Consider the following 57,671-nt stretch of genomic DNA (forward strand, 5'->3'; position numbering starts at 1 on the left):
ACACCACCCCCCAGGTCATCCGTTCGACAGGGGGACACAGTCATGCCGGGCCCGGAGGCCAGCGGCCCTCTTGCAGGACCGCGGAAAACATAACGAGGGAAAACGGCTGCGGCCCTCTGCGCTCACAGAGGGCCGCGTGCACAGCCCGACAGCTTCACCGGATCGAGGAGAGAAACCATGGGTTGCACACCCGAGCCTACGGGCGAACCCGAGGAGGCGTCGACGGACGCGGACCGGCGTAAGCCAACGATCGGCTCACCGGCGGAATCCGACGCCGGGCGCGATGTTCCTCCGAAGCGACGTCATGAGCTGCGCGCCCTGACCCGGACCGCCCGACACGGCCTGGTCTACAGACTGGCGTCCGGGACCGGCGGGGCCGTCGTGACCAGTCTCATCTGGTGGCATCAGCGGTGATGGTGATCGGGTCCGTCGTCTTCGGACGGCGGACCCGGCCGCGACCGTGACCGCGGCCGAGGCGGCCATCATGCTCCGGCGGGGATCGATGTCCCGCCGGGGCAACCGTGTCGGCGTTGGGAGCGCACAGCCGCCGCCGGGGTGACGACTGGGGCTCCCATGGCTTCGGGGCGGCACAGGGGTTGGGCTCCCCTCGCGGGGGAAGGACTCTTTCCCCGTGGATCGAAGCGGCGATGTCTTCCCGTGCGGGAAGGGCGGGAAACCACGAACGGTACGGCGTAGGGAGCACACGGGGCTCGGGGGAACGGGGGAACGGAATGGAGCAGGACGCCACGCGGATAGCGCGGGTGCGGTTGCCGGACGGTACGCCGGTGTGGGCGCGGATCTCGGGGGCCGAGGAACTGGCCGTGCCGACGGGGGAGTTGTCGTTCACGGACACCGGCTTAACCGACCGCGTGGAGGCGACTGTCGAGAGTCTGAACTCGCTGGTCGGCGGGGTGGCGCGGTCGCTCGCCGAGCCGTTGCGGGCGGTGCGGCCCGACGAGGTGAGCGTCGAGTTCGGCATCGAGCTCACCGCGAAGGCCGGCAAGGTGGTCGGGCTGCTCGCGGACGGGGAGGCGAAGGCGGCCATCACGGTCACCCTGACCTGGCACGGAGACGGCCCGCCCGATCCGGACGCCGGTCACGACGGCTCCCCGGTCGCTCGCGCGGGCGCATCCCGCGGCGCCCCGGTGCACGGGGGCGCCCAGGGAGCCGGGGCCGGGGGCGCGGAATGACGGACCGGCACGACGGGGGCGCGTCCGGCGGCTGGGAACCGGCCCACCATGCGCTGCGTGAACTCGTGATGGCGGCCACCGTACGCATCCATCGCACAGGTGTCGGGTATGCCCCCGAGGAGACCGGGGCGTTCCTCGGCAGTGGTTTCTTCATCGCACCGAACTGGGTGCTGACCTGCGCCCATGTGATCGACGGCGGGGAGGGGGGCGAGGTCACGGTGGTCTATCAGCCCGGTCCCTTCGAGGAGCCCTGCGCGGTACCCGGCAAGGTCGCCGCGACTCTCCCGGAGCACGTCGACCGCCCCGTCCCGAGCAGCTGGCCCGCCCCGGACCTGGCGCTCGTCCGGTTGCGCGAGCCGGTGGACCACGACTGTGTCTACCTCTCCGAGCGGCCGATGCCGCACTACACCGAGGGCCGGGTGTTCTACGCCGGCTGGGCCCCCTTCCAGGGCCGGCCGCAGCCGCACGACGGCTTCCTGACCGTGCACGGCACCATCGGCGGCTGGTCGACGGGCGCCCAGATGCGCCTCGGGGAGAACGATCTGCCGCTCGGTGTCTCCGGCGGGCCGGTGATCGACCCGGCGCGCGGCGAGGTCGTCGGCGTGCTCAAGTCACGCGCGGACCACGGATCGGGCGGCACCTCGATCGGGATCGAGCGGCTGCGCACCCTGCCGACGGCGCCGGGCGACCGGCGGCACGACCTGTACCGGCACGGGCTGCGCCACCACGACCCGTACCAGCACGACCTCTACCAGGCCGTCTGCCACGCCCACGACCGCTACCACCGCGACCGCCAGCAGCCCACCGACGCCGGGCGCCCCACCTGGACCGACCTCCAGGCCGAACTCGGGGCCCGGCCGGGCCGCACCCTGAGCCCGGACGAGCGGGCGGAGCTGCTCGGCCGGCTCGCCGACCTGCCGCCGCCGGACAGTACCCGCGGCCTGCTCGACATCCTCCACTCGCTGCCGAACTTCCGGCTGCCGACCCTGTCGCCCGCGCCGCGCGGCTGGCGCGACGGCCTCGGCGCGCTGTACGAGAACGTGCGCAACGACGGCGCGCTCCGGCTCGTCGCCGAGTACGCGATGCGGGTCATGACCGCCGAGCGCCCGGTCACGCCCTTCGTGCTCGACGCCGAACAGGCCCTGTGGGAGTGGATCAAGCAGGCCGCGACCCGGCTGGACAGCGACTACCGCAGCGAGCTGGCCCGCAGGCGCGCCCAGCACCTCGGGGACCGGCTGCGCGAGCGGACCGGCCGCGACCGTGGCGAGCACCGGACCGGGGGGGCGGCGGGGGAGCAGGGCCGGGAGCATCCGCAGGGCACCGCGCACGACCAGTCCGTCCTGCTCGAAGTGGAGCATCTGGCCTGGAACCGCGGCTACTGCGACTGGTCGGTCGCGGTGGTGCGGACCGACGGCGGTACGACCCGGCTGGACGACGGGCAGGGCGCCCCGCTCGCCGACCTCGCGGCCCGGGTCGCCGAGCCGCTCGCCGAGGCCTTCCGCCGCTGTGACGAGCCCGGCCGGCCGGTCCCGCTGCACGCCGCCCTGCCGCATCTGCTGCTCGACCTCCCGGTGGACGAGTGGCGGCTGCGGCCCGGCGCCGACCCGCTGGGCGTCGAACGGCCGGTCGTGGTCCGCTGCAAGGACCGCGACCAGCTGCCGGGGGAGGAGGACGGCTGGTACGGCGGTGAACGCCCCGGTGACGGATTGCCGGGCGACGGGTTCCCCGGCGACGACGAGGAGTCCGACCGCCGCGGCCGCTGGCACCGGGTGCACGAGGGGCGTGAGCGGGCCGAGAACCGGGCCAGGGCCGAGATACTGGACTGCGACGACGCGGTGCGCCGGCCCGTGCCCGACGTCGCCGCGCTGCGTGGCCTCGCGCCCGGGACCGTCCCGGTGCTGTGCCGGCAGGGCGACCGGCGCTACCCGGACGACGCCACCGCACTCGGCCGGATCGTCCGGGCGGGGCACGGGGTGGTGCTGTGGCGCCGCTGGAGCCGACAGACCGACTCCATGTGCGGCGAGTTCCACCGGGGCGCCAGGATGACCGTCTACGACGTGGACGGCGCCTGGGAGCTGCCCGAATCGGTGCACAGGCTGCGCAAACAGGTGCGCGAGGGGCTCACGGAGGCGTTCTGGGCCAAGGACATCGCTCTCCTGTACGACGACCCGCACCAACCCCTGCCCGGTACGGGCGACCTGCTCCAGGCGCCGTGAACTCGCGCGCCCTGTGTGAGGCCCTTACGGGGTCTCCTGAAGGTCGATAACGTGAGGCACGTTCGATGGCTGCCGTGGGGACCGGACGGACGAGTACGGACGAGTGACGACGAGGACCGGACATGACCGAATCCAGTGAGTGGCTCATCTACCGAGGCGCCGGCGAACCCCACGACGGCATGAACAGGCTGCCCCCGCCGCCTCCCTGGCGGGACTTCACCGGCCGGACCGCCGAGGCCGGCACCGACGGCGGCGACGGCTCCCGGGACCGCCGGCTCGGCGCCAACCGGCATCTGGCCGAGCTGCACCGGCCCGGCGCCGAGGAGCTGGAGATGATCAACGCGGCGCTGTACCTGCGCCGCCCGCTCCTCGTCACCGGCAGCCCCGGCGCGGGCAAGAGCACCCTGGCGCACTCGGTGGCGTACGAGCTCGGTCTGGGCGACGTCCTGCGCTGGTCCATCGTCAGCCGCTCCGCGCTCCAGGACGGCCTCTACCACTACGACGCCATCGCCCGGCTCCAGGACGTGCAGATCGCCGCGCAGGGCGGGTACGGCACGGCCGGCGGCACCCCGGGTGCGGTGGAGGCGATCGGCAGCTACATCCGGCTGGGACCGCTCGGCACGGCCCTGCTCCCCTCCGACACCCCGCGCGTGCTGCTGATCGACGAGCTGGACAAGAGCGACATCGACCTGCCCAACGATCTGCTGAACGTGCTGGAGGAAGGGGAGTTCGAGATACCCGAGCTCCAGCGGATCGCCGACCGGCTGCCGGACGGCGAGGCCGAGGTGCTCACCGCCGACGGCACGAAGGTCCGGGTCCGGGACGGCCGGGTGCGCTGCCGGGCCTTCCCGTTCGTGGTGCTCACCAGCAACGGCGAGCGGGACTTCCCGGCCCCGCTGATGCGCCGCTGCATCCACCTCGAACTGGACCGCCCCGACCACAACCGCCTCGCCACCTTCGTCCGCGCCCACCTCGGCGACGAGGCGGCCCGCGCGGGCGACGACCTGATCAGCCGCTTCCTGGAGCGCTCCCGCAGCGAACTCCTCGCCGCCGACCAGCTGCTGAACGCCATCTACCTCACCGACGCGGCCGCCCCGCCCAGCCGCGACCGGCTCGCCGACCTGCTCATCCAGCGGCTCGACCGCCCGAGGTGAGCCGCTGATGCCGGACGCAGCGCCGCGACACGGCCCCCTTCCACCCGACCCGGACCGGGCGCCGGGCGAGCCCGGTCTGTCCCCCGGTGACCCGGCGGGGGACCCCTCCGGCGTGGCCGGTGCGGCCGCGAGGGCCGACGGGGGCCCCGGGCGGGGCGGACCCGGCGCTGTCGACGGCGGCCCGGAGCCGGGTGGTCTCGCCGACGGCGATCCGATGGCCGAACTCGTCCGCAGGCTGCGGGAGGTCGGGCTCGATCCGGACACCGAGGGGCTGAGCGACGCCCTGTGGCTGGCCCGGTGGGCGCGGCCCGCCGTCGAGGCGGAGGACGAGCAGGTGGTCCCCGGGCCCGGTGGCGGCCTGCCGAAGGGGACCGTCGTACCGCCGAGGGACCCGTCGGGGGACACCCCGTCGGCAGGCGGTGAGAGGCGGCCGGCGCGGCCGGCGCCGGCCGCCGCCGAGGCCGGCGGCGCCGACCGCCGTGCCTCCCTGTACCCCGTGCCGCAGCAGCACGGCGCCGGGCACAGCAGGGCCGCCGGCCGGATCACCGGGCTGCCGGTCGGCGTACCCGCCGCCCCCGCCCTGCCCGCGCCACTCGAACTCCAGCGCGCTTTACGGCCGTTGCAGGCCTACCGAAGCGCCGCACCGCCCCTGCGCACCGAACTGGACGAGACGCGGACCGCCGAGCACAGCGCACGCGCGGGCGGTCTGATCCTGCCCGTGTACCGCGCGGTGACCCGGGGCGACGCCCGGCTCCAACTGGTCCTGGAGGCCTCCCCGTCGATGCGGGTCTGGGACCGGATGTTCACCGAACTGATCCAGGTCTTCGGTCAGTTGGGTGCCTTCCGCGACATCCAGATCAGCCATCTGCACACCGGGCCCGACGGCGAGCCGGCGGTCAGCCGCAGCGCGGACGTGCGCACGGCACCGCTGCACACCGCCGACCGCCTCAGCGACCCGACCGGACGCCGGATCACCGTCCTGATCAGCGACTGCGCCGGACCGCTGTGGCACAGCGGCCGCGCCCACCGGCTGCTGCACCACCTCTCCCGGCAGGCCCCGGTCGCGGTGCTCCAGCCGCTGCCGCAGCGGATGTGGAGCCGCACCCGGCTGCCCGTCACCTACGGCGAGCTGAGCCGCGGTGAGACGCTGGGCGGCGCCACCGCGCTGCGCGTGCGCACCCCGGCCGGTACTCCCTCGGGCGGGCCACGGGGCGCCGTACCGGTGCCGGTGCTGCCGCCGGAGCCGGTGGCGCTGGGCGCGTGGGCGAGGCTGCTGTCCGGGGTCGGCGCCGGGCCGGTGGCGGGCGCGGTGGGCTGGGTGCGCGCCGACCAGCCGCCCGCGCAGGCGGTCCGCGCCGGGCGCCCGCTGTCGCCGATCGAGCGGGTCAGCAGGTTCCAGTCCGCCGCCTCCCCGAGCGCCGGCCGGCTCGCCGTCTACCTGGCCGCCGCCCCGCTCTGCCTCCCGGTGATGCAACTGGTCCAGCGGACCATGCTGCCCGACTCCGGCCCCTCCGAACTCGCCGAGGTGCTGCTCGGCGGCCTGGTCACCCGGGCCCGCGAGGAGTACGTCGATCACCACACGGACGGCACCCAGTGGTACGAGATGGCCCCCGAGGTCCAGGAGGCGTTGCTCTCCGCGCTCGGCCGCGACGAGGCCCTGCTCGTCCTCAAGCACTGCTCCGAGTACATCGAGCAGCACTTCGGCAAGGGCGGCCCCAACTTCCCGGCCCTCGCCCTCGCCCAGCTCGGCGACGGCGGTTCCGGGCGGCCGTACACCCCGCCGGGCACCGGCTATCCGGCCCAGGGCGGCGACAACGGCGACGCGACCCTGGTCCCGCAGCCCTTCGCCGAGGTCGCCGCCCGCGTACTGGAGCGCTTCATGCCGCTGCCCGAGCAGTTCCGCCTGTACGGCGCCCGCGACACCGCCGTACGACCGGGCGAACACCCCACCCACCAGGCGGTCGAACGGGCCCGCGCCCTGCTCGCCCGGTTCGACACCGAGGGCATGGTGCAGGACCTGATCGACGCGGTGCAGTTGCTGCGCGGGGCAACCGAGCACGAGGAGCCGGTCGGCGCGGACCCGGAGCTGTGGGCGGAGTACGCGCACTGCACCCTGCGCCTGTGGGAGGTGCAGGGTGGCGCCGAGCTGCTGCGCGAGGCCGAGGAGGCGGCGGAGCGGGCCGTGGCCCACCCGCACGCCCGGCGCGAACGGGCCGTCCTGGCCCAGGTGTTGCGGGCCGCCGCCACCGACCGCAGGCGGCACGGCGACCGGACGGGCGCCCTCGACCTGCTGCGCCGAGCCGACCGGGAGTACGCGGTGGCCTGCGGCGCCCCCGACCTCGATCAGCACGAAGCGCTGCGGCTGACGCTGGAGCGGGTCGGTGCGCTGGAGGCGCAGTGGAGCCTCGGCGGCGACAGCGCGCTGCTGCAGAGTGCGGTCGGCATGCTGGAGGCGTTCGCCGACGCCTGGCCGGACCGTCGGCACCGCCCGCCCGAACTGCCGCGCGCGCACGGCCGGATCCTGCTGCGCCTGTCGGACGCGACGACCGACCCCGAGCAGGCCCGCGGCTACGCGGAACAGGCGTCCCGGTCGCTGCGCGACGCCCTGGAGGCCGCCCCCGAGGCACCGGACCGGGTCAGGGTACGGCTCGACCTGGTGGACGCCCTGCTGTGCGCGGGCGCCCCTTTGGACGAGGCCCAGGACCTGGTCGACGAGGCGCTGGCGGTCACCCGGAAGCGCGGTCAGCGGTCCGCCCTGCATCTGCGGGCCGGGCGCGTCCGGGTCGCCCGGTACGCGGAGACCGGTGATCCGCGTGAACTCCAGGACGCGGCCGCCGCGTTCGCGAGCGCGGCGGCGGAGATGCCGCGGGACGACCCCGAGTACTCCCAGGTCCTCGCCGAGTGGGGCGAGGCGCTGCTGCGCCGGGCGGACTCGGAGACCGGCGACCGTGCGTGGGCGCCGCTGTCGCAGGCGATCCGGGTGCTGCGGGACTGCCGCCGGGAGACCCCCACGGGCAACCGGGAGCTCGGTCTGCGGTTGCTGTTGCTCGGCCGTGCCCTGATCCTCCGCCACCGGCTGCGCGGCGACCGCGTCGACCTCCGGGAGGCGGAGTACCTCTTCGGGCTCGCGGCGGACGAGGCGGACGACGCGGGTGCCCCGATGCTGGCCGCCCGTTGCCGTCTTGAGCTGGGTCAGGCGCAGTACGAGGCCTACCACAGCCTGGGCCGTCCGACCCGGCTGGACGAGGCGATGGACGCGTTCCGACTCGCCGCCGGGTCCGCCCGGGAGGCGGAGGAGGAGGCCCGCACCGAACGCCGCCGTCAGGAAGCGATGGTGCTGGGCGCGCAGGCGCACCACTGGCGGGGTATGTCCTACGAGGCGGCCGCACGCCCACGGGCCGCCCGCGAGGCCTACCGGGCCGCCCGCACGGAGTGGGCGCGGCTGCCGGAGGGCACGCTGGGTTCGGGAGAGCCGACGGCTCGGGACACCACCGAGCGGCTGGCTGAGCTGGAGTGACCGCGACACCGAGTCGCGACACCGACTGGAGAGGAACGGGGAGATGAGCGGACGGGACGACGCGTCGCCGGCAACGGGTGGAACCCTGCCGGAGTTACTGGACCTCGATCTGGAGAAGCTGAGGACGATCCAACACCCGGTACTGCGCGAGGTGGTGGAAGAGCTGCGCGAACGGGCGGAACGGCCGAGCGAGATGCTCTGGGGATTCAACAGCGCGATGTGAACCGCACAGGACGCGCGCTGCGAGCCACATGACGCAGTAAAAGGCGGTCGTGTTCTGTCAAATAGGGACAGGAAGAGGCTACTTCGATCGTTTCGGGTTTGCGTCCGGTCTCCGACCGGGAATGCGGCCTGATACGGGTGAAAGGTGTACGGCATGGGGGTGCTGGAGTGTCTGCGACCGGTCACCCCTTCCGCCAGTTCATCGTGAAGGTGCACGGCCGCTGCAACCTGGCCTGTACCTACTGCTACCTCTACGAGGGCCCGGACAGCACCTGGCGTACGCGCCCGGCCGCCGCTCCGCCGGCCGTCCTGGACCGCACCGCCGACCGGATCGCCGAGCACGCCCGCACCCACGGGCTGACCACCGTCTCCCTGGTCCTGCACGGCGGTGAGCCCTTGCTGGCGGGCCCCGACACCCTTGGCCGCCTCACCGACGCCGTACGCACGCGCGTGCCCGACGCCTGCATGGTCCAGCCCACTGTGCAGACCAACGCCACCCTCCTCACCGAGGAGCGCCTGGCGGTCCTGGCCCGGCACGGCATCAAGGTCGGCATCAGCCTCGACGGCGGCCGCCCCGAGCACAACGCGCGTCGCGTCGACCACGCCGGCCGCCCGTCCTGGCCCGCCGCCGTACGCGGGGCGCGCCTGGTCGCCGACCGCTTCCCGGAGTCGTACGCGGGCATCCTGGCCGTCGTCGACCCCATGCTGGATCCAGTGGAGACCTACGAAAGTCTGCTCGAACTCCGCCCGCCCACAATGGACCTGCTCCTCCCGCACGGCAACTGGTCCGCGCCGCCGCCACAGTGGGGCGACGCCCGCCACGGCGACTGGCTGTGCGCCGTCTTCGACCGCTGGTGGTCGGCCGGGCGGCGGGAGACCCGGGTGCGGCTCTTCGAGGAGTGCCTGGCGCTGCTGCTGGGCCTCCCGGCGGCGACCGAATCCCTTGGACTGTCACCGTTCGACGCGCTGGTGGTGGAGACGGACGGGACGATCGAGCAGGTCGACTCCCTGAAATCGGCGTACGAGGGCGCGGCGCGGACGGGACTGGACGTCTTCCGGCACACTTTCGACGAGGCGTTACGGCACCCGGGGGTCGCCGCGCGGCACGCGGGCGTGGCCGCCCTGGCCGACGAATGCCGGGCCTGCCCGCTGTTGTCGGTGTGCGGCGGTGGTCACTACGCCCACCGTTACCGGGCCGGGCACGGCTTCCGCAATCCCTCGGTGTACTGCGCCGACCTGAAGCGTTTCATCCGACATGTGGCCGGCCGGCTCGCCGTGGACGCGGCACCCGCCCTGACCGTTCACGAAGGGGGCACCCCGTGATATTTCCGGCGGTCCCGGAGGCGGCTCTGGCCGAACTCGGGCGCACGGAGGGCGGCGCCGACACGCTCGCCCTGCTGGGCCGGGACCAGGACACCCGGCGGCTGCTCCTGCTGCGCGCGGTGCTGGACGCGGTCCAGGCGGCGGAACCGGGGATCTGCCCGCCGGCGACGAAGGCGCGGCTGCGGGAGGACTGGGCGCTGCTGACGGCGGCGGACCGGGCGGCCTCGTCCTCCCCGGCGCGGGAGCGACTGCGGTATCCGCTGACCGGCGCCTGGGCCCGCAGCTGCCTGACCGGCCTCGGCCCGGGCGGCACGGGTCCCCACGCCCAGGACCGGCGTCGCGAACTCGCCCGTGACCTGGCCTACTTCAGCGCCCTGGCGGCCGTGGCCGCGGCCCGCGCAGGAATCCCGTTCACCACGGAGCTGACGGCCCGCGACGGCGTCCTGGTCCTTCCGTCGCTGGGCATGCTGCACACGGCCGAGGGCGGTGACGCGCGGGTTCGAGTGACCTACTCGCGAGGGCGCATCACGCTTGATCAGGTGTCCGTGTATCTGGAGAACGGCACCGGCGCCTGGTCCGGTTCGCTCGCCTGGACCTCGGCGTACGCGCTGCCGGGCCTGGTGGCCGACGCCGAGTCCGTACCCCTGGACGACCTCGACCCCTATCGGGTGCCGGGCCGTGTACCGGACCAGTTCGGGCTGAGCGGCCCGGTGGCTCCGGACGACCACGAACGCAAGCGGTGGCTCCAGAACTGGTCCGGCACCGCCGCGGTACTGCGCAGCGGCGGCGAGGAGCGGCTCACGGAGGTGCTGGCGCTGCTGCGGTGCCTCGTTCCGCTGGAGATGCCGCCGGCGGCGGGCGGCCGGGGCAGTTGCAGCGGAACCAGCCGGGAGGCGTTCGGGGCGTTGCTCAGCAGCGCTCCCGTGACCCCGGTCGCCTTCGCGGCGACCCTCGTCCATGAGCTCCAGCACGCCAAGCTGACGGCGCTGAGCGAGATGGTGGAACTGCACCGGGCGGGACCGGCGGCCCGGTACTTCGCGCCCTGGCGACCGGACCCGAGGCCGTACGACGGACTCCTCCAGGGGACGTACTCCTACCTCGCCCTCGCGGACTTCTTCCAGCGCCGGGCGCTCACCGGGGACCCGGCGCGGAGCGAGGGCGCGTGGGCGTCCTTCGCGCGCTGTCACGCCCAGGTCGGGGCCGCCCTGCCGGCGTTGGCCGGCTCGCCGGACCTGACGGCGGTGGGGCGGCGCTTCGTCGACGAGATGACCGCCACTCACGAACGGCTCGCGGAGCGGCCCGCCCCCCGGGGCGACACGGCGCGCGCGCAGGCGTATGTCAAGGCCGCGCGGGTGCTCTGGACGCAGCGCCGACCTCGTGGTGAATCCCGGAAATGACGACTTCTCAGGCTCTCTTGCGCGAAGATCGACAGACCGAGGCGTTCGGTTGCGAAGTCGCCGGACTCCCCAGAGCCGCAACGAGGTTCTAGGCTTTTATGACTACGCGTGGAGGCTGTCGCATGTCTGAAACTCGTACGCCAGTCAGGTCGACCGACAGGGCGGCCGCGAGGCAGACCGTCACGATCAGCTTCGCCGGATTCAACCGGGCCTGGGCGATGTGGATCGGGGACAGGCTGGAGCGGCAAGGGGTCCGCGTCGCCTACATCCGCTGGGACTCCCCGGCGGAGGAGACCCTGGTGGACCTCCTGCGCGGTCTGGCACTCGCCGAGGGGCGGGTCCTCATCCTGGTGAGCGAGCGCTACTTCCAACTCGGCCCCCGGACCTTCGAGGAGTGGAACGCGGCGCTGCGCGAGGTCGTCGCGCCGGACCCCTCCAAGTTCGCCGCCGTCTCCGTCACCAACACCCAGGTGCCCGCGGCGGTCGCCGTGCTGGCCCCCGTCGACCTGACCAACATGGGCGCCGACGAGGCGGAGCGCCGCCTGCTGGACCGACTCGACGTGCCGTCCGTCCACCCCCCGGTGGCGAACGGCCCCCGCGGCCCGCGCTTCCCCGCCGCCATGCCGGAAGTGTGGGGCGGGGTGCCGCGCCGCAACACCCGCTTCACCGGTCGCGAGCCGCTGCTGAACGACGCGTTCCACCTGCTCCAGAACAGCGAACCCGGCGCCGGCGTGCTGACGCTGCACGGCATGTCCGGGGTGGGCAAGACCCAGCTCGCGGCTGAATACGTGTACCGGTTCGGGCCCGAGTACGACGTGGTGTGGTGGGTCAACGCCGAGAGCCGGGCCACCTACCGTCGCGTGCTGGCCGAACTCGCCCCGAAACTCGGTCTGTCGACGGGTGACGAATACGGCGAGCGGCTCCGCGCGGTCCGTGACGGCCTGCGCCGGGGCAACCCGTTCTCCCGCTGGCTGCTGATCCTGGACGGCGCCGACGAACCCGACCAGATCTGGGACATGGTCCCGACCGGCCCCGGGCACGTGCTCATCACCTCCCGGAACACCGAGTGGAGCGAGCACAACAGCAAGCTGCTCGAAGTACCCGTCTACGGCCGTGACGAGTCGGTCGCCTTCATCCGGCGCCGGGCGCCCCGGCTGACGGAGCCGGAGGCCGACGAACTCGCCGAGGCCCTGGAGGACCTGCCCCTGCTGCTCGACCAGACGGCCGGCTGGCTCAACGACTCCGACCTGTCCGTCGAGGACTACATCGCGCTGCTGGAGGGCGGCGTCGACCAGGACGTCGTGAGGGTGTCCGCCGACTTCCCCGTGACCTTCCAGACCGCGTGGTCGATACTGCTGAACAAGCTGCGCGACACGGTCCCGGAATCCGTCGACCTGCTCCGCCTGTGCACGTTCTTCGCACCGGGCTTCATCCCCGTGCGCATGCTGCGCGAGATGCCCCACGACGACCTGCCCGAACAGATCACCGGGCTGCTGGACAACCCGCTGCTGTGGAACAAGGCGATCAACCAGTTGCGGCAGTACTCCGTGGTCCGTCTGGAGTCCCACGAGGTGGGTGTGGACGAGGCCCTGTCGCCCGGTGCCGGTGAGTCCGTGTATCTCCACCGGATGGTCCACCAGGTCGTCGGCAAGGACATGCCGGAACAGGACCGGCGGGAGTTCATCGACGTGGTGCGCCGGGCACTGGCCGAGGCCGACCCCGGCCGTCCGACCGACACCCGCAACTGGGAGGCGTACGCGGAACTCATTCCGCACCTGAAGTACGCCGACGTCCTCAACAGCAGGGACCGCAAGGTACAGACCCTGGTCCTCAACTGCCTCCGCTACATGTACTTCGCGGGCGAGTACACCGCGGGCTGGAAACTCGCCCGGCGAGCCCTGGACACCTGGCGCGCGCTGCTCGGCGACTCCCATCCCCGTATCTGGGACGTGACCTACCACTACGCCAACCTGTTGCGCGCGGCGGGACGGCTGGAAGAGACGGAAGCCATCGAACGGGCGGCGGTGAACCAGCTGCGCGAGGAGCGTGGCGAACGCGATCTCGACTATCTGCGCGTGCTCATGGGACTGGCCGCCGACGTACGCGCTCTCGGCCGCTACGACGAGACCCTCGCGCTGGACGAGCAGCTGTATCCCATGTACCGGGAACTCCTCGGCGAGCAGGACTCGCGTACGCTCAACGCGCTGAACAACTGGGGCTACACGCTGAGGCTGATGGGCCGGTACCAGCAGGCGCTGGACATCGCCCAGCGCACCCTGGAGCAACGACGACTCGTACTGACGAACCGGCACCTGTGGACGCTCTTCGCCGAGGTGTCGTACTCGATCGGTCTCAGGCTGCTGGGCCGCTACGCGGAGGCGCAGTCCATCCAGGCCAAGAACGTCCGCGAGTACCGGATCGTCACCGGAGAGACCAACCAGGACACCCTGCGCGCCGAACACAACCTGGCGCTGTGCATGCTGCGGGGCGGAGAGCGTGAGGCAGCCGGAAAGCTGCTGACGAAGGTGCTGGAGGGCTTCGAACGCAAACTCGGCGACCGGGATCTCCTGACCGTCTCCGCCGCCGTCAGCCACAGCTGCTTCAACCGTGAGCACGGTGACATCGACCTGGCCCGTGAGACCAGTGAGTCCATCCTGGTCCGGTACGGGCAACTGCTTCCGGAGACGCATCCGTTCAGCATCGGCGCCCGGGCCAACCACGCCCTGATCCTGCGCAACGTCGGCGAGCGGGAGCACGCCCATGTGCTCATCGAGCAGGCGCTGGCCGAAATGGCGGAGGCCGTCGGCGAGAGCCACCCCTACACGCTCGGCTGCGCCGTCAACGCCTCCGCGCTGCGCAACCTCGTCGGTGAAACGGAGTCCGCCGCGGAGCTGAGCCGGGTGACCATCGCCCGGGCCACCGAGAACCTCGGCCGCACCCACCCCCTCACCCTGTCCGCCCGCGTCGCCCACGCGGCCGACCTGCGCGGACTGCGCTCTCGCCAGCAGGCCGAAAAGGTCGAGCAGGAGGCCCTGACCGACCTGGAGGCGACCCTGGGCAAGCAGCACGTCCACACCGTCTCGGCCCGTGCCCGCAACCGTCCCTACTGGGACTTCGAACCCCAGGCCAGCTGAGGCGGGAACGAACGCCGACGGGCCCGGCCCCCGTGACGGGGACCGGGCCCTTCGGCGTGCTGACCTTCAGGATCCGCAGGCTTACGCCTCGAACACCTCACGCACCAGCTGCTCCTGCTCCGCCTGGTGCCGCTTCGCGGAACCGACGGCCGGGGAGGAGCTGTGCGGGCGGGAGATGCGGCGCAGGCGTTCGCCGGCCGGGACGTCCGCGCCGACCGCCAGGTCCAGGTGGTCGATCAGGTTGAGGGCGATGAACGGCCAGGCACCCTGGTTCGCCGGCTCCTCCTGGGCCCACAGGTACTTCTCGGCGTTCGGGTACTTGTTGACCTCCGCCTGGAGCTCCGCACCCGGCAGCGGGTACAGGCGCTCGAGACGGATGATCGCCGTGTCCGTGACACCGCGCTTCTGCCGCTCGGCCTCCAGGTCGTAGTAGACCTTGCCGGTGCAGAAGACGACCTTGCGGACCGCGTTCGCCTCGACCGAGGCGTCGCCGATGACCGGGCGGAACTGCCCGCTCGTGAACTCCTCCGCCTTCGAGGCCGCCGCCTTCAGGCGCAGCATCGACTTCGGGGTGAAGACGACCAGCGGCTTGTGGTGCGGGTTGTGCACCTGCCACCGCAGGAGGTGGAAGTAGTTCGACGGGAGCGTCGGCATCGCGACCGTCATGTTGTTCTGCGCGCACAGCTGGAGGTAACGCTCGATACGGGCCGAGGAGTGGTCCGGGCCCTGGCCCTCGTAGCCGTGCGGGAGCAGCAGCGTGACGCCGGAGGTCTGGCCCCACTTCTGCTCGGCTGCCGAGATGTACTCGTCGATGACCGACTGGGCGCCGTTGGCGAAGTCGCCGAACTGGGCCTCCCACATCACCAGCGCGTCCGGACGGGTGAGCGAGTAGCCGTACTCGAAGCCCATCACCGCGTACTCGGAGAGCAGCGAGTTGTAGACGTTGTAGCGGGCCTGGTCCTCGGACAGGTACAGCAGCGGGGTGTAGTCGGCGCCCGTCTCGCGGTCGATCAGGACCGCGTGACGCTGGCCGAAGGTGCCGCGCTGGGAGTCCTGGCCGGACAGCCGGACCGGGGTGCCCTCCATCAGCAGCGAGCCGATAGCGAGGGTCTCGCCCATGCCCCAGTCGATCGTGCCGTCCTCGATCATCGCCGCCCGGCGCTGCAGCTGCGGCAGCAGACGCGGGTGGACGGTGAAGTAGTCCGGGATGTTGACCTGGGACTCGGCGATCCGCTTGAGGACCTCCGTGGAGATCGCCGTCGGGACCGCGATCGGGAAGCCGTCCTGCGGCGCCTGCGCGTCCGCGACGGCCGGCTGCGCGGTGGCCTCGCGGACCTCCGTGAAGACCTTCTCCAGCTGGCCCTGGTAGTCCTGCAGGGCCTGCTCGGCCTCTTCCAGGGTGATGTCGCCGCGACCGATCAGGGACTCGGTGTAGAGCTTGCGCACCGAGCGCTTCTTGTCGATCAGGTCGTACATCAGCGGCTGGGTGAAGGCCGGGTTGTCCGACTCGTTGTGACCGCGGCGGCGGTAGCAGATGAGGTCGATCACCACGTCCTTGTTGAACGCCTGACGGAACTCGAAGGCCAGGCGGGCCACGCGGACCACGGCCTCCGGGTCGTCGCCGTTCACGTGGAAGATCGGGGCCTCGATCATCCGGGCCACGTCCGTCGCGTACATGGAGGAGCGCGAGGACTCGGGGGCCGCGGTGAAGCCGACCTGGTTGTTGATGACGACGTGGACCGTGCCGCCGGTGCGGTAGCCCCGCAGCTGCGACATGTTCAGGGTCTCGGCCACCACGCCCTGGCCCGCGAAGGCCGCGTCGCCGTGGATCGCCACCGGCAGCACCGTGAAGTCCGTGCCGCCCTTGTTGATGACGTCCTGCTTGGCGCGGGCGATGCCCTCGATGATCGGGTCGACCGTCTCCAGGTGGGACGGGTTGGCGGCCAGCGAGACCTTGATCTGCTCGCCGTCCAGGCCGGTGAAGGTGCCGCCTGCGCCCAGGTGGTACTTCACGTCACCGGAGCCGTGCATCGACTTCGGGTCGAGGTTGCCCTCGAACTCGCGGAAGATCTGCGCATACGACTTGCCGACGATGTTGGCGAGCACGTTCAGCCGGCCGCGGTGGGCCATGCCGATGATGATCTCGTCCAGGCGGGACTCGGCGGCCGAGTCCAGCACCGCGTCGAGCAGCGGGATGACGGACTCGCCGCCCTCCAGGGAGAAGCGCTTCTGGCCGACGTACTTCGTCTGCAGGAAGGTCTCGAAGGCCTCCGCCGCGTTCAGGCGGCGCAGGATCCGCAGCTGCTCCTCGCGCTCCATCTTGGAGTGCGGGCGCTCCACGCGGTCCTGGATCCACTTGCGCTGCTTGGGGTCCTGGATGTGCATGAACTCGATGCCGGTGGTGCGGCAGTACGAGTCGCGCAGCACGCCGAGGATGTCGCGCAGCTTCATCATCGACTTGCCGGCGAAGCCGCCGACGGCGAAGTCGCGCTCCAGGTCCCACAGGGTGAGGCCGTGCTCGACGATGTCCAGGTCGGGGTGCTTGCGCTGCTTGTACTCCAGCGGGTCGGTGTCGGCCATGACGTGGCCGCGGACCCGGTAGGAGTGGATCAGCTCGAAGACCCGGGCGGCCTTGGTGACGTCGTCGTCGTGCGAGGCGTCGATGTCCTTGAGCCAGCGGACCGGCTCGTAGGGGATCCGCAGCGCCTCGAAGATGTCGTCGTAGAAGCCGTTCTCGCCGAGGAGGTAGTTGGCGACGACGCGCAGGAACTCGCCGGAGGCGGCGCCCTGGATGACCCGGTGGTCGTAGGTCGACGTGAGCGTCATGACCTTCGAGATGCCGAGCTTGTTCAGGGTGTCCTGGGAGGTGCCCTGGAACTCCGCCGGGTAGTCCATGGAGCCGACGCCCATGATGACCGACTGGCCGGGCATCAGACGCGGCACCGAGTGGACCGTGCCGAGGCCGCCGGGGTTGGTCAGGGAGACCGTGACACCGGAGAAGTCGTCCATCGTCAGCTTGCCGTCGCGGGCGCGGCGGACGATGTCCTCGTAGGCCTGCCAGAACTCGAAGAAGTTCAGCGTCTCGGCCTTCTTGATGCCGGCCACGACGAGCTGGCGGTCGCCGTTGGGCTTCACCAGGTCGATGGCCAGGCCGAAGTTGACGTGCGCGGGCTTGACGAGGGTGGGCTTCCCGTCCTTCTCCGCGTAGTGCCAGTTCATCGACGGCATGGCCTTGATGGCCTGCACCATCGCGAAGCCGATCAGGTGCGTGAAGGAGATCTTCCCGCCCCGGGCGCGCTTCAGGTGGTTGTTGATGACGATCCGGTTGTCGAACAGCAGCTTCACCGGGACCGCGCGGACCGAGGTGGCCGTCGGCAGCTCCAGCGAGGCGTTCATGTTCTTCGCGACGGCCGCGGCGGGACCACGCAGGGTGACCAGCTCGGGACCCTCGGGCGCCGCGGCGGCGGGCGCGGCCTTCGCGGCGGCCGGAGCCGGAGCGGCGGCGGGCTTCGCGGGCGCCGGAGCGGGCGCTGCGGCCTGGGGAGCGGCCGGGGCGGCCGGAGCAGCCGGGGCGGGCGCCGCGGGCGCCTGGGCGGCGGGCGCGGGCGTGGTGGGCGCGGGCGTGGTGGGAGCCGGCGCGGCCGGAGCCGCGGCCTGCTGCGCCTGCGGTTGCGCGGGCGGCGTGGTGCCCGCGGCCCCCGCGGCCGCGGTACCCGCCGGAGCCGAGGCGGCGGGCGCTCCCGGCTTGTAGTCGGCGAAGAAGTCCCACCAGGCACGGTCTACCGAATTCGGGTCCTGGAGGTACTGCTGATAGATCTCGTCGACGAGCCACTCGTTCGGCCCGAACGCGGCTGCGGGATTCTTGCCCGCTTGGTCTGCGTCGGTCGTGGGGGCACCTCCCGCCCGAAGGGTGGGGGAGCTCGAGTTACTGGGGGACTGTGGCGACACGGCGGCAACCGCCCTCTTCCGCTTCACAAGGTGATGGACAGCGGGAATTAAGGCTACGCCCCCAAGACCGTGAAGGTCAGGTCGGGCCGGTTCATCGTCGTGTAAGTCACATCGGAAACCGTGTTTCGGGGCTTGAAATGGCGGGAAACAAGCGTGGTTCCGCTGTGAGAGGACCGAATCGGGCATGGCTCCGCCACGCCGGTGATCACCTCGCTCCGGCCCCCGTCGCGACGTACGCACAGGCCGCACCTGCTCACACGTGTCCGGCTGCGCGGACGACCGTGGGACCGCAGGTGGATCTTGAGGCTCCGGATCGAACTTTACGTCAACTTGGCAGGGATCAAAGCCCCGGGAGGGTGACGATGATCCTGCAGCCCCGGTCGGATTCGGCCACGCCGATCCGGCCGCCGTGCAGATCGACCGCCCACCGGGCGATCGCCAGCCCCAGCCCCGTACCGCCGTCGCTGCCGGGCCCGTGCGGCCGTCGTACGGCTCCCCGGTTGAAGCGCTCGAAGACGCGGTGCCACTCCGAGCGCGGAATGCCGGGGCCCTCGTCCAGGACCTCCAGCTCCAGCGACTCCGGCTGCTGGCCGCGCCGCGCCTTCAGGGTCACCCGGCCGTGCGGCGGGCTGTGCTTGACCGCGTTGTCGATGAGGTTCGCCACGACCTGGTGGATGCGCTCCGGGTCGGCGTGCGCGGTCAGCTCCGGCGGCGAGACGTCCAGGTGCAGATGGACGTCCGTACGGGTGTGACTTCCGGAGTTCGAGGCCAGACCGCGCGCCCCGGCGACCATGTTGGCCTCCTTGAGCACGCCCGAGAGGTACGGCCACACCTCGAAGCGGCGCTGCCGCAGCGGTACGACGCCGTTGTCCAGGCGGGAGAGGTCCAGCAGGGTCTCCACGAGCCGTCCGAGGCGCTCGGTCTGCTTCAGGGCCGTGCGCATGGTCTCGGTGTCCGGCTCGGCGATGCCGTCGACGACGTTCTCCAGGACGGCGCGCAGTCCCGCGATGGGCGTACGCAGCTCGTGCGAGACGTTCGCCACCAGCTCCTTGCGCTGGCGGTCCTGGGCCTCCAGCTCGTCGGCCATGACGTTGATCGTCTCGGCCAGGTCGCCCAGCTCGTCCCGGCGGTTCTCGCGCACCCGGCGGGTGTAGTCGCCCTGCGAGATGGACCGGGCCACCGCGTTCATGTCGTCCAGCGGCGCGGTGAGCGAATGGGCCACGAACTGCGTTATCAACAGTGTGGCGATCATCGAGAAGACCGTGATGAAGCGCAGCTCCGTCTTGGTGTGCACCGCGATCATCGACAGACCCGTGGTGATCAGGACCGAGACGACGACCAGCGCGCCGAGCTTGGTCTTGATCGAGAACGGGCGTACGGCGCCCCAGGGCTCCTCCCCGGGGCCTCTCGGTCCGGCCGGCCCGGCGCTCATGGCGTCGGTGTCTCCAGCGCGTAGCCCACACCGTGCACGGTGCGGATCCGCTCGGCGCCGATCTTCCGGCGCAGCGCCTTGATGTGGCTGTCGACGGTCCGGGTGCCCGAGGCGTCCGCCCAGTCCCACACCTCGGCGAGCAGCTGCTCACGCGAGAGCACCGCACGCGGGGTGTTGGCCAGGCACACCAGCAGGTCGAACTCGGTCGGCGTGAGGTGCACGTCCTCGCTGCGCACCCGCACCCGGCGCTGTGCGTGGTCGATCTCCAGCTCGCCGAGGCGCAGAATGCCGGACCGGGGCGTGGAGGCCGCGACGGCCGCCCGCTCCACCCGGCGCAGCAGTACGTGCACCCGGGCCGCCAGCTCCCGCATGGAGAACGGCTTGGTCATGTAGTCGTCGGCGCCGACCCCGAGGCCGACCAGCATGTCGGTCTCGTCGTCGCGCGCGGTGAGCATCAGCACCGGCACCGGCCGCTGGGCCTGCACGCGACGGCAGACCTCCAGACCGTCGAAGCCGGGCAGCATGATGTCGAGGATCAGCAGATCGGGCTGCCAGGCCTCGGCGGTGTCGACGGCGGCCGGTCCGTCGCCCGCCGTTTGCACGAGAAATCCCTCGGCGCGCAGGCGGGCCGCGATGGCGTCGACGATCGTGGGGTCGTCCTCGACGACCAGAACCCGGCGCTGGGCGCCCGGAGTGGCCGCCGCCGCGCCGTTGTGGGAGGTGTGTGTCTGCTCCATCGCCCGCCCCTGTGTGCTTTCCGGAACCAGTGGGGTGATCCCATGACTGCGATTGACGCTTGAATGATCCGCGTCAGGGATGCACATTACGGGGACAGGCGGCGCACTCGCTATCCAGGGCGGACGGCAAGGTGAACGACGTCCGGAACGCCCCGGGCAACCGGGATCTCTTCGGTACGCACCTGTTTGAACCCGGCATTCCACAAGGATTCCTCGAATTCGGAAGAGGGCTGGGCGGACCACACGGCGAGTACCCCGCCCGGCCTCAACACCCTTGCGCAGCTTGCGAGTCCGGCCGGTGAGTAGAGGCTCTGGTTGTCCTCGTCGACGGTCCAGCCGGGCCCGTTGTCGATGTCCAGGCACAGCGCGTCGAATGTGTCGGAAGTCTCATTGACGTACGTCACTAGATCGTTTTCGACGATCATCGTGCGCGGATCGGCGAACGCGCGCGCGGACAGGGACGACAGCGGGCCGTCCCGGTGCCAGTCGACGACCGCCGGCTCCCGCTCCACGACCGTGATCCGTCCCCAGCGGGGATCCCGCGCGGCGTGCGCGAGCGAGAACCCGACGCCGAGCCCGCCGATCAGCACGACCGGCCCCGCCCGTCCGTCCAGGGCGTCCCGGGCGGCGTCCACGAGCAGCCGCTCCGAGCGGCCGTCGGAGGTGTCCATCAGGAAGCAGCCGTTGGCGATGATCTGCAGCAACCCGCCGTGCCGGCGCAGGACCACCTCGCCGTACGGCCCCTCGCGCCGGTCCAGGACCATGGGAGGGCTCTCGTCCAGGGAAGTCGCGCCGGTCATGTCCGCCATGGCGTCCATCCTGCCCCAACAGGGCTTTGCGGCCACGCGAATTACGGGCGTCGGACGGTCGCACGGGTGTCACTCGTTCGAGGGGCCGCACGGCGCTCCGCGCCCGCCGCTGGCCCCAGGCGGCTCATATGGTTCCTCCCGACCTCTCACAGTTCTTCAGAAAATCCTGTGAATCGCTCCCCGCGTGGCTTCGGTCATAGACAGCGACTCCGGGGACGGCAAAGGCTGGTGAGGTGAAACGGAAGGAGCGCCTCACCGTGGAACGGACCGTTGGGGCCGCGTCAACGCCCACGCCGGAGCCCTTTGCGGCGACTTCGCCGGGGCCGCTGCCCGGCGTGGAGGTCGCCGTTCTGCTGGACGGTGTGCCTCGGCAGCGTGGCTCGGGCACGGTGCGCGTTCCGAAGGTCCCCCGCCCTGTCCTGCGGGTGCGTCCCTGGCGGCTGCTGCCCACCCCCAGCGGCGCCCCGGTCACCTTCGCCTACACGGCGATCCTGGCCCTGACCTCGCTCTTCGCCGGCTACGCCAGCCCCGGCCTGCTGCGCGCCGTCTACCAGGACTCCAGCACCGACGTCGCCCACCTCCTGCGCACACCGGTGTTCGTCCTGCTGGCCAGCGCGCTGTGGGTCGCCGGCGGTCTCCTCTCCCCGTACGTCCTCGCCTTCGTGCTGGTCCTGACCGCGCTGGAACGGCGGATAGGGGGCGCCCGGGCGCTCCTCGTCTTCCTGGCGGGCCATGTGCTGGCCACCCTCGCCACCGAGGTCCCGGTCGGCCTCGCGGTCCTGGTCGGCCACCTGCCCGACAGCTCCCTGCACCGCCTCGACTACGGCATCAGCTTCGGCGTGGCCGCCAGCATCGGCGCCCTCTCCGGCCTGCTCACCCCCTGGCTGCGCTGGCCCCTGCTCGCCCTGGTCGGCTACAGCCTCCTCACGGACCTCGCCGCCTTCGAGGACCCGATGACCAACTGGGGCCACCTGATCTCGCTGGGCATCGGGACGGCACTCTGGCCGGTGGTACGACGCTGGTACCAGGAGCGGCACCAGACTCCGGCCGGGGCCGCCGCCGCGTGACGTGCGGGATCAGGCCCTGCGCGCGGCCCCGAGCCCGCTCAGGGCGGCGGCATGCCCGCTCAGGGCGGCGGCATGCCCGCTCAGGACAGCGGCACGCCCGCTCAGGGCGGCGGGAGCCGACCGTGGCGAGGTGACCGGCTCGTGCTGTGCCCGGCCTAGAAGACCGTTCGCGAGGTCACCGGGCCCCGGCCGGCCCGGCTGACGGGAGTCGGCCGACACCGGCCAACTCCCGTGGCGACGGCGCGTTAGTACTCCGTGTACTGCGTCAGAGGGCCGGAGTCCAGACGTACGGGGTGGTTGTCGTCAGACCGTCTCCCGCGGCTCGGCCACGGAACCCGCCGCGCGCAGTCGGTCGGGGAGGTCCGCCGGGTCGTCGTGCCCGCGCGTCTTCCACTCCACCGCCTCGCCGCGCGCCGCGAAGAAGTCCCGCTGCCGGGCGATCAGCGCGTCCAGCCCGGGGCCGCGCACACCGCCCCAGTCGCGCGGCCCGGTCACGAAGCCGCGGTGCTGGCCCACGACCCGCAGGACGGGGCCGTCGTGTTCGTAGGTGATCCCGGGCGCGGGGGCGGGCTGGACGGCGCGCATCTGGGCGTCGTAGGCGGCCAGCAGGGCCGTGTCGGTGTCGGTGTCGGTCATCGGCCGAACCTACGGGGAATGAGCCCGCGCCGATCAACTGTTTTCCAGCCGTGGCGTCAGGTGTTCTCCCGGGCGTGCGCCCGATACGGCCAGGTCACCTACCGATCGCTCAGAGCGAACGCACCCCCGGGAACATTCGGTGGCTCACATGCATTGAGTCGGCATAACTCAAGTTCAATGCCGAAGGGGAGATCATGGCTTCGACGTCCGCATCACTCACCCTCCCTGTGCTGCCCCTCGACGGCGAGGTCGTGCTGCCCGGGATGGTGGTCCCGCTGGACCTCAAGGACCCCGATGTACGTGCCGCCGTGGAGGCCGCCCAGGCCGCCGCCCGTACCGAGCCCGGCAAGCCCAGGGTGCTGCTGGTACCGCGTATCGACGGCGCCTACCCGAGCACCGGCGTGCTCGGCACCGTGGAGCAGGTCGGCCGACTGGCCGACGGTGACCCCGGCGCGCTGATCCGCGGCCGTTACCGCGTCCGCATCGGCGCCGGCACCACCGGCCCGGGTGCCGCCCTGTGGGTGGAGGGCACCCGCATCGAGGAGAACGTCCCGGAACCGGTGCCCGGTCATGTCACCGAACTGGTCAAGGAGTACAAGGCCCTCGCCACCGCCTGGCTGCGCAAGCGCGCCGCCTGGCAGGTCGTCGACCGGGTGCAGGCCATCGACGACGTCTCCGCGCTCGCCGACAACTCCGGCTACTCGCCGTTCCTGACCACCGACCAGAAGATCGAGCTGCTCGAGACCGCCGACCCGGTGGCCCGCCTCAAGCTGGCCACCCAGCAGCTGCGCGACCACCTCGCCGAGCAGGACGTGGCCGAGACCATCGCCAAGGACGTCCAGGAGGGTGTCGACAAGCAGCAGCGCGAGTTCCTGCTCCGCCGCCAGCTCGAAGCCGTCCGCAAGGAGCTGCGCGAGCTCAACGGCGAGAAGGACGGTGAGGAGTCCGACGACTACCGCACCCGCGTGGAGGCCGCCGACCTGCCCGAGAAGGTCCGCGAGGCCGCCCTCAAGGAGGTCGACAAGCTGGAGCGGTCCAGCGACCAGTCCCCCGAGGGCTCGTGGATCCGCACCTGGCTGGACACGGTGCTGGAACTGCCGTGGAACGAGCGGACCGAGGACGAGTACGACATCCAGGGCGCCAAGGCGGTCCTGGACGCCGAGCACGCCGGCCTGGAGGACGTGAAGGAGCGGATCACCGAGTACCTGGCGGTGCGCAAGCGCCGTGGCGACCGGGGGCTCGGGGTCATCGGCGGGCGCCGCGGCGGTGCCGTGCTGGCGCTGGTCGGTCCGCCCGGTGTCGGCAAGACCTCGCTCGGTGAGTCCGTCGCCCATGCCATGGGGCGGAAGTTCGTCCGGGTCGCCCTCGGCGGTGTCCGTGACGAGGCCGAGGTCCGCGGTCACCGGCGTACGTACGTGGGCGCGCTGCCCGGCCGGATCGTCCGCGCCATCAAGGAGGCCGGTTCGATGAACCCGGTCGTCCTGCTCGACGAGATCGACAAGGTGGGGTCCGACTTCCGGGGCGACCCGGCGGCCGCCCTGCTCGAGGTCCTCGACCCGGCGCAGAACCACACCTTCCGCGACCACTACCTGGAAGTCGAACTCGACCTGTCCGACGTCGTCTTCCTGGCCACCGCCAACGTCCTGGAGGCCATCCCGGAGGCCCTGCTCGACCGTATGGAGCTGGTCCGCCTGGACGGCTACACCGAGGACGAGAAGGTCGTCATCGCCCGTGACCACCTGCTCCCGCGCCAGCTGGAGCGGGCGGGCATCGACAAGGACGAGGTCGTCCTGGAGGAGAGCGCGCTGCGCAAGCTCGCCGGCGAGTACACCCGGGAGGCGGGCGTCCGCACCCTGGAGCGGTCGATCGCCCGGCTGCTGCGCAAGGTCGCGGCCCAGCACGAACTGGGACAGCGGGAGCTGCCGTTCACCGTCAGGGACGAGGACCTGCGCGCCCTGATCGGCCGGCCGCACCACGTGCCCGAGTCCGCCCAGGACCCGGCCGAGCGCCGGACGGCGGTCCCGGGCGTGGCGACCGGGCTCGCGGTCACCGGAGCGGGCGGCGACGTCCTCTTCGTGGAGGCGTCACTGGCCGACCCGGAGACGGGCGCGGCGGGGCTGACCCTCACCGGTCAGCTGGGTGACGTGATGAAGGAGAGCGCGCAGATCGCCCTGTCCTTCCTCCGTTCCCACGGCGCCGAACTGGAACTCCCGGTCGGCGACCTGAAGGAGCGGGGCGTGCACATCCACTTCCCGGCGGGCGCGGTCCCGAAGGACGGCCCGAGCGCCGGCGTCACCATGACGACGGCCCTCGCGTCCCTCCTGTCGGGCCGGCTGGTCCGCACGGACGTGGCGATGACCGGCGAGGTCTCGCTGACCGGCCGGGTGCTGCCCATCGGCGGCGTGAAGCAGAAGCTGCTCGCCGCCCAGCGCGCCGGGGTGAGCACCGTCATCATCCCCAAGCGCAACGAGGCCGACCTGGACGACGTCCCGGCGGAGGTGCTGGACAAGCTCGACGTCCACGCCGTCACCGACGTCCGCCAGGTCCTGGAGCTGGCGCTCGCGCCCGCCACGAACGGCGCGGCGCCGGAGGTTCCGGTAGCGGCGTGACGGACGCTGCCGGATGAGGAAGGCCCGGGTCCCCGCGAGGAGGCCCGGGCCTTCGCCGTGTGCGGTGTCAGCCGTTGGCGAGTGCGATCACCCGGTCAAGGGCTCCGTTGAACTTGTCGTGGTCTCCGACGGTCGGACCGGACGACGTGTACTGCCACGCCGTGTAGTACGACCAGCCGGCCGGCAGCGTCCCCACGTCCGAGGCGTACCGGGCGACCCACAGCGGGTTGGTGGCGGCGAAGCCGCTGTAGTTGCCGGTGCAGTCGGTCCACCAGCTGGTCGCCGTGTAGATCACGGCGTCCCGGCCGGTCCGTGCCTTGTAGGTGTTCAGGAAGTCGGCGATCCAGCTGACCATCGCGCTCGCGGACTTGCCGTAGCACGCGGCGCCGTACGGGTTCCACTCGATGTCGAGGACGCCGGGCAGGGTCTTGCCGTCCCGCGACCAGCCGCCGCCGTGGTCGACGAAGTAGTTGGCCTGGGTGGCGCCGCTCGTGGTGTCCGGGGTCGCGAAGTGGTAGGCGCCGCGGATCATGCCCACGTCGTAGGAGCCGTTGTACTGCTGGGTGAAGTAGGGGTTCGTGTAGTACGTGCCTTCGGTCGCCTTGGTGTACGCCCATTTGACCCCGCTGCTCAGCAGGGTCGACCAGGCGACGTTGCCCTGGTACCCGGCGACGTCGACACCCTCGGTCTGGGTGGCGTCGCCGCTCTTGGGCGTACCGCTCTGGCCGTCGTGGGCCAGGACGCCCATGCCCATGTACGCCGAACCGCGGGCGGGGGTGCCCGTGTCGGCGTGGGCCGGGGTCAGGGAGACCGTCGCGAGCAGCAGCGCGAGCAGTCCGGTGACGAGAGTGGGGGCGGGTCTGTGCACGGGCATGACGTGCCTCCGTGGGGTGAGGTGGGGTCCCAGATATGCCAGAGACGGTCGGCGCGAGCGGCGCGACACGACGGGGGTCACACGGTGCGACGCCAACCGCTGGCGTGGGCATGCCATCGATTGCCTGGTGGAGACGCTACGCACGTAGAAGAAGCCGGGGAAGGGGGTCCGGACGCTGCCGTTGGTCTACGCCTGCGAAATACTTGGCGAGCTGCGGTGATGACGGGGTTTGACGGAAACTTTCAGGACTGCGAAACCGATCAGGGGTGCTGACGTGCACGACGACGAAAAGGGCGACGAACAGCCCGCCGCCACCGGATTGACGCCCAGTGGTGCAGACCAGGAATTCCTCACCCTGGAACGCGAGTTGACGATGCTGCTGCGGCGCGCCCGGGCCAATCAGGGAGAGATGGCCCGCGAGGTCCACCCCGACCTGGAGTCCGCCGCGTACGGCCTGCTGGTCCGGCTCGACGAGTGCGGCGGTCAGCGCGCCACCGAACTGGCCGCCTACATCGGCGTCGGCAAGGCCACCATGTCCCGCCAGCTGCGGGCCCTGGAGGAGCTCGGGCTGATCGCCCGCCAGCCCGACCCGGCCGACGGACGGGCCTGGCTGGTCGCCCTCACCGACGAGGGCCGGCGCCGGGTCGGCACGGTCCGCGAGGCCCGCCGCGGCCGCTACGTCAGTCAGCTCGCCCACTGGCCCCGCCAGGAGGTCGCCGAACTGGCCCGGCTGCTGCACCAGCTGAACGGCGTCATGGAGAAGTAGCCGCCGACGGGGGCTTCAGGACGCACCGGGGGCATCGGAACGCGCGGGGGCTTCGGTACGCACGGGCGCTTCAGAGTTCGACGTGCACCACCGTCGCGTCGTCGTGCGTCTTGCTCCGCCGCAGGAACACCCGCCCCTCCCGGTCGGCCGCCTCCAGCTCCCGTACCCGTTCCACCAGCGCCCGCGCGCCCTCTTTGCGTACGACGTCGAAGAGGGCCGCCCAGTCGCCCTCGCGGAACTTCTCGGTCCAGCGGGTCGCCCCGTCGGTGAGGGCCGCGAGGGCGCCGACCCGGTGCCGGGGCACGCTCCCGGTGACCGCGCGGGCCGCGACCGAGGGGTCGGCGGCGGCCGTGAAGAAGCCGCCCTCCTTGTTGCGGACCGTGGCGTCGGCGATCGCGTCCGTGGCCAGGGAGGACCGGGGGAGGCGGTCGAGCCGGTCGTCCAGGACCGGGATGACGGTGCCGTCGGGGGAGCGCAGGAGCAGCGCGGAGTCGGACAGGACCAGGTACTCCACGGTGTCCTCGGACCAGCGGGCCAGAACGACCGTCGCCTGGGGGGTGCGCGGGTGAGAAAGGTCACAGGTGTCACCGTGTGCGTCGGCTGTGCGGTGGATCGCCCGTTCGAGGATCTCCCGCAGCGTCAGATCTCGTGCCGAAACGGTCAGTTCGGTCAACGCGCCGCCGAGCCGCGCGGTGAACCAGGGGACGGAATGCAGACACCCGGTTCCGTCCTTCGGCGGGGTGACCCCGTCCAGGACGATCACACAGCCCCCCTGCCCCGAGGCGGGAAGTCCGACACCGGCGAAGTCCTCGTTGGGGCGGTCGGGGGCACCGGGTTCCGAAACGACTTCAGTACGCATTCGGCCAGTCTGCACGACCCCTTCACGACCTTCGCCAAAGGCTGGCAACCACCCGGGAATTCACGCGGTCTCGCAGGTCAGCCGCCTGTTTTGGGGTGGAATGGCGCACTCCGGGAAGGCGTGGTGGCGAATCCTGTCAAAGCCTGTCGTCCGCGTCCAACCGGCCAGCCGGAAAAGGCCCCCGCGCGGTCCGCCGGAACTTGCCCGCCAACTCCCCTCCGATGTTCACTCCTTCGGGTGGCGGGTCAGGCGATGCGAGACCGCCGCCCACCGGCGCTGGGAGGGTCGGGGACCTACATAACGGGTGCACGTATCGGGTACACGCACCACTTGGCACCGAAATGCCGGGGATTATGACGGGGTGCCACCCGGCCCCATGGGTACACGAGTTCAGGAATGCGAGCACCGGTGCAGAAGACGCGGCCTCGGCGCACAGGCAAGAAGACGGCCTCCGAAACGGGCGCCGTCGCTCCCGTCGGCACCGGCCGCCGCAAGCATGTCCGCACACGGCTGATCGTGGCCGTGGCGGTGGTCGCCGCGGCGATCGCGGGGGCCGGCGCGCCCGCTGTGCTGACCGCCTCCGGGCAGCTGAGCGACTCCCAGGACCTGGTGACCCTCGCCGGGCGCACCCAGGACGCGCTGGCGCTGGCCAACTCGCTCGCCGACGAGCGCGACGAGGTCACCTCCTACGTCGCGGCGGGCCGCCCCAAGTCCAAGGCGCCCTCCCAGGACCGCGGCGCCCGGGTCGACCGCCAGGTCGAGGACCTGCGCGCGGACACCGACATCCCGGGCTGGCTGCGCACCGACCTCGACGGCATCGCGGCCGTCCGCCGGTCCGCGCTCACCGGGCAGAGCACGGCCCTGCAGGCGCACGAGGCGTACTCCCGGACCATCACCGAACTCCACCGGCTCGCCGTGGAACTGGCCGAGCAGACGCCCCCCAGGGCCGGCTCCGGCGCCTACGCGCTCGCCCAGCTGGACTCCGCCGTCCAGCAGTCCGCGGCGGCCCGGGGCCTCCTGCTCGCCGCCCTGAACGTCCCCACCTCCACCCAGACCACGATCGACCCGCTCACCGGTCTGTCCACCACGAGCAAGACCACCTCGGACGCCGACAGGAAGCAGCGCGACGCGCTCACCGCCGCCGCCCAGCAGGCCAGGCTGCGCGCCGACGCGGCTCTCGCCGACTTCCGCGACACCGCGCCCACGACGGCGGTCGAGTCGTACGACTCCACGGTCACCGGCAACGACGTCAACGACGCCGACAAGTTCCTGGCCGCCCTCACCGACCAGCCGACCCTCTCCGACGACGACCTCGCCACCGGCACCAAGAAGCTGGACACCGCGCTGTCCGCCCGGGTCGACCTGATGCGGGGCGCCGAGTCCGCCCTCTACGACCACCGCACCAAGGACCTCGCCAAGTTCCGCGACGACGACGTCACCGCGCTGGAGATCCGGGTCGCGGTGCTCGGCGCCCTGATGCTGGTGGCGGTGGGCGTCGCCACGGCCATGGCCCGCACCCTCACCCGCCCCCTCTCGGTGCTCCGCCGGGGCTCGGCGCGGCTCGCCGAGGCCGAGGACCCGCGCGCCGCGGAACCGATCACGTTCACGGGCCGCGACGACGAGTTCGCCCAGGTCGTCCGCTCCGTCAACGCTCTGCACGCGCGCGCCGCGGAGCTCTACGACCGCATCGCCACCCTGGAGACCGACCGCAAGCACCTGGTCGGCCAGCGCCAGAAGATGGCCGACGCCCGCGAGGAACTGCGCGCCGAACTGGCCGACGCCGGCGACCAGCTCGAGCGGCTGCGCACCAGCATCGGCGGCACCTTCGTCAACCTCGCGCTGCGCACCCTCGGCCTGGTGGAGCGGCAGCTGGCGGTGATCGAGGGCCTGGAGGAGCGCGAGCACGACCCGGACCGGCTGGCCACCCTCTTCAAGCTCGACCACTTCGCCACGGTCATGCGCCGGCACAGCGAGAACCTCCTGGTCCTCGCCGGTACCGAGCACGTCCAGCAGCATGCGGGCCCGATCCCGCTGGTGGACGTCGTCCGGGCGGCGGTCAGCGAGATCGAGCGGTACGAGCGGGTCCGGATCTCGGCCCTGCCCCCGCACGCGCACGTGGCCGGCTTCGCCGCCGACGACCTCAGCCACCTGCTCGCCGAGCTGATGGAGAACGCCACCGCGTCCTCCCCGCCCGACGTGCCCGTGGAGATCTCCGGCTGGCTGCTGGAGAGCGGCGAGGTCATGCTCTCCGTGCAGGACGAGGGCATCGGCATGACCGCCGACCGCCTGGTCCGCCTCAACGGCCGCCTCGCCGCCTTCGACCCCGAGTCGCCGTACGACCAGGAGGGCGAGGGCGGTCTCGGCCTCGGCCTCTACGTGGTGGCCCGCCTGGCCCACCGGCATGGCGTCCGCGTGCAGCTGCGCGAGCAGAAGCAGGGCGGGGTGGCGGCGGTCGTGGTGCTGCCCCGGTCCCTGCTGGCCGCGGCCCCCACGGCGGCGGTCCCCTCGGCCACGACGGGTTCCGGCGCCGCCCACGGCTTCTCCCTGCCCGGCGCGGACGCGGAGGTCAACTCCAACGTCCTGTACGGCCGCACGAAGTCCGGCGACCCCCTGGTGACGCTGGCGGAGAAGGCCGTACGGGACGCCGACGAACAGCCCGCGCACGAACAGGCGGCCCACGAACAGCCCGCCCACGAACAGCCCGTCCACGGACAGGCGGCCCCACCGAAGGCAGCGGCTCCCGAACCGGAGGCCCGCCCGAAGGCACCGGCGGAGACCTTCGCCGAGACGACGATGGAACTCCTGCTCCCGGACCCGGCAGGGCTGGAGTCCGGGGCGGCAGCGGACCCGACGCGAACCGCTGCCACCGGGGAGCAGGCGCACCCTGCTGCCGCCACCGGGGAGCAGGCGCACCCTGCTGCCGCCGCGGGGGAGCAGGCCTACCCCGCCGCTGCCGCCGGGGAGCGGACGCACCCCGCTGACGCCGAGGGGCACACGCGGCCGCGGTCCGCGGTCGCCGACGGTGAGCGGGCCCCACTGGGGCCACCCGCAGTCGACCACGAAAGCCGCACGGGTGGTGCGGATGGGAACGACGGCTTCGGCGACGCCCGCCCGGGCGGTGCCGTCGGGGACGACGGCGCCGTGGACGAGGACCCGGTCACCAGCAAGGGCCTCCCCAAGCGCACCCCCAGGATCACCGCCCCCGCCCCGGCCCCCCGCCAGCGCGGCACCGGCGTCGACGCCGACGCCCTGCGCCGCAGGCTCGGCGGCTTCCGCAGCGGCGCCGACGCCGGCCGCCGGGACGTCGCGGCGGAGATCGCCGAGCAGACCGGCCAGAACCCGATGCCGAGTACCGCACCAGCCGTACCCGGATCAGTCGTGTCCGAAGAAGCCACGGGGGGCACAGTCGAGGAGGCAAGCAGTTGACGGCGCCCAGTACCTTCGGACTGAGCAGTGAGGCTCGTAACCTGCACTGGCTGCTGAGCAACCTCGTCGAGGAGGTGGCCGGTATCCAGTCGGTGGCCGTGGTCTCCTCCGACGGGCTGCTCCTGCTCTCCTCGGACCCCGGCCGCAACGAAGAGGCCCGTGAGGCCAGGAGCGAGAAGCGCACCGGCCCGCGCGGCTCCGCCGCCGACCTCGCCACCATCGTCTCCGGCATCGGCAGCCTGACGATCGGCGCCGCCCGGCTGATGGACTTCGGCGGGGTCAAGCACACGATGGTCGCGATGGACGAGGGCAGCCTCTTCGTGATGTCGATCAGCGACGGCTCGCTGCTCGGCGTACACGGCTCCGCGGAGTGCGACATGAGCGTCGTGGCCTATCACATGGCGCTGTTCGTCGGCCGCGCCGGTCACGTCCTGACCCCGGAGCTCCGCACCGAGCTGAGGAAATCCCTCGAGGCAGACGCGACGAGGAGCGGCCAGTGAGCAACGCGCCGAAGAACCGCAGGCAGAACCTCCCGGTGCGAGGCGGCGACCGCAAGCCCGCCCGCGTCCGCCCCTACTCGCTCACCGGCGGCCGTACCCGCTTCGGCCACGTCCTCCTCGTGGAGACGTTCGTGGCGGCGCTGGAGGCCCCCGAGGAGCGCAAGGAACTGACGAATGGTTCCCTCAACTCCCGGGTGATGCCGGAGATGCGGGCCATCGTCGAACTCTGCCGCCGTATGCGCACGGTGGCCGAGATCGCCGCGCTGCTGAAGATGCCGCTCGGTGTGGTCCGGGTCCTGCTCAGTGACCTCGCGGACCAGGGAAAGATCCGTGTGTACGGAACCGGGACCGGTCACGGCGTGGGCCGCCCGGACCGCGCTCTGCTCGAAAGGGTGCTCAGTGGACTACGCCGTCTCTGACGCCTCCGGCGTCGCCCCGCTCCTCGACGGGGAGGAGCACGTGAGGTCCTGGCAGACGGACCGCGCCCGGGCCCCCATCGCGACGAAGATAGTCGTGGCGGGCGGTTTCGGCGTCGGCAAGACCACACTGGTCACCGCCGTCTCGGAGATCACGCCCCTGCAGACCGAGGCGCTGATGACCGAGGCGAGCGAGGAGACCGACGACCTCACCGCCACGCCCGGCAAGCTCACCACCACCGTGGCCATGGACTTCGGCCGCATCACCCTCGACGACGACCTGGTGCTCTACCTGTTCGGCACGCCGGGCCAGCAACGGTTCTGGTTCATGTGGGACGACCTGGTGCGGGGCGCGATCGGGGCCGTCGTGCTCGCGGACACCCGGCGCCTGAAGGACTGCTTCCCGGCACTGGACTACTTCGAGAGCTGCGGGCTGCCGTACGTCGTCGCGGTCAACCACTTCGACGGCAGCGAGCGCTTCGAGCCCGAGGACGTGCGGGAGGCATTGACGATTCCCCCGCGCATACCTGTAATGATCATGGACGCCCGCCGCCGTGTCCCGGTGATCGAGACGCTGTTGTCCCTGGTCGCCCACGCGCTGGACGAAACCCCCGAGTAGCCCTCGAGTGGCCCACCGAGTGGCCCACCGAGTAGATCTTCGTTAGGAGCCACCACCCGCATGCGGAAGATACTCGTCGTGGGGGCCGGCCAGTCCGGCCTCCAGCTCGCCCTCGGCCTCCAGTCGCACGGCTACGAGGTCACCCTGATGTCGAACCGGACCGCGGACGAGATCCGCTCCGGCCGGGTCATGTCGACGCAGTGCATGTTCCACACGGCACTGCAGCACGAGCGCGATCTCCAGCTGAACTTCTGGGAGTCCCAGGCCCCGAAGATCGAAGGACTCGGCGTCTCGGTCGCCGCCCCCGGCTCCTGGGCCGAGGGCCCCGCGGCCCGCGCGATCGACTGGGTGGGCAAGCTCGACGGGTACGCGCAGTCGGTCGACCAGCGGGTGAAGATGGCCGGCTGGATGGAGACCTTCGCCCAGCGCGGCGGCCAGCTGGTCATCCACGGCGCGGCGGTCGGCGACCTCGACTACTTCGCCCGCGCCTACGACCTGGTGCTGGTCTCGGCGGGCAAGGGCGAGCTGGTCCAGATGTTCGGCCGGGACCCGGAGCGGTCCCCCTACACCGAGCCGCAGCGCGCCCTGGCCGTCGCCTACGTCCACGGGCTCGGCCCCCGCCCCGAGCACCCGGACTTCTACGCGGTCCGCTGCAACCTGGTCCCCGGTGTCGGCGAACTCTTCGTCATGCCGACCCTGACCACCTCCGGACCGGCCGACATCCTCTTCTGGGAGGGCATACCCGGCGGCCCGCTGGACGTCTTCAACGGCGTCAAGGACCCCGCGGAGCACCTCTCCCTGACCCTGGAACTCATGGAGCGGTACACGCCCTGGGAGTACGCGCGGGCCACCAAGGTCGAACTGACCGACGCGGGCGGCACACTGGCCGGCCGCTACGCACCCACCGTCCGCAACCCCGTCGGCCGCCTCCCCGGCGGCGGCCTGGTGCTGGGCGTCGCGGACGTCGTCGTCGCGAACGACCCGATCACCGGCCAGGGCTCCAACTCGGCGGCCAAGTGCGCCGCCGCCTATCTCGCCTCGATCCTCGAGCACGGCGAGAAGGAGTTCGACGAGACCTGGATGCAGCAGACCTTCGACCGCTACTGGGACACCGCCCAGCACGTCACCAAGTGGACGAACGCGATGCTCGCCCCGCCGCCGGAGCACATCCTCAACCTGATCGGCGCGGCCGGCCAGCTCCAGCCGGCCGCCGACCGCTTCGCCAACGGCTTCAACGACCCCTCCGACTTCGAGAACTTCTTCTACGAGCCGGAGAAGACGGAGGCGTACCTGGCGTCGGTGGCAGGCGCCGCCTGATCCGGCCGGTTTTCGGCCGCGGGTGCGTGGCGGTTGCTCGCGCGGTTCCTCCCCCAGCCTTCGGCCGGGGGTACCCCCAGCGCCCCTTCGGGGGCGCGTTGCCGTAGCGCCCCGTCAGGGGCGCCGGGCTGTATTCGATGTGCGGCTCTCCGCCGCGTGGGCGCGACCAGCCACGACGGCGCCGCACCCGACCGGCGGCCCGTCGCGGCACGACGGCCATCGCGGCGCCGTCGGCGCAGCGCATACGCTGCATTCATGACCCCGCAGGCCGCCACCCCCGCCTACCGCAGGCTGTCCGTCGAGGAGCGGCGCAGCCAGCTCCTCGAAGCGGCCCTCTCCCTCTTCGCGCACCGCGTCCCCGAGGACGTCTCCCTCGATGACGTGGCGGAGGCGGCCGGGGTCTCCCGCCCGCTGGTGTACCGGTACTTCCCGGGTGGCAAGCAGCAGCTCTACGAGGCCGCGCTCCGGTCGGCCGCCGAGGAGCTGGAGCACTGCTTCGACGAACCCCGCGAAGGCCCCCTGCTGCCCCGCCTCTCCCGCGCCCTCGACCGCTACCTCACCTTCGTCGACCAGCACGACGCCGGCTTCAGCGCCCTCCTCCAGGGCGGCAGCGTGGTGGAGACCTCACGGACGACGGCGACCGTGGACGGCGTACGACGGGCCGCGGCGCAGCACATTCTCAGCCACCTCGGCATCGCCGACCCCGGGCCCCGGCTGCGTATGACCGTCCGTATGTGGATCACCGCCGTCGAGGCGGCCTCCCTGATCTGGCTCGACGAGGACAAGCAGCCGCCCGCCGACGAGCTGCGCGACTGGCTGGTGGACCAGTTCGTCGCCGTACTGAGCGTCACCGCGCGCCGCGACCCGCAGACGGCCGCCCTCGTCGACGCCCTCGCGGCGGATGGCTGAGACTGGTGCCGTGAAGAGTCAGGACACCCCCTTCGAGGGCGGCCCCATGGACGGGCGTGTGCTCCCCGTGCTGCTGGGCATGACCGGCCACCCCCCGAAGACGTACCGCATCCCGGTCCCGGACCCGGCCGGTGGCAGGCCCACCGTCCTGGTCTACCGGCGCGTCCCCCGCGGACACAGCAAGCGTCTGGGTCTGACCCAGGGCTGGAAGTACGCGTACGACCCCACGGGCAAGGGCGGCGGCGGAGGTCCGAAGTGGCCGTGTTCGAAGCCGGACCCGGCCCCCGCACCGGATGCCACGTCGTCCCGCAAGCCGGACGACACGGACGGGTGAAAGGGCTGCGCCGATGGGCCCACAATCGCTGCGCGGACCAGGTCTACATGTCTGATTATCACGATGCGGAACGGAGAGGCCGTCCCGCATCGGAGGTGATGACGTGTCAGGAAGGTTTCTGCGCCTGGCCTGTACGGCCGCGGTGGCGGCCCAGGCCGTCCTCGTACCCGAGCCCGCACTCGCCGCGCCCGGCCCCGAGCGTCCGGTGGCCGAGCTGCTGACGGACCTTCAGGGGCTGTACCGGCAGACCGAGCAGGCCACCGAGACCTACAACGCGACCGAGGAACGGCTGAGGCGGCAGCGCGCCGAGGTGGACCGGCTGGACGACGAGCTGGCCGAGTCCCGGCTCTCCCTGCACTCCAGCAGGGCCGAGGCGGGCCGACTGGCCCGCCAGCAGTACCAGAGCGCCACCGGGCTCTCCCCGTACCTACGGCTGCTTCTCGCCCGCGACCCCCAGCACGCGCTCGACGAGGGCCACGTCATCGGGCAGTTGGCACGCGAACGGGCCCACACGGTGGGGCGTCTCGTGGACGACGAGGAGCGGCAGACCGACCTGGCCCGCAAGGCCCGCAAGGCGCTGGACACCCGACTCGCCCTCGCCGAGGGGCAGAGGAAGCAGCGCGACGAGGTCCAGGGCCGGCTGTCCGAGGTGGAGCGCGTGCTGGCCTCCCTCACCCCCGCCCAGCTGACCGCCCTGGCCGACCTGGAGCGGAACAACACGGCGGACGCGCAGCGGAAGCTCACCGCGTCCGGCGCCCTGAGCGCCACCACACCGCCCCCGTCCCAGGAGGGCGACCGCGCGGTGCGCTACGCGGTGCGGCAGCTGGGCAAGCCGTACCAGTGGGGCGCGCAGGGCCCGACGTCGTACGACTGCTCGGGCCTGACCTCGCAGGCCTGGGACCACGCCGGCAACCCCATCCCGCGCACCAGCCAGCAGCAGTGGGCCGACCTGCCGCACGTCCCGCTGAACCGGCTGCGCCCGGGCGACCTGGTCGTCTACTTCCCCGAAGCCACCCACGTGGCCCTCTACCTGGGCGACGGCAGGGTGGTCCAGGCCCCCCGCCCCGGCGCGAAGATCAAGGTCTCCCCGATCGCGGCCAACCCCATCCTGGGCGCGGTACGCCCGGACCCGAAGGCCCGGCCGCTGGCCCACTACACGGCTCCCACGCTGCCGAAGACGGCGACGGACGGGCCGGACGAGGTCTTCGGGACCCTGCCGCCGACCGCACCCACACTGACCTAGGGCCTCAGGCCAGCAGCCCCGAACTGCGCCACAACCGCCGTCCCGCCCCCCGGAGCACCCCGATGTCGTCCAGGAAGTCGGTCAGCCGCTTCGCGCCCGTCTGCATGACCTCCCGCCGGTGCCCGCTCGCCCGTACCTGGGCCACCGCCTCCCGCCGGTCCAGGCCCACGTTGGTGTAGACCTCGGGGTTGACGAAGGCCACCGAGAAGACCCGCGCGAACTCCCCGGAGGTGACGCGGGTGAACTCCTGCGACCAGCGAGGTGCCGTCATCATCTGGCGGCGCAGCTCCTCGCGGGCGTACCGGACGTGCCGGGCCTCCTCGACCACGTGGATACGCGTGACCCCCCGGACCAGTGTCTGCACCCGCTCGTCGGGGAAGGTCAGCCGCTGCATCCAGTCCAGGACCTCCTCGCCGAGCAGCGTGGCCGTGAAGGAGCCGGGCGTGGTCGAGATCGTCTTGAAGAGACGGCCCAGGTTCTGGTGGGCCCGGCTGACCGGGTACCAGGGCGCGTCACCGCGGGCTATCAGGCGCGCGAACATCTTCGAGTGCCGGCACTCGTCCTCGATCTCGGTCAGCGCGTAGCGCACGTGCGCACTCGTCGCCGCCTTGTCGTAGATGTGCCGCACCAGCAGCTGCATCAGGATCAGCTCGAACCAGATGCCGAGCGAGGCGAGGGCCGCGGCCTCGTGCTGGGAGAGCAGGATCCGCTGTTCCTCGGACATGCGCTTCCACATCGGGGTGTCGTAGAGCGACACCAGCTCCGGCGGCCAGAACCACTTGCCGTCCTCGAAGGGCGCGTCCCAGTCCAGCTCCTTGTCCGGGTCGAAGGAGTGCTTCGCGGAGGAGACGAGCAGCCGTTCGGCCACCTGCTCGCGGTCCTTGAGCAGGCCCAGCGCGTCGCGCAGTCCGTCGACCGCGTCCGCTTCCGTCAGGGTCGTCATGGCTCCCTCACCTCGTTACCCGGGGGTATGTGGTCGTCGGCTCTTATGAGACCGCTTGTCAGCAAGGCGGTCAATCCCCCGCGCACGACTTGTTGACTCCGCGTCTACCCGGCCCCGTCTCCCGGCCCGCTTCAGAGACCCAGTACCGCCCGCATCACCGCCCTGGCGATCGGCGCCGCGTCCCCGCCCCCGCTGATGTCGCCCCGGTCGGCCGCCGCGTCCTCCACCACCACGGCCACCGCCACCTTCGGCTCCAGGTCGCTGTCCGCCTGCGCCCAGGACACGAACCAGGCGTACGGCACCCCGGAGTTGCCCAGGCCGTGCTGCGCGGTGCCGGTCTTGCCGCCGACCGTGGCCCCGCGGATCGCCGCGTTGGACCCGGTGCCCTCCTGCACCACGTCCGTCATCAGCTCCTTCATCCGGACGGCCGTCGAGGGGCTCATCACCTGCCGGACCGGCCCGGCGCCGCCCGTGCCGACGGTCTCGCCGGTGCGCCGCACGGTCCGCTCCACCAGATACGGCGGCCGTGCCATCCCGCCGTTGGCCACCGCCGCCGCGACCATCGCCATCTGCAGCGGGGTGGCGCGGGTGTTGTACTGCCCGATCGACGACAGCGCCAGCTGCGCCTTGTCCACGCTCGTGTCGAAGGTGCTCGGCGAGGCGACGAAGGGGATGCGCAGGTGCCTGTCGTTGAAGCCGAACGCCTGGGCCGTCGCCGTCATGTCCGCGACCCCCACGTCCACGCCCAGCTTCGCGAAGACCGTGTTGCAGGACCACTCGAAGGCCGCCCGCAGCGAGGCGTCCGTACAGCCGTCCCCCTCGTTGGTCAGCCGGGTCGTGGTGCCCGGCAGCCGGTAGGGGTCGGGGGAGTCGGTCGGCGTGTCCAGGTCGGTGACCACGCCCGCGTCAAGGGCGGCGGCCGCCGTCACGACCTTGAAGGTCGACCCCGGCGGATACGTCTGCCGTACCGCACGGTTGAGCATCGGCTTCTCCGGGTCGCCGTTCAGGCGCGCCCAGGCCGAGGTCACCGCCTCGCCGTTGCCGGACAGTTCGGAGGGGTCGTACGACGGGGTGGAGACCAGGGCGAGGATCCGGCCGGTCGACGGTTCGATCGCGGCCACCGCGCCCTTGCGGGTGCCCAGGCCCCGGTAGGCGGCCTCCTGCGCGTACCGGTCCAGGGTCGTGACGACGTTCCCGCCCGGGTTCTGCGAGCGGCTGGTGTCGTTCCACAGCGGGAACGGCGACAGCAGCGGGTCGGTGCCGGAGAGCAGCCCGTCCTCGGCGCGCTCCAGGAACGTGGTGCCGTACAGCTGCGAGGCGAAGCCGGTCACCGGGGCGTACAACGGCCCCTGCGGGTAGGTGCGTTCGTAGCGGAGCTGCTCCCTGCTGTCCCGGGAGCCGGTGACCGGCTCGCCGCCGACCAGGATGTCGCCGCGCGGCAGGCCGTAACGGGCGATGGCGGTCCGGCGGTTGGCGGGGTTGTCGTCGTAGGCGTGGGCCCGGACCACCTGGACGCGGGCCGCGTTGACGAGCAGGGCGAAGAGCAGCAGGGCGCAGAAGGCGCGGGCTCGCCGGATGTACCTGGCCATGCCGGTGTTCTGGCGGTCGTACCGGCTCATGGGGCCACCCGTCCGTCGTAGTGGCGGCGGGCCGAGTCGCTCACCCGGATCAGCAGCGCCACGATGGCCCAGTTGGTGACCACCGAGGAGCCGCCCTGGGCGAGGAACGGCATCGCCATGCCGGTCAGCGGGATCAGCCCGGTCACCCCGCCCGCGATGACGAAGACCTGGAGGGCGACGATCGAGGCCAGCCCGACCGCCAGCAGCCGGCCGAAGGGCTCGCGCAGGGCGAGGCCGGCCCGGTAGCCGCGCTCGACGAGCAGGCCGTAGAGGAGGAAGATCGCGGACAGTCCGGTGAGACCGAGCTCCTCGCCCGCGGTGGCCAGGATGAAGTCCGACTTGGTGGCGAAGCCGATCAGGACCGAGTGGCCGAGGCCGAGTCCGGTGCCCAGCACCCCGCCGGCGGCGAACGCGAAGAGGGACTGGGCGAGTTGGTTCGGACCCTGCCCGGCGTCGATCGAGGCGAAGGGGTGCAGCCAGTCCTCGATCCGGCCGTGGACATGCGGTTCCAGATGGCCGACGGCGACCGCGCCGAGCACCGCGAGCAGCAGGCCCACGGCGATCCAGCCGGTGCGCCCGGTGGCGACGTAGAGCATGACGACGAAGAGGCCGAAGAAGAGCAGGGACGTGCCCAGGTCGCGTTCGAGGATCAGGACGCCGACGCTCACCAGCCAGATGGTGACGATCGGGCCGAGCACCCGCCCCGTCGGGAACTGCATGAACCACAGCCGGCGGCCGGCGTAGGCGAGCGCGTTGCGGTTGGCGGCCAGATACGCGGCGAAGAAGACCGCGAGCAGCACCTTCGCGAACTCGCTGGGCTGGATGGAGAATCCGGCGATCCGGATCCAGATCCGGGCGCCGTTGACGGCGGGGAAGAAGATCGGGAGCAGCAGCAGGACGAGCGCGGCGGCGACACAGACGTAGGAGTAGCGCTGGAGGAGACGGTGGTCGCGCAGCATCAGCACGACCATGATGAACAGGCCGACGCCCAGGGTGGACCAGACGAGTTGGGCGGGGGCCGCCCGGTCGCCGGGGGTCCCCAGGTCCAGCCGGTAGATCAGGACCAGGCCGAGTCCGTTGAGCAGCACGCCGATCGGCAGCGGCAGCGGGTCGGCGTACGGCGCGCGAAAGCGGACGGCGAGATGGGCGACGAGGGCGAGGACGCCGAGGCCGGCGCCGTAACCGGCGGCGCCGGGCGGGACGGTGCCGGTCCGGGCCAGGCCGACCGCGCAGTAGCCGTACACGGAGAGCAGCACGGCCAGCACGATCAGGGCGAGTTCGATGCCGCGGCGCCGGGGGAGACGCACGGGGGCGGCCGGGGCCGCGGACGCCGTGAGGGTGGTTCCGGCCTTGGTCATGTCCGGAACTTACCCAAATAGTGGCAGTTGTGTGCGTTGTAGGGGTGCCGTCGGCGCCAGCGTGGCGTGCGGAGTGTGGATGTGCGGGTGCGTGGGGGCTGGTCGCGCAGTTCCCCGCGCCCCTTAGGGGGTTGCGGTGGTCCCACCTGAAGGGGCGCGGGGAACTGTGCGAGCAACCCCCACACGACCGCAGCCGTGCGAACCGCCCGCAGCCCCCTACGGCAGCGTCAGTGTCGCCACGGCCCCGCCGTCGATCGCGTTCCCGAACGACAGCCGCGCGCCCAGCACCTCCGCCTGCCCCGCCGCGATCGTCAGCCCCAGCCCATGCCCCTTGGTGACGCCCTCCGTCCGGAACCGCTGGGGGCCGTGGGTCACCAGGTACTCGGGGAACCCGCCCCCGTGATCCCGTACGGTGACCTCCTTCCCCTCCACCGTCAGCACCACCGGTGCCCGCCCGTGCCGGTGCGCGTTGGCGACCAGGTTCCCCAGCACCCGTTCCAGCCGCCGCCGGTCCGTCTCCACCCACATGTCCTGTACGACCTTCACCTCGGTCTCCGTCCCGGACGCCCGCACCACCCGCTCGGCCAGCGCGCCCAGCGCCTCAGCGTCGGCCTCCAGCCGCTCCCGGCCGGTGTCCAGGCGGGAGATCTCCAGCAGGTCCTCGGTGAGCGTGCGCAGCGCGGCGACCCGGTCCCGCACCAGTTCCGTCGGCCGGCCCGGAGGGAGCAGTTCCGCCGCCGCGTGCAGCCCGGTCAGCGGTGTCCGCAGCTCGTGCGCCACGTCGGCGGTGAACCGCTGCTCGCTCAGCAGCTTGCTCTGCAGCGACGCGGCCATGCCGTCCAGCGCCGCGGCGACCGCGGCCACCTCGTCCTGCGGCCGGGTCGGGTCCTTCGTCCGGGGGTCGTGCACCCGGGCGTCCAGGTCCCCGGCGCTGATCCGCCGGGCCACCTGCGCGGTGCCGTGCAGCCGCCGGGTCACCCGGGTCACCGCGAACGCGCCGACCAGCAGCGTCGCCCCGATGGCGAGGGCCGACGACCAGACGATGGAGCGGTCGAGGCCGGCGATCGTACGAGCCTGCTGGGAGTAGTCGACGGCCACCGCGAGCGCCTGGTTCCGGTCGGCCGGGCCCGCCGCCCACATCGTGGGACGGCCGTCGTCCCTGGCGACCATCGTGCCGCGCTCCCCGGCCACCGCCAGCGCCCGCAGCCGCGGCGGCAGGCCCGCCGGGTCGATCGCGGAGCCCGGCAGCAGCGCGTCGCCCGCCTGGTACGCGGTCGTCGCGTCCGCGAGCCGGGACAGTGCCTGGTCACGGGCCTGTGCGACGGTCTGGTCGGTGACCGACACGTGCACGAGCACGCCGAGCAGCGCGGCCAGCGCACAGCACATCACCGTGATGAACGCGGCCGACTTCGCCGCGAGCGTCCCGGCCCAGCGGGGGAGCCTCATCGCGCGCTCGCGGAGGCGGCGGCAGAGGCGGCGGCGGAGGAGGCGGAGGGCGCCGGAGTGCGGCTGTGCCGTGCCTTGCCGGTGCGCAGGAACTCGTCCCGGGAGAACACCATCGCCTTCTGCTCCGGATCCCACGCCCAGGTCGTCCGGTACTCGTACCCGGTGATCCCGGCCGGCGACCGCACGATGACCGTCCGCCCGGCCAGCTCGACGCCGATGATCGCGTCGTTGTCCTCCAGCACCTCCACCAGCCGGTGCTTCTCGACGGTGTACACGCGCAGCGCGGTCTGGTTGGTCGGATACAGCCGGAAGCCGAGCGTCAGCTCGTCCCGCCCGTCCCCGGTCAGATCCCGGTAGTAGGGCTTGAGCAGCGGACACCGCGCCCCGCCGCCCCCGGCCGCGCACTCCGTCATCCGGTTCGAGGTCTCGTGGTAGGCGCCCTTCGATCCGTAGTCCGCCGAGCCCGAGGCGATCTCCGCCCGTACGACGGCCACCGGATCGACCTCGCGGATGTCGTCGCCCGGAACCGTGACGCCCTTGACCGTCTTCGCGCTGCCCTCGTCGTAGGGCCAGGCCGGGCTGGACGCCGGCCGCAGGTCGGGCCAGAGCTTCACGGGGCTGACCGCGGTCGGGGTGGCCCCGGCTTCCTGAAGCCCGCCGGAGTCGCCACAACCGGCCAGCGCCGCCGCCAGCAGGGCGACGGCGGCCGCGGCGAGGGCGGTACGGACGGGACGACGGGTCGGCACACTGCTCCTGGGCGGTTCGGGGATTGTGGGTCTCGGAGCCCCGTACACCTTATTCGCGGATTCGTAGGGAAGTCCTTTTTGCACCCCGGGGTGGCCGGTGCAGGGGAGAGGCTACTCGGCGAGTTCCTCGAGCAGCCGGGCGGTGGACAGACCGGCGCGCAGATAGGCGACGAACAGCTCGTTGTGCAGGGCCCAGGGCGAGCGCCGGGCCCGCACCAGCCGTATCGCCTCCTCGGCCGTACGCCCCCGGTGCACCAGCGCCTGCGCGATCACCAGCCCCGACCGGTTGTACCCGCTGTAGCAGCGCACCAGCACCGACCGTCCGGCGTCCAGGGCCTCACTGGCCGCCCGGGCGAGCCGTATCACGCCCGCCAGCTGGGTACCGTCCAGCGGCCCGTCGGGAATCGGCCACACCTGATGCTCGACCCCGGTGTCCGGGCCGTGCCCGGGCAGCCGCAGCAGACTCTGCACGAGATCGAACTCGTCCCGCACGACAGCGGACTCCAGCTGCCCCGCACGCCCACGGAACTCGTGGCCGCCCATCCACAGCCCGGGCAGCACCTCGCTCCACGGGCTGTCCGGAGCCGGAACGTCGTTCTGCTCTCCACGGATCCGCACCGGCGCCTCCCCGCTCCCGCGCGCCAACCCCCGCCTGTCAACCCCTGTCAAAGGTAGCCGGGTTCTTGCCCGCGGAGCACCCCGCCTGTTCCCATGGTCGAGGGGTGATGTGGAAATGAGCGGACTGCGCGTCGTGCCGACCTGGCGCCAGGGCCAGGAACGGCTGTACGTCTGCCTCACGGACGGACGGAACATCGCCTGGTACGACCGTGAGGCGGGCCGGGTCAACCTGCTCAGCGAGGAGCGCCAGGACGACGTACTCGAGACCCTCCGGCCGTTCCTGACCGGCCCGGTCACGATCGGCCCGCCGCCGGTGCCCACACCCGCCGAACTGGCGCGGCTGACCCTGCACCCCGACGACGACCTCGCGCCCAACCGCCCCGGCGAGGCGCTGCTGATCGCTCTCGACCGGGACCCCGGCCCGGCCCACCGGCTCCGCCCCGACCCGCGCCGCCGCGCCCTGACCGCCGAGCAGACCGTCGGCGACGCGCTGGACCGTCTGGACGGCGCCGGCTGGCACGCCCTGCACTCCGTACCGCTCCCCGGCGGCGACCGCCTCCACCATCTGCTGATCGGCCCCGGCGGCCTCTTCTGCGTGCACGCGCTCTACGCCCGCAAGCGGAAGGTCCTGGTCGCCGACCCGATGGTCACCCTGGGCCGCCGCGACCCCCGGCCGCTGCTGCGCCGGCTGCGCGCGGACGCCGACCGGGCCTCCTACGCCCTGACGGCCGAGGTCCACCCGGTCCTGGCCCTGACCGACCCGGCCGACGTCGTGCTGGCGGCCCCGCCCCGCGAGGTTCGCATCCTCCGCGACCGGGACCTGGAGGGCCTGTCCCGCCTGGGCGGGGTCCTCAAGCCGGCGGACGTCGAGGCACTGCACGCGATGGCGCGGGACCGCAACACGTGGGGGAGGGTGTAACTCCCGGCCCGTGCGGCCCGCCGGAGCCCCCTTTCACGGCAGCGGCGCCGCCCGTCCCGCGTCCAGCAGCGGCGCCAGCAGGTCCCCGTACTCCTCGACCCGCCCCGCGATGTCCCCGGCCCGGAACCCCAGGTCCTCCTCCCGCCGGCACTCCGCGACCTCCTCCCAGGTCACCGGCGCCGACACCATCGGCTCTCGCCGCGCCCGGACCGTGTACGGGGTCGCCGTCGTCTTCCGCCCCGCGTTCTGGCTCCAGTCCACGAACACCTTCCCCGGCCGCAGGCTCCGCGTCATCCGGTGCACCACCAGCCGCGGCAGTGCCCGCTCCGCCGCCACGGCCAGCTCCTTCGCGTACTGGCTCACCCGCTCGCTGGACGCCCCCCGCACCCCCGCCAGCAGATGGAGCCCCTTCGACCCGGCCGTCTTGGCGTACGCCTCGATCCCGTCCGCGGCCAGCCGCTCCCGCAGCCACAGCGCGACCTCGCAGCACTCCACCACCGTCGCCGGAGCCCCGGGGTCCAGGTCGAAGACGATCCGGTCGGCCTCGTCCGGCGTCCGCACCAGCCACTGGTGCGTGTGGAACTCGGTGACCAGGTTCGCCGCCCACATCAGGCTCGGCAGGTCCTGCACCAGCACCATCCGGGCCGGCCCCTCCGACCGGCGCACCTCGGCGGTGGTGACCCACTCGGGCGTACCCGGCGGCACGTTCTTGGTGAAGAACACCTGGCCGTCAGGACCGTCCGGGTACCGGAGGAACGAGACCGGCCGGTCCCGCAGATGCGGCAGCAGGACCTCGGCCGACGTCGCGTAGTAGTGCAGCAGCTCGCCCTTGGTGAACCCGGTCGCCGGATACAGCACCTTCTCCAGGTTGCTGAGCGCGACCCTCCGCCCGTCCACCTCTGCGATCGGCGTCATACGATGACAATCTCATACAAATGAGGGGTATCCGGACGGAAGGAAGCCGCAGGTGCGATCCATATGGAACGGCGCGATCTCCTTCGGTCTCGTCAGCATCCCGATCAAACTGGTGAACGCCACGGAGAGCCACTCGATCTCCTTCCGCCAGGTCCACACCGAGGACAACGGCCGGATCCGCTACCGCAAGGTCTGCGAGCTGGATGACCGCGAGGTCACCCAGTCGGAGATCGGCAAGGGGTACGAGGACGCGGACGGCACGATCATCCCGATCACCGACGACGACCTGTCCCACCTGCCCCTCCCCACCGCCCGCACCATCGAGATCGTCGCCTTCGTACCGGCCGACCGGATCGACCCGCTCCAGATGGACGCGGCGTACTACCTGGCGGCCTCCGGCGCCCCTGCCGCCAAGCCGTACACGCTCCTCCGCGAGGCCCTGAAGCGCAGCCACAAGGTCGCCATCGCGAAGTACGCGCTCCGCGGCCGGGAACGCCTCGGCATGCTCCGGGTGGTCGGCGACGCCATCGCCATGCACGGCCTGCTCTGGCCGGACGAGGTCCGCGCCCCGGAAGGCGTCGCCCCCGACGTCGACGTCACCGTCCGCGACAAGGAACTCGACCTCGCGGACGCCCTCATGGACACCCTCGGCGAGGTCGACCTGGAAGACCTGCACGACGAGTACCGGACGGCCCTGGAGGAGGTCATCGCGGCGAAGGCGGCCGGTGAGGCCCCACCGGAGACCCCCGAACCGGCGAAGGGGGGCAAGGTGCTCGACCTGATGGCGGCCCTGGAGAAGAGCGTCCGCGCGGCGAAGGAGTCGCGGGGCGAGGAGCCGCGGGGCGAGGAGGCGGAGGCGGAGGCGGAGGTCACGCCGATGCCGGGCAAGAGGCCGAGGGCGGCGGCGAAGAAGACGGCGACGAAGCGGACGGCGGCGAAGAAGGCGACGACCGCGAAGAGGACGACAGCCGCGAAGACGTCGGCCGGGAAGTCGACGGCCAAGAAGTCGGCCGAGAAGTCCACGGCCAGGAAGACGACGGCGAAGAAGTCGACGGCCAAGGAGCCGGCGGCCAAGAAGACGGCTTCACCTCGCAAACGCTCCGCATGAAACGCCCCCGTCGGGTGCCGCGGCACCGTGTCCGACGGGCGTCCGGGCTTCTCTGACGACCCGTCACCGTGTGTTTCCCCGACGCCGTCCGGCCCCGTCGCGCACCGCGCCCGCTGGGCGCCGAGCCGCGTCGTACTCGTTATCGGCGATCGAAATAATACATATTTCAACATATCGGTGGATATGGTGAGGCAATGGCGCAATGCTGGGTGGCAGGGGAGGGTCCGCTACGCGGCGGGCAGACCGGCTCGTTCTCACCTGTGAAGGCATTGTCATGCGCGCTCTGCATCTCCACCCCTTCGGTAGAACCCGTGTCCTGTCACTGACCCAGGCACGCGCCCCCGCGGGCCCCGTGGCGGAGGTCCGCAGGCCCGCCGATCCGGCCAGGGCCGCCTCGGGCCCGCCGGGCGGGACACATACCGCCGGTAGGGCTCTCCGGCTCTCCGCCGGTGAGTGCGGACTGCTGCTGATCAGGCTGACCTTCGGCCTGCTGATGGCCGGCCACGGTGCGCAGAAGCTGTTCGGCATCTTCGGAGGACCGGGTCTGGCGGCCACCGGCAGAAGCTTCGACGACCTGGGCTACCACCCGGGCAAGGTCTTCGCCGTGATCGGGGGTCTCTCCGAACTCGCCGGGGGCCTCGGTCTGGCTGTCGGGCTGTTCACTCCGCTGGCGGCCGCCGCCATCATCGGCGTGATGATTAACGCCATGGCGACCGTGAGCGGTGCTCATGGCCTGTGGGTCCAGAACAACGGAGTCGAGTACAGCGTCACCATCTGCATCGTCGTCCTCGCCCTCGCCGCCATCGGCCCGGGCCGGGTGTCCCTCGACCGGTTCTTCCCCTGGCGCTCGGACGGCTGGCTCGCTGCAGCCGTCGCGCTCGGTCTGGGCGGCATCGGTGCCGCGATCGCACTGAGCATCTGAACGCGTCTTGTCCCGTCCTGTCCCGTCCCATCCTGACCAGGGCGGACTGGGTGGCTACGGCTACGGCGGCCACTGGGCGCGGGACTGCCGCCATCCGTGTGGAAGTCCTGCCGCCTTGAGCGGTTGCCGCCGCTTCCTGCGCGTGGCATGCCGAGGGGCCGGGCCCCTTCTGCTGCATTCCGGCAGACGGTCCGCCGGCGGACCGTCGTGACGTCGACCCTCAGGGCGTGAAACCGCCGCCCGGTCGCTCGGCTTCCCTGGGAGAGAAGTGACCCGGCCCCGCATCCGTTCCTCGCTGGCCCTGCCCGTCGCCGGCCTGCTCCTCACCACCGGCTGGCTGGCCGGCTGCGGGGGCCGCACACCGGCCGGAGACTCCCCCCGCACCCGGCAGTCCGCATCGGCGGCCGGCCACAGTCCCGCCGCCGGACCGCGGCTTCGACCAGGACACCAATCGACTTCACCGGCACCCTCGACACCGTCGAGGAGTGGACCATCCGCAGCGACTCCGACGAGACCCACTCCTTCCACATCCACACCGACGACTTCCAGCTGATGAGCATCGACGGGAAGCCCCACGACCCGTCCCACGGCTGGTACGACACCATCGACGTGCCCGTGCGCGGCAAGGCGGTCATCCGCATCCACTAACGACTTCACCGGGAAGACCGTGCTGCACTGCCGCATCCTCAACCACGAGGACATGGGCATGATGGCCGTCCTGGACATCGTCGCGCCCCGCGAGGACGCGCCCGGCAAGTGATCCCCACGGCGGACCGCCGCCACGGTTGGGGCCGTGGTGGCGGTCGTACGCTTGAGGGGCAGGAACCCTGGCTCACAGCTGGGAGGGCTGGGACGATGCTCAGCACGCACATCCCCGACCTGGCCGCGCTGGAACTCCTGCTCGGGGTCGCCCGGGAAGGCAGCCTGAACAGCGTCGCCCGCAAGGCCGGGGTGAGCCAGCAGGCCGTTTCGGCGCGGATCCGGGCGATGGAGGCGCAGACCGGGGTCACCCTCGTACACCGGACTCCGCGCGGGTCCAGCCTGACCGTCGAAGGTGTCATGGTCGCGGAGTGGGCCGCCCGGCTGCTGGAGGTCGCGGCCGAAATGGACGCCGGGATCACGGCACTGCGGGCCGGCCAGCGGGCCCGGCTCCGGGTCAGCGCCAGCTCGACCATCTCCGAGCTGCTCCTGCCCGGCTGGCTGGCGTCCTTCCGCGCGGAGACCCCGCAGGGCAGGCACGCCCCGGAGATCGTACTGACCTACGCCAACTCCGCCATGGTCATCACCCATGTCACCGAGGGCATCGCCGACATCGGCTTCACCGAGGGCCCGCACGAGCCCGCCGGGCTGCACGGCAGGACCGTCGGCCACGACCGGCTCACGGTGGTCGTCGCTCCAGGTCACCCGTGGGCATGCGCACGGCCCGTCAGCGCCGCCGAACTGGCCGGCACCCCGCTGGTGAGCAGGGAGAGCGGCTCCGGTACCCGGGACACCTTCGCCGCCGCGCTGACCGCCGTACTCGGCCCCGGTGCCCCGCAGGCCCCCGCGGCGCTGTCGCTCTCCACCACCGCGGCGATCCGCTCGGCCGCGCTGGCCGGTGCGGCGCCCGCGGTCATCAGCGAACTGGCCGTCGCCGACGACCTGGCCAGCGGCCGGCTCGTCGCGGTACAGACACCGGAACTGGACCTGCGCCGAACCCTGCGCGCCGTCTGGGACGGCGCCACGGCCCCACCCAGCGGCGCGGCCCGCGATCTGATCGCCCACATCCTGACCCGCCGGCACCAGCAGCGCCGCAGCGGCCCAGCCCACTGACCGGGGCGGCAGCGGGTCGTAGAGCGGTGTTGGTATCGCCGTTGTGGCTGTCGCGGTGTTATCGCCGTTATCGCTGGTGTGTGTTGCGGCCGCTCGGCGTTGCGGCCTGACGGGCCGTCGCCGGCGGCGGCCACTCCCGGCTCGAACCGACCCGGGAGTGGCCGTGGTTCGTCCGGTCGCCCGGCCTTTCCGGTCGTCCGGCCTTTCCGGCCGTCGATGCCTGCGATCCGGTACAAGCCCGGCTTGTACCCAGGCAAGGGTGAGGCCACTACCAGCGGCTTTCCGCGGTTGCGAGGGTCGAAGTACCAACCCCACCACCGCCGGAGGGAATGCCATGAGGCCCAACTCGACCGTACGACAGGACACCGCCCCCGACCGCCCCGGTCGCCACCCCGCGACGTCGACGCCGCCGATCGCGTTCGTGGGCACCGGCCGGATGGGCGGCCCGATGGCCGCCCGTCTGGCCCGCGCCGGCTTCGACGTACGGGTGTGGAACCGGACCGCCGACCGCGCCGCACTCCTCACCGGCGCGGGCGCCGCCGTAGCGTCCAGCCCGGCGGAGGCCGTCCGGGGCGCCGGGATCCTCGTCACCATGCTGGCCGACGGTCCCGCCACCGAACAGGCGGCCACCGGGCCTGACGGCTTCCTGGCCGGTGCACCCGGGCTGGTCTGGGTGCAGATGGCGACCGTCGGAGCCGACTGGACGGCCCGGCTCGGCCGCATCGCCGCCCGCCACGGGGTGACGTTCGTGGACGCCCCGGTCTCCGGCAGCGAGGGCCCGGCCCGGGCCGGGCAGCTCATCGTGCTGGCCAGTGGCCCGGACCGGATGCGGAACGTCCTCGCCCCGGTGTTCGGCGCGGTCGGCAGGGCCACCGTCTGGCTGGGCCCGGCCGGCGCCGGCACCAGCGCCAAGCTGGTGCTCAACAACTGGCTCGTCGACCTCGCCGAGACCACCGCGGAGACTCTCTCCTTCGCCCGCCGGCTCGGTCTGGACCCGACCGCGATCGTGGACCTGCTGCAGTCGACGCCGCTCGGGGCGCCGTACGCCGTGCAGAAGGCCACCACCATGCTGACCGGTGACTTCACCCCCGCGTTCGCGCTCAAGCACGCGCTCAAGGACGCCGACCTGGCGGTGCGGGCCGCGCAGGCCAGCGGTACCGAACTCGCGCTCACCCAGGCGCTGCTGCCCCGCTGGCGGCTCGCCGCGGCGAGGCACGCCGACGACGATCTGGCCGCGGTGTACACCGCCGCCTGACCAGCCCCGCACCAGCCCCGCACCAGCCCCGCACCAGCCCCGCGTAGGGCTGCGCGGGGGCTCCACGAGAGAGAGGACCCCGGTGATGACCGCAGCAGCTGGGCCGGCCACCCGAAGCGATCAGGAGAACGGCCCGACACGGCCCCCCGGGGACACGAGCCCGACGGCAGGCACGCCGGCCCCCGCCCCTGCCTTGGCGCACCAACGGCTGGGACTCGCGCTGATCCTCGTCGCGTCCTTCATGGTGGTGCTCGACTTCAGCATCGTGAACGTCGCCCTGTCGTCGATCCAGCACGAGCTCGGCATCTCGGCCACGTCGGTGCAGTGGGTGGTCACGGCCTACGCGATCACCTTCGGCGGGCTGCTGATCCTCGGCGGCCGCGCCGGGGATCTCTACGGGCGGCGGCGCCTGTTCATGGCCGGGATCGGCGTCTTCACCGCCGCGTCGCTGTCCGGCGGGCTCGCGCACGACCCACTGCTCCTGATCATGTCCCGCGCGGTGCAGGGCTGTGGTGCCGCGATGGTCGCGCCCGCCGCGCTCTCCCTGATCACCACGGGCTTCCCCGAAGGCCCCCGGCGCACCCGCGCGCTGGGCCTGTACGGGGCGACGGCGTCGGTCGGCTTCGTCGCCGGCCAGGTGCTCGGCGGTGTCCTGGTGGAGTTCTTCAGCTGGCGCTCGGTGTTCCTGGTGAACGTCCCGGTGGGGCTGGCCGCCCTGCTGCTGGCCCCCCGTCTCCTGCACGAGTCGAGGCTGCGCCGGACCGGGCGGCACCTGGACACCGTCGGCGCGACGCTCATCACGGGAGCCGTCGCCGCGCTGGTCTTCGCGGTCTCCCAGGCCGGGGGCACCGGCGTGGGATCCGCCGGCGTGTTGGTTCCGCTCGGGCTCTCGGCCCTGGCGACCGTGGCGTTCTTCGCCGTCGAGCAACGGCGTGCCGATCCGCTCGTGCGGCCGGCGCTGCTGCGCACCCGAGGGCTGCGCAGTGCCGGCACCCTGATGATGCTGCTCGGCCTGTGGAACGGCGGGGAGATGCTGGTGCTCTCCGTGTACCTCCAGGAAGTCCTGCACATGTCCCCGCTGGCGGCCGGCCTGGTGATCGCCCCGCAGGGCGTCGTCGGCCTGGCGACCGGGTTGCTGGGCGCCCGGCTGGCGCGACGCGTGGGGATCCAGCGCGTACTGGTGCTGACCGCCCTGGCCGCCACCGTCGGCTTCCTGGTCCTGACCCAGCTCCCGATGGGCGGCGGCTACCGTCCGCCGCTCGCGGCAGTGGTCCTGGTCGGGTTCGGCACCGCCGGTACGGCGTTCGCAAGCATGGTGACCGCCAGCAACGGCATCGCCGACCGCGACCAGGGCCTGGTGGGCGGCGTGGTCAACATGAGCCGCCAGCTGGGCGCCGCGCTGGGAGCGGCGCTGCTTCCCGCCATCGCCGACGCGGTGGACCGAACGGGCCACAGCAGCATGGCGGTCGGCGACCGCGCCGCGATGCTCGCCGGAGCGGCGGCGGCCGGCCTCGCCACGCTGGTGGCCCTGCGGACCCGGCAGAATTCCCTCCACACCCCGCCCACCTCCAAGGCCCCGAACCCGGCCTGACGGGCAGTCCCCTCTTGTGCGCGCGTCGACGGTCATCGACGGGGTGGCGGGAGCGCCGGGTGCCGACATGGCCCACCGCGACCTGCGAGCCGGGCGCGAGCAGGTTCCCGAACGTCTCGACCCTCACAGGTGAGGCATCCCCGGCAGTGGAGATCCACGCTGTTGCCGCCGGGTGCGAGTGGTCAGCTCTGGCAGGCGCCTCCGGCGGCGTTCTCGGCCGTGCTGACAGTGATGGACGGGTCGGCTGCCTGCTCGGCCGGGGTGCAGCACGCGGTGACGCCGCACCAGGAGCCGTCCGCCGGCGAGGTCGCGGCGGCGTCCGGGACGGTGGAGGTGGTGGGCTTGGCCGCACGGATGACGGCGGAGCGCATGCCGTCGGCCACAAAGTGGGTCGGGGTGATCTCGATGTCCGTGAAGCCGGCCGCTGCCAGTCCCCGGCGGTATTCGGCGAAGGACAGGGCTCCGGCGACGCAGCCGACGTAGTCGCCGCGCTCGGCCCGCTGTCCGGCGTTGAGAGCGTCATCGGCGACAACGTCCGATACTCCGATCCGGCCGCCGGGCCTGAGCACGCGGAAGGCCTCGGCGAACACGGTCGGCTTGTCGGTGGACAGGTTGATCACGCAGTTGGAGATCACGACGTCGATGGTGTTCGAGGGAAGCGGGATCGCTTCGATGGTGCCTTTGAGGAACTCCACGTTCGTGGCGCCCGCCTTCTCGGCGTTGGCCAGGGCGAGGGCGAGCATCTCCTCGGTCATGTCCAGTCCGTACGCCTTGCCGGTCGGGCCGACGCGGCGGGCGGAGAGCAGGACGTCGATACCGCCGCCGGAGCCGAGGTCGAGAACGCTTTCGCCCTCGCGCAGTTCGGCGACGGCGGTGGGGTTGCCGCAGCCGAGCGAGGCGGCGACCGCCTCGGCGGGCAGTGCGTCGCGCTCGTCGGCGGCGTACCGGGCCGAGCCGAAGTTCTCGTCGACCTCGACCGGCTGCGGCCCGCAACAGGCGGTGCCGCCCTCGGTGACCTGCACGGCCGCCGCCGCGTACCGCCGGCGGACGGTCTCGCGCAGGTCGGTGGACTGCTCGCTCATGACTCACTCCCAGGTGACGGGCCGCAGCACGGCCCCGGAACGGCCTGTATTGATATTCGTTGATACAACCTTGTGCCTTGGATCGAAAAACGTCAACATAGAGGCATGTCGAAACAAGAGCTCGAGGTGATCGCCCAGGACACCGCCTGCTGCCCGGGCCTGGCTGCCACGCCGCTGGACGAGGATCAGGCGGCCGACCTGGCGAAGGTCTTCAAGGCCCTGGGCGACCCCGTCCGGCTGCGGCTGCTGTCGATGATCGCCTCGCGCGGCGAGGGCGGCGAGGTCTGCGTGTGCGAGCTGACCCCGGCCTTCGACCTGTCCCAGCCGACGATCTCCCACCACCTCAAGCTCCTGCGGCAGGCCGGCCTCATCGACTGCCAGCGTCGCGGCACGTGGGTCTACTACTGGGCGCTGCCCGGCGTACTGAACCGGCTCGCCGCGTTCCTGACCACCCCACGGACAGCCGGAGCCGACGCGTGAACAGCCCCCTCGGCCGCCGTGTCGCCGCAGAGGCGATCGGGACCGGGCTGCTCGTGACGGTGGTGGTCGGTTCCGGCATTCAGGCCACCGACCGGTCGCACGACCTCGGCGTGCAACTGCTCGCCAACTCCCTCGCCACGGTCTTCGGCCTGGGCGTGCTGATCACCGTCTTCGGGCCGGTCTCCGGCGCCCACTTCAACCCGGCCGTCACCCTCGCCGCCTGGCTCACCGAACGTCACACCCCGGACGGACTCACTCTGCGGGACGTCGCCGCGTACCTGCCCGCCCAGATCGCGGGGGCGATCGGCGGCGCGGTCCTGGCCGACGCGATGTTCGGCGAGCCGCTGGTGAGGTTCTCCACCCACGACCGCTCCGCCGGACACCTGTGGCTGAGTGAGGTCGTCGCCACGGCCGGGCTGATCCTGCTGGTCCTCGGCCTCAACCGGACCGGCCGTGCCGCGCTCGCGCCGGCCGCGGTGGCCTCCTACGTCGGGGCCGCCTACTGGTTCACCGCCTCCACGTCGTTCGCCAACCCGGCGGTGACCATCGGCCGGGCCTTCACCGACACCTTCGCCGGGATCGCGCCCGCCTCCGTCCCCCCGTTCATCGCCGCCCAACTGCTCGGCACCGCTCTCGGGCTCGGCGTCGTGGCCGCCGTCCATGGCCCGAAAGCCGCCCGCGCCCAAGGCGAGATCGGCGTCCCGGGCGGCGAACCCGAACCCGTCTCCTCCTGACCACGCCCCGAGAAAGTCACCCGTCATGAGCACTTCCCCCTCGCGTCCGTCGGTGCTGTTCGTCTGCGTCCACAACGCCGGCCGCTCCCAGATGGCCGCCGCCTTCCTCACCCACCTCGCGGGCGACCGTATCGAGGTCCGCTCCGCTGGCTCGGCCCCCGCCGACACCGTCAATCCGGCCGTGGTCGAAGCGATGAGCGAGGCCGGTGTCGACATCTCCGCCGAGACCCCGAAGATCCTCACAGTGGAGGCCGTCCAGGCGTCCGACGTCGTGATCACCATGGGATGCGGTGACACCTGCCCCGTACTCCCCGGCAAGCGGTACCTCGACTGGCAACTCGACGACCCGGCCGGCCAGGGCGTCGAGGCCGTCCGTCCCATCCGCGACGCGATCGAGACGCGCGTTCGCGCACTGATCTCGGAAGTGGCACCCGTCTGAGGACCGGCCCACGTCCGTGTGGCCCAGGTCAGCTACCGGATCGATCGTCCACCTGAACGTCCAGGTCCGGCCAGGCCATGGCCAGACGCTTCAACCGGCCCTCCGTGGACATCACCACCGAACGAGACGGCTCGTCCGGTCTGAAGTGGACGAGTGTCCCGGTGGTGCCGTCGGCCTCGACGGGCTCCAGGTCGGTGACCGGGATGCCGTGTTCGTAGCGTTGGGTCCAGGCCCCGTCGAGGCGGCGGTTGGTATGGACGAGCCATTCGCTGAGGGCCGCGACCACGGACATGCCTCGACGCGGGTGGCCGTCCGGAAGCAGTTCCGCGCCGGGGAAGTCGAAGAACCGGAGGTCCTTTGACGCCATGACCGGTTTCTTCACGAGCTGACCCTGTTCGTTCGTACGGGTATCGGTGCCCCGCCCGTCATCCGCCACGGACAGGGAGCCGTCCGGATGGAGCGTGACGAGACAACGGCCACCTCCCTTGCTCGAAGCTTCGTCAGCGGCATAGGCAAGCACCTCGAGGACAAGATGCAACGGCCCACCCGGCGCGAACTCCGCCGGACTGTGCCGGATATGCGCAAGATGATCCAGATCGATGGCACTGGACCAATCGTGCGTGGTGTTGACCCATGAACCTCTTGAGACCTCCATCGGACAAGTATCCGGTCGGCTCGCATCCGCCACGCGAGGAACCCTCGAGATCAGCCGCTCAGGAAACGGCCCGAAGACCGGCGTCACTCGGCACTGTCCACGTGGCGGTGCGCGGGCGTGATCTTGATCATGGTGGCCTGTCCGCCGCACAGCCTGGTCGGGTCCTCGGGGTCCGAGGAGAGGATGGTGACGGGGCCGGGTGCGGCGAGGGCGGTGGCGCTGAGTCGCGTCAACCGTCACCCTGCTCGATGTCCAGATGGATCGGACCCCGAAGAACAGGGCTGGGCCGGTACGGTGGCGGGTCGGCGACCAGCCTGGGGCGGTCGAGCCGGCGTACCAGCTCGGTCAGCGCGATCTGGGTTTCCCGCCGGGCCAGCGGGCCGCCGAAACACAGATGGATACCGCTGCCGAACCCGAGGTGCTGGTTGTCACGCCGATCCGGGTCGAAGCGGTCCGGATCGTGGAAGCGCCTCGGATCGCGGCTGCCTGAGGCCAGCATGAGCATGATCTGCGAGCCTTTGGGGATGACGGTGTCGGCGACGGTGATGTCGCTGTACGCCGCCCGCCAGGGAATGATCTGCACGGGAGGCTCGTAGCGCAGCAGTTCCTCGACCAGCGGCACGACGAGGTCCGGTTCGTCGCGCAGTCGTTGCAGTACCCGCGGGTGGCGCAGCAGCGTCAGCATGCCGTTGGCGATGAGGTTGACGACGGTCTCGTGGCCGGCGACGAGGAGCACTTTGGCGGTGGCGACGATTTCGGCGTCGGCCATCCGGCCGTCGGGCCCGTCGTCGTTGGCCAGCCGTGACAGCAGGCCGTCTCCCGGCCGTCCGTGGCGCTGCTCCACCAGCTCGCCGAGGTGTTGGCGCAGGTCCTTGCCGGCCTGCACGCCCTTGTCCAGTCTCTCCTTCGGGTCGGTCTCGGGGTTGTAGTCGATCGAGTTCATGATGTCGTTCACCCAGAGGTGGAACCTCGGCTCGTCCTCGCGTGGCACACCGAGCAGATGACAGGTCACGGTCACGGGGAGCGGGAAGGCGAAGTCGTCGACGACGTCGATCCGCTCCTTGCCCGCCACATCGTCGATCAGGCTGCCGACGGTGGAGGTCAGGAAGCCTTCGAGTCCGGTCACCAGTCCAGGGGTGTGCGGGGGGCCGAAGTGACGCGTCGCCATACGCCGGAGGCGATCGTGCTCGGGCGAGTCCATGTGGATGAACGACGAGGTGGCCCCGGAGGTGGTCCCTCCCTCGGCCGAGGGCATCGGACACGACAGATTGCGCACGTCGGAACTCAGATGCGGGTCATTCAGTACGTCCGTGATCTCGCGATAGGTGCTGATGACGTGGCTGCCGTCGTCCTGCCGGGCCACCGGCGTCCTGCGCAACTCGGCATACAGCGGGTAGGGGTCGGCCCGGGCGGAGTAGTCGAAGATCCGTCGCAGCGTGCCGGCCGTCCCGGTCGTGGTCGTCCGGCCCTCCTCGTGCCGATGCCGGTACACGGCCGTGCCGTGGCGCTCACCCGGGTCATGGCCTGTGACGACCACCGTGGCGCCCTGCGCGAGCAGGGCGGGGCCGGGGAAGTCGACGGGCACCGGTTTCATGTCGGCCGGCTGGTCCGGCGTGGGGCAGGGCGGCGGGAAAGGCGCGGACGTCTCGATCAACCGTCGGTAGTGGTCCAGCCACTTGCCGTTGTCGAAGCTCACGGCAGCCGTGACGCGGCCCCGATGGCCGTACGCGGTGACGAAACGGCGGTCGTCCAGGGATCCCTGGGTGACGACCACCTCGTCGGCGAAGGTCGGCACGCCGACGGACTTGATGTTGACGCCGAACTGGATCGACCAGAACAGCGGGACGGACAGGTGGGGCCGGCGGTCCGCCTGGGCGCTGACCATGTTGTGTGCGGCGACCTCTGCCTGCTCCACGGCGTTGGCCCAGTGCTCCAGCGCGATGAGCCGGTCCTCGTACATGGGGTTCGGGCAACGTGCCACGTCTCCCGCGGCGAAGACGTCGTCGGTGACGCGGCCGTTGATGTCGAGGGCGCGGCAGCCCGTGTCGCAGGTGACTCCCCACACGCCCGCCGCCAGCCCCGACTCCCGCAGCCACTCGGTGTTGCGGATGCTCCCGAGTGCCACCACCGCCACATCGGCGTCGACCGTGCTGCCGTCGTCGAAGTGGGCACGGCGAAACCGTCCCCGCGCGTCGCCCTCCAGCCGGACGACGTTGACACCGCACCGCAGGTCGACACCGTGGGCGCGCTGCATGTCGGCCGCCACCTCGCCGATCATGGCGCCGAGCGCCCCGACCAGCGGGGCCGGCCCGAGTTCGGCGACGGTCACCGGGATGTCCCGCTCGCGGCAGACGGAGGCGATCTCGGAGCCCGTG

At 71.9% G+C, this 57,671-nt stretch carries 47 protein-coding genes and 2 pseudogenes (1 of these 49 running past the window's edge); 30 read left to right on the plus strand and 19 right to left on the minus strand.

Annotation, left to right across the window (positions count from 1 at the left end; genetic code table 11):
• Positions 1-731: 731 nt before the first annotated feature.
• From AB0D59_RS37950 to fxsT, 8 genes are all read left to right on the plus strand, one after another.
• Entirely contained in the window at positions 732-1,190 is a 459-nt protein-coding gene (locus tag AB0D59_RS37950; protein WP_362575386.1) for a CU044_2847 family protein, read from the plus strand.
• On the plus strand, positions 1,187-3,406 hold the full coding sequence (locus AB0D59_RS37955) for a trypsin-like peptidase domain-containing protein (RefSeq protein WP_362575387.1): 2,220 nt from the start codon (positions 1,187-1,189) through the stop codon (positions 3,404-3,406). Before AB0D59_RS37950 ends, AB0D59_RS37955 begins: the two co-directional genes overlap by 4 nt.
• Before the next feature lie 122 nt (positions 3,407-3,528).
• Positions 3,529-4,560, plus strand: a complete 1,032-nt coding sequence (locus AB0D59_RS37960; RefSeq protein ID WP_362575389.1) for a MoxR family ATPase — start codon at positions 3,529-3,531, stop codon at positions 4,558-4,560.
• Positions 4,561-4,567: 7 nt separating this feature from the next.
• Complete coding sequence (locus AB0D59_RS37965) at positions 4,568-8,077, plus strand: SAV_2336 N-terminal domain-related protein (RefSeq protein WP_362575391.1); 3,510 nt, start codon at positions 4,568-4,570, stop codon at positions 8,075-8,077.
• 43 nt (positions 8,078-8,120) lie between these two features.
• Complete coding sequence (fxsA, locus tag AB0D59_RS37970; protein ID WP_362575393.1) at positions 8,121-8,300, plus strand: FxSxx-COOH cyclophane-containing RiPP peptide; 180 nt, start codon at positions 8,121-8,123, stop codon at positions 8,298-8,300.
• 167 nt (positions 8,301-8,467) lie between these two features.
• Positions 8,468-9,622, plus strand: a complete 1,155-nt coding sequence (locus AB0D59_RS37975) for an FxsB family cyclophane-forming radical SAM/SPASM peptide maturase (protein ID WP_362575395.1) — start codon at positions 8,468-8,470, stop codon at positions 9,620-9,622.
• Positions 9,622-11,019, plus strand: a complete 1,398-nt coding sequence (locus AB0D59_RS37980; protein ID WP_362575608.1) for an HEXXH motif-containing putative peptide modification protein — start codon at positions 9,622-9,624, stop codon at positions 11,017-11,019. The genes AB0D59_RS37975 and AB0D59_RS37980 overlap by 1 nt, the downstream gene beginning before the upstream one ends.
• A 122-nt stretch (positions 11,020-11,141) precedes the next feature.
• A complete protein-coding gene (gene fxsT / locus AB0D59_RS37985) occupies positions 11,142-14,153 on the plus strand; it encodes an FxSxx-COOH system tetratricopeptide repeat protein (protein WP_362575397.1) in 3,012 nt (1,003 codons plus the stop codon).
• An 81-nt stretch (positions 14,154-14,234) separates the two neighbouring features.
• Here fxsT and AB0D59_RS37990 read toward each other — a convergent pair whose 3' ends face one another.
• The 4 genes from AB0D59_RS37990 to AB0D59_RS38005 all read right to left on the minus strand — a co-directional run bounded on the left by AB0D59_RS37990 (position 14,235) and on the right by AB0D59_RS38005 (position 21,070).
• Positions 14,235-18,101 (minus strand): multifunctional oxoglutarate decarboxylase/oxoglutarate dehydrogenase thiamine pyrophosphate-binding subunit/dihydrolipoyllysine-residue succinyltransferase subunit, encoded by a 3,867-nt coding sequence (locus AB0D59_RS37990; protein WP_362575399.1) that lies wholly within the window; start codon positions 18,099-18,101, stop codon positions 14,235-14,237.
• A 340-nt stretch (positions 18,102-18,441) separates the two neighbouring features.
• Positions 18,442-19,533: a HAMP domain-containing sensor histidine kinase gene (locus tag AB0D59_RS37995; protein ID WP_351705093.1), complete on the minus strand. Its 1,092-nt coding sequence runs from the start codon at positions 19,531-19,533 to the stop codon at positions 18,442-18,444.
• Positions 19,530-20,270, minus strand: a complete 741-nt coding sequence (locus AB0D59_RS38000) for a response regulator transcription factor (RefSeq protein WP_362575401.1) — start codon at positions 20,268-20,270, stop codon at positions 19,530-19,532. Before AB0D59_RS38000 ends, AB0D59_RS37995 begins: the two co-directional genes overlap by 4 nt.
• A gap of 110 nt (positions 20,271-20,380) precedes the next feature.
• On the minus strand, positions 20,381-21,070 hold the full coding sequence (locus tag AB0D59_RS38005) for a spermidine synthase (protein WP_362575610.1): 690 nt from the start codon (positions 21,068-21,070) through the stop codon (positions 20,381-20,383).
• A gap of 344 nt (positions 21,071-21,414) precedes the next feature.
• Between AB0D59_RS38005 and AB0D59_RS38010 the strand changes: the two genes are divergently transcribed.
• Positions 21,415-22,146: a rhomboid-like protein gene (locus AB0D59_RS38010; RefSeq protein ID WP_362575611.1), complete on the plus strand. Its 732-nt coding sequence runs from the start codon at positions 21,415-21,417 to the stop codon at positions 22,144-22,146.
• A 306-nt stretch (positions 22,147-22,452) separates the two neighbouring features.
• Here AB0D59_RS38010 and AB0D59_RS38015 read toward each other — a convergent pair.
• A pseudogene (locus AB0D59_RS38015) lies at positions 22,453-22,782 on the minus strand (GNAT family N-acetyltransferase); the annotation flags it as partial.
• Between the two features lie 194 nt (positions 22,783-22,976).
• On the opposite strand from AB0D59_RS38015, the gene lon reads away from it, so the two are divergent.
• Positions 22,977-25,391 (plus strand): endopeptidase La, encoded by a 2,415-nt coding sequence (gene lon, locus AB0D59_RS38020; RefSeq protein WP_362575403.1) that lies wholly within the window; start codon positions 22,977-22,979, stop codon positions 25,389-25,391.
• Positions 25,392-25,458: 67 nt separating this feature from the next.
• Here lon and AB0D59_RS38025 read toward each other — a convergent pair whose 3' ends face one another.
• Positions 25,459-26,265 carry a lysozyme gene (locus AB0D59_RS38025; protein ID WP_362575405.1) on the minus strand — a complete coding sequence of 269 codons (807 nt, stop codon included), beginning with the start codon at positions 26,263-26,265 and terminating at the stop codon, positions 25,459-25,461.
• 274 nt (positions 26,266-26,539) lie between these two features.
• Between AB0D59_RS38025 and AB0D59_RS38030 the strand changes: the two genes are divergently transcribed.
• Positions 26,540-27,031, plus strand: coding sequence for a MarR family transcriptional regulator (locus tag AB0D59_RS38030; RefSeq protein WP_362575407.1), 492 nt, complete (start codon positions 26,540-26,542; stop codon positions 27,029-27,031).
• A gap of 70 nt (positions 27,032-27,101) precedes the next feature.
• Here the strand turns inward: AB0D59_RS38030 and AB0D59_RS38035 are convergent, their stop codons facing one another.
• On the minus strand, positions 27,102-27,890 hold the full coding sequence (locus AB0D59_RS38035) for a protein phosphatase 2C domain-containing protein (RefSeq protein WP_362575409.1): 789 nt from the start codon (positions 27,888-27,890) through the stop codon (positions 27,102-27,104).
• Between the two features lie 408 nt (positions 27,891-28,298).
• Here AB0D59_RS38035 and AB0D59_RS38040 point away from each other — a divergent pair, with 408 nt between their 5' ends.
• The 8 genes from AB0D59_RS38040 to AB0D59_RS38075 all read left to right on the plus strand — a co-directional run bounded on the left by AB0D59_RS38040 (position 28,299) and on the right by AB0D59_RS38075 (position 36,654).
• Positions 28,299-31,316: a nitrate- and nitrite sensing domain-containing protein gene (locus AB0D59_RS38040; protein ID WP_362575411.1), complete on the plus strand. Its 3,018-nt coding sequence runs from the start codon at positions 28,299-28,301 to the stop codon at positions 31,314-31,316.
• Positions 31,313-31,816, plus strand: a complete 504-nt coding sequence (locus AB0D59_RS38045) for a roadblock/LC7 domain-containing protein (RefSeq protein ID WP_362575413.1) — start codon at positions 31,313-31,315, stop codon at positions 31,814-31,816. The genes AB0D59_RS38040 and AB0D59_RS38045 overlap by 4 nt, the downstream gene beginning before the upstream one ends.
• Positions 31,813-32,235, plus strand: a complete 423-nt coding sequence (locus tag AB0D59_RS38050) for a DUF742 domain-containing protein (protein WP_362575415.1) — start codon at positions 31,813-31,815, stop codon at positions 32,233-32,235. Before AB0D59_RS38045 ends, AB0D59_RS38050 begins: the two co-directional genes overlap by 4 nt.
• Positions 32,216-32,851: an ATP/GTP-binding protein gene (locus AB0D59_RS38055; protein ID WP_362575416.1), complete on the plus strand. Its 636-nt coding sequence runs from the start codon at positions 32,216-32,218 to the stop codon at positions 32,849-32,851. Before AB0D59_RS38050 ends, AB0D59_RS38055 begins: the two co-directional genes overlap by 20 nt.
• A 60-nt stretch (positions 32,852-32,911) precedes the next feature.
• Positions 32,912-34,168: a styrene monooxygenase/indole monooxygenase family protein gene (locus AB0D59_RS38060; protein WP_362575418.1), complete on the plus strand. Its 1,257-nt coding sequence runs from the start codon at positions 32,912-32,914 to the stop codon at positions 34,166-34,168.
• Positions 34,169-34,423: 255 nt separating this feature from the next.
• A complete protein-coding gene (locus tag AB0D59_RS38065; RefSeq protein ID WP_362575420.1) occupies positions 34,424-35,077 on the plus strand; it encodes a TetR/AcrR family transcriptional regulator in 654 nt (217 codons plus the stop codon).
• 10 nt (positions 35,078-35,087) lie between these two features.
• Positions 35,088-35,411, plus strand: a complete 324-nt coding sequence (locus AB0D59_RS38070; RefSeq protein ID WP_362575422.1) for a hypothetical protein — start codon at positions 35,088-35,090, stop codon at positions 35,409-35,411.
• A 103-nt stretch (positions 35,412-35,514) separates the two neighbouring features.
• Entirely contained in the window at positions 35,515-36,654 is a 1,140-nt protein-coding gene (locus AB0D59_RS38075) for an NlpC/P60 family protein (RefSeq protein ID WP_362575424.1), read from the plus strand.
• 4 nt (positions 36,655-36,658) lie between these two features.
• Here the strand turns inward: AB0D59_RS38075 and AB0D59_RS38080 are convergent, their stop codons facing one another.
• From AB0D59_RS38080 to AB0D59_RS38105, 6 genes are all read right to left on the minus strand, one after another.
• Positions 36,659-37,597: a diiron oxygenase gene (locus AB0D59_RS38080; protein ID WP_362575426.1), complete on the minus strand. Its 939-nt coding sequence runs from the start codon at positions 37,595-37,597 to the stop codon at positions 36,659-36,661.
• A 131-nt stretch (positions 37,598-37,728) separates the two neighbouring features.
• Positions 37,729-39,186, minus strand: coding sequence for a penicillin-binding transpeptidase domain-containing protein (locus AB0D59_RS38085; protein WP_362575613.1), 1,458 nt, complete (start codon positions 39,184-39,186; stop codon positions 37,729-37,731).
• Between the two features lie 26 nt (positions 39,187-39,212).
• Positions 39,213-40,574: an FtsW/RodA/SpoVE family cell cycle protein gene (locus AB0D59_RS38090; RefSeq protein WP_362575428.1), complete on the minus strand. Its 1,362-nt coding sequence runs from the start codon at positions 40,572-40,574 to the stop codon at positions 39,213-39,215.
• Positions 40,575-40,790: 216 nt separating this feature from the next.
• The gene (locus AB0D59_RS38095; RefSeq protein WP_362575430.1) at positions 40,791-42,020 is read right to left on the minus strand and encodes a HAMP domain-containing sensor histidine kinase; all 1,230 of its coding nucleotides are present in this window, start codon (positions 42,018-42,020) and stop codon (positions 40,791-40,793) included.
• Positions 42,017-42,766: a hypothetical protein gene (locus AB0D59_RS38100; protein WP_362575432.1), complete on the minus strand. Its 750-nt coding sequence runs from the start codon at positions 42,764-42,766 to the stop codon at positions 42,017-42,019. The genes AB0D59_RS38095 and AB0D59_RS38100 overlap by 4 nt, the downstream gene beginning before the upstream one ends.
• A 111-nt stretch (positions 42,767-42,877) precedes the next feature.
• Positions 42,878-43,384 (minus strand): protein phosphatase, encoded by a 507-nt coding sequence (locus tag AB0D59_RS38105; protein ID WP_362575434.1) that lies wholly within the window; start codon positions 43,382-43,384, stop codon positions 42,878-42,880.
• 115 nt (positions 43,385-43,499) lie between these two features.
• On the opposite strand from AB0D59_RS38105, the gene AB0D59_RS38110 reads away from it, so the two are divergent.
• Positions 43,500-44,303, plus strand: coding sequence for a nuclease-related domain-containing protein (locus AB0D59_RS38110; RefSeq protein WP_362575436.1), 804 nt, complete (start codon positions 43,500-43,502; stop codon positions 44,301-44,303).
• Between the two features lie 33 nt (positions 44,304-44,336).
• Here AB0D59_RS38110 and ligD read toward each other — a convergent pair whose 3' ends face one another.
• Positions 44,337-45,218 carry a non-homologous end-joining DNA ligase gene (ligD, locus tag AB0D59_RS38115; protein WP_362575438.1) on the minus strand — a complete coding sequence of 294 codons (882 nt, stop codon included), beginning with the start codon at positions 45,216-45,218 and terminating at the stop codon, positions 44,337-44,339.
• Positions 45,219-45,270: 52 nt separating this feature from the next.
• On the opposite strand from ligD, the gene AB0D59_RS38120 reads away from it, so the two are divergent.
• From AB0D59_RS38120 to AB0D59_RS38150, 7 genes are all read left to right on the plus strand, one after another.
• Complete coding sequence (locus AB0D59_RS38120; protein ID WP_362575440.1) at positions 45,271-46,326, plus strand: Ku protein; 1,056 nt, start codon at positions 45,271-45,273, stop codon at positions 46,324-46,326.
• A 274-nt stretch (positions 46,327-46,600) separates the two neighbouring features.
• Positions 46,601-47,248: a DoxX family protein gene (locus AB0D59_RS38125; RefSeq protein ID WP_362575442.1), complete on the plus strand. Its 648-nt coding sequence runs from the start codon at positions 46,601-46,603 to the stop codon at positions 47,246-47,248.
• Between the two features lie 492 nt (positions 47,249-47,740).
• Complete coding sequence (locus AB0D59_RS38130; protein ID WP_362575615.1) at positions 47,741-47,896, plus strand: multicopper oxidase domain-containing protein; 156 nt, start codon at positions 47,741-47,743, stop codon at positions 47,894-47,896.
• Between the two features lie 19 nt (positions 47,897-47,915).
• Entirely contained in the window at positions 47,916-48,008 is a 93-nt protein-coding gene (locus AB0D59_RS38135) for a multicopper oxidase domain-containing protein (RefSeq protein WP_362575444.1), read from the plus strand.
• A 95-nt stretch (positions 48,009-48,103) separates the two neighbouring features.
• The gene (locus AB0D59_RS38140; protein WP_362575446.1) at positions 48,104-49,060 is read left to right on the plus strand and encodes a LysR family transcriptional regulator; all 957 of its coding nucleotides are present in this window, start codon (positions 48,104-48,106) and stop codon (positions 49,058-49,060) included.
• A 334-nt stretch (positions 49,061-49,394) separates the two neighbouring features.
• Positions 49,395-50,315, plus strand: coding sequence for an NAD(P)-dependent oxidoreductase (locus AB0D59_RS38145; protein WP_362575448.1), 921 nt, complete (start codon positions 49,395-49,397; stop codon positions 50,313-50,315).
• A gap of 193 nt (positions 50,316-50,508) precedes the next feature.
• A complete protein-coding gene (locus AB0D59_RS38150) occupies positions 50,509-51,906 on the plus strand; it encodes an MFS transporter (RefSeq protein WP_362575450.1) in 1,398 nt (465 codons plus the stop codon).
• Positions 51,907-52,088: 182 nt separating this feature from the next.
• On the opposite strand, the gene arsM is transcribed toward AB0D59_RS38150, so the two are convergent.
• Positions 52,089-52,988: an arsenite methyltransferase gene (gene arsM, locus AB0D59_RS38155; RefSeq protein ID WP_362575452.1), complete on the minus strand. Its 900-nt coding sequence runs from the start codon at positions 52,986-52,988 to the stop codon at positions 52,089-52,091.
• Positions 52,989-53,093: 105 nt separating this feature from the next.
• On the opposite strand from arsM, the gene AB0D59_RS38160 reads away from it, so the two are divergent.
• The 3 genes from AB0D59_RS38160 to AB0D59_RS38170 are packed head-to-tail and all read left to right on the plus strand — an operon-like array spanning position 53,094 to position 54,641.
• Entirely contained in the window at positions 53,094-53,468 is a 375-nt protein-coding gene (locus AB0D59_RS38160) for a metalloregulator ArsR/SmtB family transcription factor (RefSeq protein WP_362575454.1), read from the plus strand.
• Positions 53,465-54,202: an MIP/aquaporin family protein gene (locus AB0D59_RS38165; RefSeq protein ID WP_362575456.1), complete on the plus strand. Its 738-nt coding sequence runs from the start codon at positions 53,465-53,467 to the stop codon at positions 54,200-54,202. The genes AB0D59_RS38160 and AB0D59_RS38165 overlap by 4 nt, the downstream gene beginning before the upstream one ends.
• A 25-nt stretch (positions 54,203-54,227) precedes the next feature.
• Entirely contained in the window at positions 54,228-54,641 is a 414-nt protein-coding gene (locus AB0D59_RS38170; RefSeq protein WP_362575458.1) for an arsenate reductase ArsC, read from the plus strand.
• 28 nt (positions 54,642-54,669) lie between these two features.
• Here the strand turns inward: AB0D59_RS38170 and AB0D59_RS38175 are convergent, their stop codons facing one another.
• From AB0D59_RS38175 to AB0D59_RS38190, 4 genes and pseudogenes are all read right to left on the minus strand, one after another.
• Positions 54,670-55,296: an ATP-binding protein gene (locus AB0D59_RS38175; RefSeq protein ID WP_362575459.1), complete on the minus strand. Its 627-nt coding sequence runs from the start codon at positions 55,294-55,296 to the stop codon at positions 54,670-54,672.
• An 83-nt stretch (positions 55,297-55,379) separates the two neighbouring features.
• Positions 55,380-55,529 (minus strand): hypothetical protein, encoded by a 150-nt coding sequence (locus AB0D59_RS38180; RefSeq protein WP_362575625.1) that lies wholly within the window; start codon positions 55,527-55,529, stop codon positions 55,380-55,382.
• Complete coding sequence (locus AB0D59_RS38185; protein ID WP_362575617.1) at positions 55,526-56,551, minus strand: cytochrome P450; 1,026 nt, start codon at positions 56,549-56,551, stop codon at positions 55,526-55,528. The genes AB0D59_RS38180 and AB0D59_RS38185 overlap by 4 nt, the downstream gene beginning before the upstream one ends.
• 249 nt (positions 56,552-56,800) lie before the next feature.
• A pseudogene (locus AB0D59_RS38190) lies at positions 56,801-57,671 on the minus strand (FAD/NAD(P)-binding oxidoreductase) (its annotated part continues 491 nt past the right edge of the window); the annotation flags it as partial.

It is taken from the genome of Streptomyces sp. NPDC048417 (assembly GCF_040651615.1).
GTDB lineage: Bacteria > Actinomycetota > Actinomycetes > Streptomycetales > Streptomycetaceae > Streptomyces.

What these genes read in the sequence shown, in the direction of transcription:
- AB0D59_RS37950 (WP_362575386.1), top strand. Translation starts at nt 732, where the DNA reads ATGGAGCAGGACGCCACGCGGATAGCGCGGGTGCGGTTGCCGGACGGT.
- AB0D59_RS37955 (WP_362575387.1), top strand. Translation starts at nt 1,187, where the DNA reads ATGACGGACCGGCACGACGGGGGCGCGTCCGGCGGCTGGGAACCGGCC.
- AB0D59_RS37960 (WP_362575389.1), top strand. Translation starts at nt 3,529, where the DNA reads ATGACCGAATCCAGTGAGTGGCTCATCTACCGAGGCGCCGGCGAACCC.
- AB0D59_RS37965 (WP_362575391.1), top strand. Translation starts at nt 4,568, where the DNA reads ATGCCGGACGCAGCGCCGCGACACGGCCCCCTTCCACCCGACCCGGAC.
- fxsA (WP_362575393.1), top strand. Translation starts at nt 8,121, where the DNA reads ATGAGCGGACGGGACGACGCGTCGCCGGCAACGGGTGGAACCCTGCCG.
- fxsT (WP_362575397.1), top strand. Translation starts at nt 11,142, where the DNA reads ATGTCTGAAACTCGTACGCCAGTCAGGTCGACCGACAGGGCGGCCGCG.
- AB0D59_RS37995 (WP_351705093.1), bottom strand. Translation starts at nt 19,533, where the DNA reads ATGAGCGCCGGGCCGGCCGGACCGAGAGGCCCCGGGGAGGAGCCCTGG.
- AB0D59_RS38000 (WP_362575401.1), bottom strand. Translation starts at nt 20,270, where the DNA reads ATGGAGCAGACACACACCTCCCACAACGGCGCGGCGGCGGCCACTCCG.
- AB0D59_RS38005 (WP_362575610.1), bottom strand. Translation starts at nt 21,070, where the DNA reads ATGACCGGCGCGACTTCCCTGGACGAGAGCCCTCCCATGGTCCTGGAC.
- lon (WP_362575403.1), top strand. Translation starts at nt 22,977, where the DNA reads ATGGCTTCGACGTCCGCATCACTCACCCTCCCTGTGCTGCCCCTCGAC.
- AB0D59_RS38025 (WP_362575405.1), bottom strand. Translation starts at nt 26,265, where the DNA reads ATGCCCGTGCACAGACCCGCCCCCACTCTCGTCACCGGACTGCTCGCG.
- AB0D59_RS38035 (WP_362575409.1), bottom strand. Translation starts at nt 27,890, where the DNA reads ATGCGTACTGAAGTCGTTTCGGAACCCGGTGCCCCCGACCGCCCCAAC.
- AB0D59_RS38060 (WP_362575418.1), top strand. Translation starts at nt 32,912, where the DNA reads ATGCGGAAGATACTCGTCGTGGGGGCCGGCCAGTCCGGCCTCCAGCTC.
- AB0D59_RS38065 (WP_362575420.1), top strand. Translation starts at nt 34,424, where the DNA reads ATGACCCCGCAGGCCGCCACCCCCGCCTACCGCAGGCTGTCCGTCGAG.
- AB0D59_RS38080 (WP_362575426.1), bottom strand. Translation starts at nt 37,597, where the DNA reads ATGACGACCCTGACGGAAGCGGACGCGGTCGACGGACTGCGCGACGCG.
- AB0D59_RS38085 (WP_362575613.1), bottom strand. Translation starts at nt 39,186, where the DNA reads ATGGCCAGGTACATCCGGCGAGCCCGCGCCTTCTGCGCCCTGCTGCTC.
- AB0D59_RS38090 (WP_362575428.1), bottom strand. Translation starts at nt 40,574, where the DNA reads ATGACCAAGGCCGGAACCACCCTCACGGCGTCCGCGGCCCCGGCCGCC.
- AB0D59_RS38095 (WP_362575430.1), bottom strand. Translation starts at nt 42,020, where the DNA reads ATGAGGCTCCCCCGCTGGGCCGGGACGCTCGCGGCGAAGTCGGCCGCG.
- AB0D59_RS38110 (WP_362575436.1), top strand. Translation starts at nt 43,500, where the DNA reads ATGAGCGGACTGCGCGTCGTGCCGACCTGGCGCCAGGGCCAGGAACGG.
- ligD (WP_362575438.1), bottom strand. Translation starts at nt 45,218, where the DNA reads ATGACGCCGATCGCAGAGGTGGACGGGCGGAGGGTCGCGCTCAGCAAC.
- AB0D59_RS38125 (WP_362575442.1), top strand. Translation starts at nt 46,601, where the DNA reads ATGCGCGCTCTGCATCTCCACCCCTTCGGTAGAACCCGTGTCCTGTCA.
- AB0D59_RS38140 (WP_362575446.1), top strand. Translation starts at nt 48,104, where the DNA reads ATGCTCAGCACGCACATCCCCGACCTGGCCGCGCTGGAACTCCTGCTC.
- AB0D59_RS38145 (WP_362575448.1), top strand. Translation starts at nt 49,395, where the DNA reads ATGAGGCCCAACTCGACCGTACGACAGGACACCGCCCCCGACCGCCCC.
- arsM (WP_362575452.1), bottom strand. Translation starts at nt 52,988, where the DNA reads ATGAGCGAGCAGTCCACCGACCTGCGCGAGACCGTCCGCCGGCGGTAC.
- AB0D59_RS38160 (WP_362575454.1), top strand. Translation starts at nt 53,094, where the DNA reads ATGTCGAAACAAGAGCTCGAGGTGATCGCCCAGGACACCGCCTGCTGC.
- AB0D59_RS38170 (WP_362575458.1), top strand. Translation starts at nt 54,228, where the DNA reads ATGAGCACTTCCCCCTCGCGTCCGTCGGTGCTGTTCGTCTGCGTCCAC.
- AB0D59_RS38175 (WP_362575459.1), bottom strand. Translation starts at nt 55,296, where the DNA reads ATGGAGGTCTCAAGAGGTTCATGGGTCAACACCACGCACGATTGGTCC.
- AB0D59_RS38185 (WP_362575617.1), bottom strand. Translation starts at nt 56,551, where the DNA reads ATGCCCTCGGCCGAGGGAGGGACCACCTCCGGGGCCACCTCGTCGTTC.